Raw genomic sequence first — 57671 nt, 5'->3', positions numbered from 1 at the left:
AAGTAGCTAATATCTTCATTTTTTTAATTCTATCTCTTACAATTAGCTTTCACTCCACTCATGCACAAATATTGTACACATGGTCTCAAATCATTCCAGAAAATAAATTAAGCATACGTGCGATTATAGACAATAACATGTGTCCCATTGCTTACGTCGATAATAAGGAAGTAGAAATGCTAAGTCGCAGCTCAATTAACAATACCGAAACAGTTTGTGAACTGATAGTAGAAACAAATGCTCAAAACATTAGTATTGACAATATAAAAGTTCCCGTATTAGCGGAAAAGATCAGCAAAATTGCCTTCATTGGCGATACAGGATGTAGAATAAATATGTTATTTCAGCAAGAATGTAATTCTGTAGATAGCTGGCCTTTGAAAAAAAATTTAGATTCAATCGCTTTTCATAAACCAGATTTAATTATCCATGTTGGTGATTATCATTATAGACAAACAAAATGTAGAAACACAAAAAAGTGCGGCGATATTTATGGATATAGCAAAGAAGCTTGGTACGCTGATTGGTTTGAGCCTGCAAAAGATATTTTAACACAATCTCCTTTTCTTTTTGTTCGTGGAAATCATGAGAGTTGTAATAGAGCTTATGAAGGATGGTTCAGATATTTAGATTCATACCCCTTTTCCCCTCAAAAATGTGAAGATCTTATTTCCAGTTGGTTCTTAGATGCTGGGCCGATGAAGTTTTTTATCTTCGACTCTTCATCCGGTGAGGAAATTTTTACAACCCAAAGCACAGTTGATGCTTTTGAGAGGCAGTTTGATAAATTGATACAAGATAAGCCCACGTGGTTTTTGACTCATAAACCACTTTGGAGATCTCCAAAAAAAGAATTTTTGACATTAAAAAGCCATGGTAATCTTACACAAATTGAAGCTTTTGGAGATAAATTTCCAAGCAATGTTACTACCATAGTTTCTGGCCACATTCATATAGCCCAGATTTTATTAATGGATAATGTTCCAGATCAGATTATAGTTGGAAACGGCGGTGCATTATTACACGCTCAAGATCAAGAACCTGTTTATCAAAACGTAGAATTTAACTATCCAAATAGTAGAAATTACTTAGCACACGAAGTTAGAAACTTTTTCGGCTTTGGCTTTGCAATATTAGGTTTAGACGATCACAAATTTACTTTCTATAACCAAGATAATAAGGAAATGTATTCTGCAAACCTAACGAAAGACTTTAAACTTAAAACAAATTAAAATTAGGACTATTTGTTGTTATCGATTACTGACCTTACCGAGAAAAAGTAGAGAAGTAGAAATGTGAGTTGACAAAATAAGAGAAATATAGTATATTAATGGTAGTAAGAGTATTTAAAATTAATTATGCCAGTAGCAGTAAATACACCAGGTAACATACAAAGAATGTCGAAATTTAAAAAGGCAAGAGATATTTTACTAGCCCCTGTGAGATGGCTAGTCATTGGTTTAGCTGTAGTATTACTCATAGCATTTATTGTTTTTGTCATAGCGTTAATTCTAGTTGCTCAAGCATTGGGTAAGCTATATCTTCTTGCAGGAGGCAAATTACCAGAATGGTTAGAGCAAAGAACTGAAGCATTTATGGAGGCAGTGCGTGTCCCACAAACAACGCATGATACTAATGTAAATGATGCAATTAATATTAACGTTCAAAAGCTAAAAGAAAACTATGGCGAGCCTGATGTTGATGATAAGTTTATAGAGGAAATAAAAGGATTTATTGATCAGTTAGAGTGTATAGCAAATGGTACACAAAAAGCTGTGGATAAAGATCAACTCACAGAAGATGAGAAAAAACATGCACTTAAGTGCTTGGAGCGTATAAAAAACAACCCTGATACACATAGTGGAAGCGGATTAACATTGAAGCAAGTTTTAAATTTGGTTTGGAAAGCTTGTAAAGATGAAAATAAAAAAAGTGCTGATGATAATATAGATATTAATACCCGCATATCACAGAGAAAATATCAACTGGTTAAACATTTAGTAGAATCGCAAACAGAATATGGAGTACTTGTTGGCAGTGCATGTTTTACTGGTACCTTTAACAGTATTGTCTCTTCCTTGTACACTTTTGAAGAATTTTTCTTCTTGCAAAGAGCGGATAAGGCTACTGTAAAACAAGAGTTTGAAAATGATCTACAAAAAAAAGGTGAAGAATTATTTAATCGGCTTTCCAATGATAAAGAAAAAAAAGAAGTTGCAGAAGCTTTAAGTAATCCTTCTACAAATTTCTTTATTAGCTTTATAGAATCATTTAAAAATCACTCTGCACGTGCAGTTTTAGGCGATAAAAGATGTGATGAACTAATAAAAGAGCATTTTGGTAATCTTCAATATAAACCAACAATATCTTGCTTTATAAAGTAATCACTTAACTAACGGCAAAGTGATACCATGTTGATTCATATATTTTCCTTTCATATCATCATATGACTTCTCACACTCACTTTCGCCGCTTAAAAACACAAATTGGCATGCTCCTTCATTAGCGTAAATTTTTGCAGGAAGTGGAGTAGTGTTAGAGAATTCAAGTGTGACGTGACCTTCCCATCCAGGTTCTAAAGGTGTGACGTTCACTATGATACCACATCTTGCATAAGTTGATTTGCCAACACAAATTACTAGTACATTCCTTGGTATACGAAAATACTCCACTGTGCTGGCAAGCACAAAACTATTTGGTGGAATTATACATACATCTGTTTCCTTATCTATGAAACTATTCTCAGAAAAATTCTTGGGGTCTACAATAGCTGAATTAACATTAGTAAAAACCTTAAACTTATTATCTACTCTCGCATCATATCCATAAGACGATAATCCGAAAGATACAACACCCTTACTGCTTTTATGATTCACAAAAGGTTCTATCATTCTAGAGTTTTCAGCCTTTTCCCTTATCCATTTATCTGGCATAACTGCCATAATTGTCCTTTAAAGTTTTGTAATACTTATAATAATATGTAATAGAATTTAAATGTAAACCTGAATTAGCGTTACACTCTGGAATGGCAAAGTTTCCAGTATAAACTACCTATACAAAAATAAATTGGCAATATTTCAAGCCTGCCAAGCAGCATCAAAAACGATAGAAATAGCTTTACTCCACCACTAAAAGAGGAATAATTACCTGAAGGACCTATTAGGTTACTAAATCCTGGGCCAGAATTTGTAAGCATTGCAGAAACAGAGCTGATGCTAGTTATAAAGTCCGCATTGCTCAAGCAAGACATCACTATTGATGATATAGCGAACGTTAACATGTAAATTGCAAAAAACGTAAAGACAGATTGGACTTCATCATTTTCCAGTATTTTACCATTGAGTTTTACTCTATCGCTTTCACTTGGATTTAATAAAGAGCTAAAGTAATTCCTTATAGATTTTAGAAAAATGACTAAACGGAAGATTTTGATTCCACCACTAGCAGAACCACCACATCCACCAATAAAGGCTAAAAAGAAAGCTAAGACTGAAATAAAGCTCCAATTCAAGTAGTTGCACATTACATAGCCAGTTGATGTGATAAAGGAGGTAATGGTGAATGTGCTGTACCTAAATGATAAAAATACTCCTAAGTCAAAATTTTTATATAACCAAAAACAAGCAAGCAAAGATGAGATAACAACTATCTTAATAAAGTAAGAGACCTGTTCATCATAACAAACATCTAATCGTCTTATAATTTTTAAATAGCTCAGAAAAGGTAAAGAGCCTAAAATCATAAAGATAATTGTTATGACCTCCAATATAGGGTTATTGTAGTAGCCTATAGAATCGTTATAGTTAGCAAATCCACCAGTTGATACAGCGGACATTCCGTGACATACTGCGTCAAATAATGGCATGCCAGCTAGATAGTAGGAAAATATGCACAATAAAATTAGGCAGTAATATATTTCTGCAATATGTATTACTACGCTTCGCGTATGTGGTAACTTTCTTTTAAGAGCATCTGAGTACTCAGAATAGAGTAAATTATTTAAGCTCAAAACCTTAAATATGGGAAAAATTGCAATTCCTACTGTAATTACTCCAAAACCACCTATACCGTGCAGCATTGCTCTCCACAGTAGTATCCCCGGAGATTGTTGCTCGATGTAACTTAGAACAGTTGCTCCTGTGGTTGTAATCCCAGATACTGCTTCAAACAGTGCATCAATGTAGCTTAAACTATCAAGATAAAATGGAATAGCTGCAAATAGAGATAATGCAATCCAGGTACAACTGGTAATCGCAAAAATTGCCGGCATTCCATGTACCCTATTTAGTTTACCCAGTAAAATAAAAATCGCACTAAATGTGCAGGTAACTATAAATCCAACCAGAAAATTTTTCCATTCGTAACCTAGATAATTATTAGTAATAGCAGGAATAAGCATTGCTACGCCAAACAACAATAGAAAAATTCCCACAATAAACGCAATTGAACGTAAAACTTGCAGACTTTCCATAGACAGTACTGTGAAAGCTATATGTTATTAAAACTTCAACCGCTTTGCTAATTTTTTCTCTTGACTTGATTATAAATACGTATAATTATAGCGCTAAATTTGCCATAAGAGATAGAGGTAAGGTATGTTATTAACTGACAGACAAAAAAACATTCGAGATTCATTAATTAGTGAAGCTATACAAGGCAACTTTGAGAATATAAAAAATAATTACGATAGCGATATACAAGAAGTTTTGAAAAGCGAATTACCTAGTAATATACAAAAAGAGTTTAAAGACGATCTACCTAACCCTTGTACCACTTCACAGTTGATTATATTCAAAAAAAATCAAAAGGAAATTAATCAATGTATACAGAAAATGGAGCAAAAAATTGAGAGTATTTCGTGTGATATAGCTATGCAAGAAGCGAAAGGAAATGATGATTCGCATATGCAAAAAGTGAAAAACTTAAAGAGAACAAGTGATCTTCACCACAAATTACGTCAAGCAATAGATTATTTAGATGTTAAAAAAGTTAAAGCAGTATTAGAAGATTGTGATACAAATCTAGCAATGATTTTAAATAGACCTATACATTCACAGAGCAAAACTACCCTTTTACTTTATCCTCTGCAAGTTGGTCTTAATAAACGATATATAGGTGATGGTAAAAGATTGAAACAAGAAGATCTGAGAAATATAAAAGAAATTACTAAACTTCTTTGGGATAAAGCTTCTCCTGATATTCGCAATTTCTGGTTTAAATTTCATCAAGATCAACAAGAAGAAAGTACAAAAGACACAAAAGCAACCTTTGAAGCTCATTTGAAAAAAGCTCCTCCTGATATTCGTGACTTGTGGCTTAAATATCAAAGAGTGCCTGAAAATCAAGATGCAGCTGTAATAAAACTTCTTAAAGGTGAGCAACAACGACATGCCAAGATAGGTAGTGAGAAGTGGCTTGAAGATTTCATTCAAGAAGTTAAAGATTACAGAGAACAAAAAACCATAGAAGAAAACCTTGAAATAGCTACAGAGAAACCTACAACAAAATCTGTTCTACAAGACGCACAACTTTCTCAAATAAATAGAACTTGTTGTATTTTGTAGTAAATAAGTTCTTAGGAAATCTAAGTATGATAACAATAAAAACAAGAAATTTAAACGTTCTATTTTTAACCTAGTATCCAGAATAAAAGGGAGTGTTAAATAAACTGTGTCAAACCGAAAAAAAAGTAATAAATTGATATAAAAAAATGGAGGTTTGACAATGAGTCAGAAAGTAGTAAACAGAACTACCGGTTTGGTAGATTATAAAGAATTAGAAACAAATATCCTGTCGTCTATACGAGAAGGAAGACCGTTGACAGGAAGAGATGGAGCATTAACACCGTTTATAAAAAAGTTGCTGGAGGTAAGCCTGGAAGGTGAAATAGAAAACCACTTGTCGGCCGAAAGCGAAGAGAATAATCGAAGAAATGGGAGGAATGCAAAGACTTTACGTACAAGCGCAGGGTCATTTGAGCTTTTGACGCCAAGAGATAGGGAAGGAAGTTTCGAACCACAAATAGTCAAAAAAAGGCAAACAAACTTACATCCAGAGCTTGAAACGAAGATTTTGAGCACATTTGCCAGTGGTATGGGCTATAGAGATATAGTGTCACATGTTGAGGAAATTTATGATCACAAAATATCGGCGGCAGAGATATCAAGTATTACTGACAAATTGCTACCAGTAATCAACGAATGGCGTAGTCGCCCGCTGCAGTCTGTATATCCGATAGTTTTCATGGATGGCATGTTTTTTAAAGTCAAAGAGGACGGGCATTGCGTAAGTAAATGCATGTATAACATATTAGGCATAGATCAAAATGGCAAAAAAGAAGTATTAGGTTTTTATTTGGCTGAAAGTGAAGGAGCTAACTTCTGGTTGGGAGTGCTAAATGACCTCAAAGAAAGAGGAGTAGAAGATATCCTTATTGCCTGCGTTGATGGGCTGAAAAGCTTTCCTGCAGCTATAAACAGTGTCTTTCCTAATGCGGAAGTGCAGATGTGTATAGTGCATCAGATACGCAACTCACTGAAGTATGTGGCCAGTAAAGATGCGAAGAGTTTTTTGAGCGATTTAAAGAAGGTATATCAAGCTTCAAGCAAGGAAATTGCCGAGAATTATCTGTTGGAATTGGATGAAAAATGGGGCACAAAGTACCCTATGGTTATAAAATCTTGGCAGAATAATTGGGAAAACTTGTCTGGTTATTTTAAGTATTCTGGTCCAGTTAGGAGGATAATCTACACCACCAATCCCATAGAGGGGCTACATAGGCAAATTAGGAAATTCACTAAGACCAAAGGCTCATTTACCAGCATAAATGCCTTGTATAAGCAGGTATATTGTGCTATAAAGAAGGTAGAGGAAAAGTCGACGATGCCTGTACATGATTGGGCATTAACTATCTCTCAACTTGATGTTTTCTTTCCTGGCAGATTGAAAATTGAGTTGAACTAAAAATGCGGTTTGACACAGTTTATTTAACACTCCCGAATAAAAAAATATCAAAGTCATCATATTATATCACGAACCTTTTCCAAGACTTTTTTTATATTTTCGCTTGAAAGTGGAATTAAGCCAAGCCTAGATAAATATCCACCTTCAGTACTAATAGAGTCTACAACTTCTCTAATGAATTCCCTTAATCCATCAACAGTATCTAAGTGTTCTTTCTTTATATAAAGATATAAAGGCCTTGCTAACATATACTCCCCCGATGATATATTTTTATAAGTTGGCTCAATTCCTGCGATTGTGCTTCCTTGAATCTCATCTTGGTTTTTCGCTAAAAAGCTGAAGCTAAATATTCCTAAAGCATTTTTATTGCTCTTCAATTTTTGTATTATTATGTTTTCATTAATTCCAACTTCTATATATCTTCCATCATCTCTGATATTACTACATGCTTTCTTTCTTTTTTCTTGGTCTTGATAATTCTCTTTGAAAATCCTTGAGTTCATACATGAATATTGATCAAGCATAATAAAATTAATCAAAGTTTCATGTGTACCTGTATTTTGATGTGGGCCATAGATTTTAATTTCTGTTTTTGGTAGAGCTTGATTTACATCAGACCAAAATTTCTTGTTATTCTTTACTAATCTATCATTGTCTTCAGAATATGAAGATAAAGTTTCAAACAGGTCATTTTTTGTAAAATCAAATCTATGGCTTTGATTTGAATTTGCAATAACAATTCCATCATAGCCAATTATTATCTCTATTACTTCATTCACTTTATTTCTTTTACATAATTCTCTCTCTACTTCCTTCATAGGGCGAGATGAAGTAGTGATATCTGGTGTGCCTTCCCCTATTCCTGAACAAAACATTTTGAACCCTGATCCACTTCCTATCGATTCTACAACTGGAGTTTTAAAGGAAAATATACGGCTGAATTCTTCAGATATAAATGAGATAAAAGGAAAAACAGTTGAAGATCCAACAATTCTGATATATCTTCTGGCATCAACATTTGACAGTGGGATGAGTAATACAAATGCAAAAATAAGGAAAAGGCGTTTCAGCATCGTTTTCGCTCAAGAGTGTAAACTTAATTATCGTAATAAAAAATCAAACTGAAAAGCTTTTTTTCTTGATTTCAAAAGGTATAACGATCAAATGTGTGCGTAATGATGAGATCTGAATCACAGCATTCATACAACTGTATCTATATCGAATCCTCTTATGTTTTTCAATACTGAAAAATTCTTTCATATTAACTTAATGATGCAATATATCCTTTTCTTTAATAGATAAGTCATCATCGACTTTTTTTACATTATCATCAGTAATGTTTTGTATTTCCTTTTTGGCAACATGAAAATCATCTTCTGAGATTTCCTTATTTTTCTTCATTTCCTCTATTTCTTCCATAACATCTCTGCGTATATTTCTAATTGCAACTCGTGCATTTTCAGAAAATTGATGCAATAGTTTCACTAATTTTTCACGAGTTTCTTGTGTTAAGTCTGGAAGAACTATACGTATAGTATTTCCTTCAACAACAGGATTTAAATTCAGGTTAGCATTGATTATCGCATTTTTTACTTCACCGATAGCAGTAGCATCCCAAACTTTAACTGATAGAGTTTTGTTATCTATAGCTGAAACTCCTGCAACTTGGTTCAGTTTTTGATGTCCACCATAGATATTTACAACTATACCATCAAGTAATGATGCGTTAGCTCTACCAGTACGTACACCTTTCATATCATCGTGAAAAGACTGAATAGTTTTTAGCATTCTTTCTTTTGTTTTAGCTTTTATTTCGTTTAACATAAATTACCTAATGTTTACAATCTGAAACTATAGTATAAGTGCCTTGACCCTTAATAATATCAACCATTTTTTCTCTTTTTAAAGAAAAAACTACAATTGGGATAGAATTCTCACGAGCAAGTGAAATTGCTGATGCATCCATAACTTTTAAATCACGAGTTAGCAGATCTGTATAAGAAAGCCTATCATACATCACAGCATTCTCATTTTTTTTTGGATCGGCAGAATATACACCACTTACTTGAGTACCTTTTAAAATAACATCACAATTCATTTCAACAGCACGTAAAGCTGCAGCTGTATCCGTAGTAAAAAATGGGTTACCTGTGCCTGCTGCAAAAATGACTACTCTACCTTTCTCTAAATGATGAATAGCCTTCCTTCTTATATAAGGTTCACATATAGTAGTCATAGGTATAGCAGACAACACCCTAGAGACTATAGAGCTTTTTTCTAAAAAATTTTGCAAAATTAAAGCATTAATGACAGTACCAAGCATTCCAATATAATCACTGCTTGCTCTTTCACAGCCACTTAAAGATGCTGATGCACCACGAAAAATATTCCCACCACCAACAACAATACAAACTTGAACTCCAAGATTACAAACTTCAACTATGTCTTTGGATAGTTTATCTATAACTTCCATATCATGGCCAAATAGCTTTGATCCCATCAAAGCCTCCCCAGAGATTTTGAATAACACTCTGGGGTACTTTACTTCTGAAGTTTTGTTACTTATTTGCACCATCCAAAGTAAGTAACTTATAATTAGCTAATTTAACAGCACTTGATTCTATAAAATCAGCAATCTTCATTTTATCATCTTTTATAAACTTCTGCTCTAGTAGAACAACTTCTTCATAGTATTTAGCCATTCGTCCATCTACTATTTTTTTCGCTACCTCTTCAGGTTTATTTAAGCTCTTTACTTGCTCCTCAATTATAGAACGCTCATTGTTTAATTTTTCTTGATCTAAATCATCTATAGATAAAGCTTCAGGTTTCATAGCAACTACATGCATAGCTATTTGCTTTCCAATCTCTTGTTTATCACCAGATGATTGCAATGCTACTAAAGCACCAATCTTACCTAAGCCATGCATATCACCATGTACATAGCCAGCAATAATCCCATCCTTAGTCTCTAGGTAGCAAAGATTGCTTAACTCTAACTTCTCACCAAGAACCGATGTACCACTTATAATAGCTTCCTGTACTGTACCAACATCTTCATATTTGGCATTTTTTAACTCATCAAGACTAGTACAACGTTCTTGACAAGCAATTGATGCTAAATTTGAAACTAATGCTATGAACTTCTCATTTCTAGCAACAAAATCAGTTTCACAATTGACTTTAACCAATACACCATAATTTTTAGCCAAGCACATAGCAATAAGCCCATCTGAAGCTACTCTATCAGACTTTTTGTCAGCTTTAGCAAATCCTATTGTACGTAACCTATCAACGGCTTTCTTAATATCACCATCACACTCTTCTAACGCTTTCTTACAATCGCTTAAGCCAAGCCCTGTTCTATCGCGTAATTCCCTTATACTACTTGAATCCATCTTCATTTACTTACTATTACCTCCCTTTCTGTTTCATCCTTCATACGCTTCTTTTTAGTTTGCACAATACCCCCTTCTTTTTCTTGAATAAGCTCATCATCCTTAACTCTAGACCTTGTCAAACTAGACTCTATTCCAGCTAATATAGAATCAGCAGCTAATTTACAGTAGAGCTCTATTGATTTTCTTGAATCATCATTTCCTGATATAGGATAGGCAATATCATCTGGGTCAGAATTGGTATCAAGTACTCCAACTACAGGAATACCCAGTTTTTTAGCCTCTTTAACCGCTATATGCTCTTTGTTAGTATCAATAATGAATAAAATATCAGGAACTGCTCCCATTTCTCTAATGCCACCCAATTCTTTATCAAGCTTTTTTCTTTTCTTTTCAATATTTCCTAATTCTTTTTTTGTTAAGATACTATCTTCATCATTTAATATTTTCTCATATTGTATCAAAGTTTTTATCGAAGAAGAAACAGTGTTCCAATTAGTAAGCATACCACCAAGCCATCGATCATTTACATAATATTGACCACAACGAACCGCTTCACTTGCAACAATATCTAAAGCTTGAAATTTCGTACCAACAAATAAAATGCGACCATCTTGAGATGCAACATCGTATAAAGCTTTCATTGCCGCCTCTAACAATGGTAATGTTTTTCGTAAGTCTATTATGTGTATACGATTCTGTTGATGTACACCATATATATATGGGGCCATTTTCGCATTCCAGCGACTAACTTTATGGCCAAAATGCACACCAGATTCAGCTAAATCACGTATAGTGACTTTAGGCAAATTTGTCATATTTACTCCTCCAAATAGTTTATCCTCCATGGCATAACCCTAACGGGACTACTTGCATAAGCCATGTGTGAAATTAAGTTATTTACATAGTAATAAAAAAGACAAAAAAGCGCAAACAAAAAATATTGACAAGTAGCAACACGTTGATTAGCTTTAAGATTGCAAACGTTAAAAAGCAATGGGGGGTGTAGCTCAGTTGGTTAGAGCGCATGCCTGTCACGCATGAGGTCGTGAGTTCAAGTCTCATCACTCCCGCCATTACAGCAGAAACACCTTAAAATTCCTTAACTTTCTTATTAATTTGAATTAATTTCTTTCAGAGACTTGACATGATATTGTAATTGCTGCTTAATCTATTTAACTTTATCGTTAATAATTAGGATTAAATATGTTCATTTCTGAGGTTTTTGCGGCAGATGCGACTAACAATGTATCAGCATCTGTTGCTAGCTTTATTCCACTCATTTTAATATTTGTAGTATTTTATTTTCTCATTATTCGTCCCAATCACAAAAAACTAAAAGAACATAGAAGGATGATAGATCAAATAAAACGTGGTGATACGGTTATTACTTCTAGTGGAATAATAGGTGAAGTAAACAAAGTTGACGAAGTAAATGCACAACTAATACTAGAAATAGCACCAAAAATTGAAATAAAAATCCTAAAGTCTGCTATATCTGAAATCTTAAATAAAGAAATTCAAAAGCCAGTAGCTAAATCTATTGAAAAAAGCAAAGTTGAAAAGAATGGCAAGAAAAATAAACTAGAGGAAAGTAAAAAAGACAAAAATGCTTCATAATTTAAGAAGTGTGTGGAATATTAGGTATAGTAAGTAGCGGTGATTCAGTAATACCAACTTTACTAACCGCGTTGCAAAAATTGGAATACAGAGGTTATGACTCTTCAGGTATAGCAATTATAAATAATAGAGGTAAGATAGAAGTAAAAAAATCAGAAGGTAAAGTTGAAAGATTGTGTGAAGTTGTTCATGAGAGCAAGATATCTAGTAGCAAAGTTGGTATAGCACATACTCGTTGGGCTACACATGGAGCTCCAAATCTTAAAAATGCTCATCCCATTTATATAAATAATGTTGTTGTTGCTCATAATGGCATAATTGAAAATTACAATATATTAAAAAAGGATCTGGAGGAAAAGGGAGTATCTTTCCACACCGATACTGATACAGAAGTGATACCAAACATATTAACTTCATATCTTGATGAAGGGTTATCACCAATTGATTCTATATTACAGTGTCTAAACAATTTACAAGGTTCACTTGCTTTGGCTTTATTATTTGCAGAATATCCAGATACTTTATTTGTTGCAAAAAGAAATTTGCCTTTAGCAATAGGATATAACTGTAATAAAGTGTTTGCTGCTTCTGATACTAATACTTTGAATTCATTTGTAGAAAAAATATTGCATTTAGAAGATAATGATATTGCAGTAATAAAATCTAACGAATTCAGTATATATAATAATGGTATACAAGTTAAACGCAGAACAGAAAATAGCAGTCCAAGAAATTTTCTAATTAGTAAAAATGGTTACCCTAGCTTTATGCTAAAAGAAATTTTTGAGCAACCGTATGCATTAAACAAAACAATAAATCAATTTTATAAACAATATAAAGAAATCAACAAAGAATTATTTTCTGAACTAGGTTACATTACTATAGTTGGATGCGGTTCATCCTATTTTGCTGGACTAATAGCAAAGTGTTGGCTGGAAAGTATTGCTCAAATTCGGGTATATCTAGAAATCTCGTCAGAATTTAGGTATAGCAGCGTCAAGCTCGAAGAAGGTAGTATTGGCTTATTCATTTCTCAATCTGGTGAAACTGCAGATACTATGGAAGCACTACGTTATGCGAGATTGCAGAAACAAATGATCATTAGCATAATTAATACATTTAATAGCAGCATAGAAAAAGCCTCAGATATTGTATTGCATACTCTTGCTGGACCTGAGATTGGTGTTGCTTCGACAAAAACCTTTTCTACGCAGCTTGCAATTTTAGCATGCTTTGCTGTAGAGCTTGGAAAAATAAAAGGTATACTGGGTAGAGAGAGGATAAAGGAACTAAGCGGTGCTATTAATTCCATTCCCGAACATGTAGAGCATGTTTTGAATGTGATGGAAATACAACATATATCAGGCAGTATATTAGAGCACAATAATATAATTATAATTGGGAGAGGAAGCTCATATGGAGTTGCAATGGAAGGTGCATTGAAGATAAAAGAGCTTTCATATATCAACACAATTGGTATTGCAGCGGGAGAAATGAAGCACGGTTCTATCGCCTTGATAGACTCTACTGTACTTGTTATCGCAATTATTCCTTACGATAATTTATTCTTTAAAACGCTATCCAATATACAAGAGATTATTGCAAGAAAAGGTAAAGTAATTGCCTTTAGTGATAAGCAAGGAGCACCGCTCTTAAAGGGAATTTGCATAGATGTGGTGCAACTTCCAGAAGTTGACAATTTTGTTTCTCCAATTATCTACAGTGTTGCTATGCAATTTCTTGCTTATTCTATTGCAGAAAAAAAAGGGTTAGATGTAGATTGTCCGAGAAATTTAGCTAAATCTGTCACAGTTGAGTAACTTATTTAAAGTGAGTTGCTAATTAACAGCTCTAATTGTCAGTTATAAATTACTGAATTTTACTAATAAATTCATTGCTATCATTAGCCCTCTGCGAAAGAATATGTAACTAATGTAAGGATGAGAGAGGCTAAAATCCACGCCTCAAATTAACAAGATTTGCCATTATGGTTACCAGACACAACTTAACCTAGCAAGCAAGAATTAACTAACAGAAAAATTGAAAACTAATATCAGTCTCTTATGTAATGCTACTAATATTTTTCTAATATGTTTTCTATTCAGGAAAGTCTACATCGCCATAACAATATTTACTAGAATGAGGTCTTGTCTCATTGTAAAAACACAACCAATGATCAACGTCTATCTGAAGATCTTCTAATGAATTGTAGATTGTTTTACAAAAAAAGAGGAGTAAATGAGAGTTCAGTAACTTGATTATAGAGTTGTACTGCCTTTCCATATTTGAAGCAAGTTGTTATTCTATCTCAAACCGTAGCACAAAGTAAATATGGCAATTTACACTAAAATTTTCTGTTTATGATTTATATTATGTAAAGATACTATTTGACCTTGAGCTTTAAAGATATTATGTAATAGCATTATTTAATATGCGAGGTTTATTATGGCTAAAGTAAGTGCTGGTGAAAACTCAAAAAAGCTTAAAGATGGTAAAAATCAGCCCATATCACCAAAAAAGTTCAAAGGCAGTCAGTCTATGTCACCAAAACGGAGTCAGAATTCTGGTGAAAAGCTATGGAATGCATTAGAATCATTAGAAGAAGCAAAATCAGAGTTGAAAAAAAGAAAATTTGAAATAGAACTAAAAAAAGACACTGAAATATCAGACGAAGGAATAGAAAAAGTAGTGGAATTGGAAAGGAAAACAGAAAAAGAGATAGAAGAAATAGCAATGCCAATATCAACGTTACTACTTAAGGAAACAATAATAAAATTACAAGGAACAAAAATAATAAATTTTTTAAAAAAATTAGAAAAACAAGTAAAAGAAATGCAAGAATTATGTAAGAAACTAGAATTAAATGCTAAAATAGAAGAAGAAGATCTAAATAAGCTCGAGGATATAAAGAAAGAATCAGAAAAGTGTTGCAGAGAGTTAGTGAGCTATATGCCTAATTCAAATAATCCTAGAATGTTGTACACTGCTGTTATTGGTGTTGGTCTTGCTGTTGGGCTGGTAGCAAGTACTATACTTGAACATACAACTAGACTAAGTATATTAGCAATAATTGGCATAGCTACAGCATCTGCACTCGTAGCTGGTGGTGCTACATATGAAGCACTAAGACCTAATACTAAAATAGATGAATCAAAAGAAGTCCAAATAAAGAGTTCTCATCACTCACTTTCCTAATCACACTTTAATTCAAACTTTATCAGTTTTATTCAAGTTGCTTCTAAAAGGAGAATATCAATGGTGTTCTCCTTACTGATTTGGTTAAAATGCAGAAAACGCCTATGTCAAAATTTACACAGATGTTAAGTGCTGCCACTAATTCCCAGTTAGTACAATTTGTGTATCTTATTGACATATTTAATTTATTCTGTTACAATTTTTAGTAATTAGGTTGGGGTAAAACAATGAAGAGTTTTAAATGGCTACTTAATCAAGTCAGACTTTCATGGATTAGCTTAATATCAAAAGTAAAGAGCTTTTTTCAAACTAACGATACACATCATCAAACAACTGCTAGCAATGGAAATGATCATACAAGAAAAATAAGTGTAGAAAATACAATAGAGGAGAAAGTTAATGAAGAGGATGTATGGTATGATTCTCTGAAAGAACAAGAGCCAGGTGAAAAAGAAAGAGATCTGGATGAAGAAGAATTTTTTGATGCTATTGAAAATTTGGATGAAGAGGAAGTGAGTGCTAACATAGAAGGAAAAGAGTATGAAAAAAATAAGTACTATAGTCTACAAGATGGTCTACAAGAAAAAAATGAATTTGATCACACAACGCACACTCTTACACTTGCTTTTGAAATTGAAAAGCCATTTCCAGACTCTGACCTTAGTAAATTTAAGTTATGCGAACTTAAGCAAAATGGTGATAAATATACGTTTATCTTAGAAAATGATCAGAAAAGTCGAATAGAATTACACTCTGAATATCTCAATATTTATTTTCCTAAGTATTTTGAGAAACACAGTAAAAAAGGAGCATACACTGAACTTTTTTCTCAAGAAGAAAATGGAATTAGCAATGATATTATCATCCCATTAGAAGTTCCAAAAGAGGTAGGGATACTTACTGAAAAATTCGGTCGGATGAACTTCATAAAAGCAAATATACAATCTCAAATACCAGATTTTCCGGGAGATATAAATCTAAAAGATTGTAAAGATCATGTAAACTTCTATCTTAATTCAAATAATACTATATCTCTTTTTCTAACGTCAGCACCGATAAAATTTGCAGCTAAATTATCAGGTACTCCAACAGAAACAAACTGGCCAATAAAGGATATTCTAGTCAGAGGTAGTTTTATTAATCAGCATATTCCTAGAGTTGAAGAAGCTTATATTGATAAGCATTCTATAGTTGAAGAAGCTTTTGAAGTAGTTAACGTAGAATGTGCATCAGAGCTGAAGATTTCTCAACCTAGCATATAGCCTTATATTCTTTCATCAGCATGATATAATTTTGTGCAGATTGTGTAATATGTTTTATTTCCTCATCTGACATTTTTTTGAAGAATTGTGCTGGCCTGCCAGCCCATACTTCACCACTTTTTATCACTTTTCCATGTGTCACCAGTGAGCCAGCAGCTACCATAGCTCCAGACTCCACAATCGCATGATCCATTATGATAGAGCCCATACCAATAAATGCTTTATCATGCACCGTGCATGCGTGTAATACGCAAAAATGTCCTACCGTCACCATACTACCAATAATCGTATCACCACCTGGGTTTCTATCTACATGAATTACAGTGCCATCTTGAATATTCGTTCCATCGCCTATTTTGATTGATCCAACATCTCCTCTGATCACACAATTAAACCAGATACTCGCATTCCTTCCTATTTCAACGTTACCTATGATACGCACACCATCTGCGATAAAAGAACTTTCATCCATTTTTGGTTCATAATCTTTGTATTTTAAAATTTGATAGCTCATAATTTAAATAAGGTTTAATACATACTTGGGTTCCAGTAGTCAAGTTACTCGGGTAAAGATATTCTTGACTTATGATCCTTATGCTCCTAAAATCTTTATTTTTAGCTCTATTCATAATGTCAGTAACAGTACTTAGTGTACTTCAAATAATATTAGTTGTTGTATTGGTAATTTTAGTGCTCCTGCAGCCACCTGGAAGTAGTTCATTAAGTGGCTTTAGTAATTCACAACAGGGAATGAATTCAATAATTCCGGTAAAGTCTTCTGAAAATCCACTCAGTAGAATAACTTCTATAGTTGCTGGGCTGTTCATTATAAATACACTGTTACTATCAGGATTATGTTCAAAAGATGTACATAAAAAATCAATTGCAGAGAAGATTATATCAGAAAAGAAGCAAGAAGGCCAATCAACTTCTGTTCCATTTGAAAATTAATGAAAGAAACCAAGTTTATCTTTGTTACAGGTGGAGTTGTTTCATCACTTGGTAAGGGTTTAGTTGCTTCAAGTGTGGGAGCACTTCTTCAAGCTCATGGATTCAATGTTCGCATCAGAAAGCTTGACCCATATCTCAACATTGATCCTGGAACAATGAGCCCAGCTCAGCACGGGGAAGTATTTGTTACTGAGGATGGTGCTGAAACTGATTTAGACCTTGGACATTACGAGCGTTTTACTAAAATTAAAGCAACCAAGGACGACAATATAACAACTGGTAAAGTATATAATAAATTATTAAAGAAGGAAAGGTGTGGTGATTATCTAGGCAAAACTGTGCAAATCATTCCTCATGTGACAGATTTAATCAAATCTTTCATTTTTAATGGTACAGAAGATTTAGATTTTGTAATATGCGAAATAGGCGGAACCGTAGGTGATATTGAAAGCCAACCGTTTTTGGAAGCTATACGCCAAGTTAATTATAAACTAGGAAAGCAAAAAGTTATCCTTATTCACTTAACTTTAATACCATATCTCACTGCAGCACAAGAATTAAAGACAAAACCGACACAGCATTCAGTTCGAGAGTTAAACTCTGCGGGGTTACAACCAGATATTATATTATGTCGCAGTGAAAAAGAAATTTCCGATAATCAAAAAGAAAAGATAGCCAATCTTTGCAATGTTTCTTTATCTAACGTAATACCTGCTCCTGATGTAAACCATATATACGAGTTACCGTCCTTGTATAATCAATGTGGGCTCGGGGCACAAATTTTGGATCACTTTCACTTAAGTAAGCCAAAACCAAGCTTACCTGAATGGGACCAAATAGTACACTCTATGAAACATCCAACACAAGAAGTTATCGTTTCCATAGTAGGAAAATATACTGAATTTCCTGACGCATATAAATCACTGATTGAAGCATTAAACCATGGTGCAATTAGTAATAAAGCTAGAGTGAAGATAAATTGGGTCAACTCAAGAGAAGAGAATGGAAAATCTATAGATGCAAAGTTTATCAGAGAAAAATTACAAAGCTCTAATTCAGTCCTTGTTCCAGGAGGATTTGGTGATAATGGAATAGAAGGTAAAATATTAGCAATAAACTATGCCCGTGTAAATAACATTCCTTTTTTAGGAATATGTCTTGGTATGCAGCTTGCAGTGATTGAATTTGCTCGTAACGTTATTAAGCTTGAAGATGTACACTCTGAAGAATTTTATACTTGCAAACACCCAATCATCAAGCTCGCTGATGGTAAGAACGTTGATCTTGGTGGAACCATGAGACTTGGAACATACAAGTGTAATGTAAATCCAAATTCAAAAATGGCAAATGTGTATAGTAGTGTCACTATTTCAGAAAGACACAGACACAGATATATAGTTAATTTAGATTATAAAAATAACTTAGAAGAGAATGGAATGATATGCAGTGGTATATCAGAAGATAAAACATGCATAGAGGCAGTGGAGCTAAAAAATCACTCATGGTTTATTGGTGTGCAATTTCATCCAGAATTTCAATCAAGACCATTTTCTCCTCATCCTCTCTTTACATCATTTATTAAGGCAACTATTGACAATAGAGTTTAATAGAACTTAATAAACTCTATTCTAATAGAGAGGTAAAAATGTTACTAAGAAATAGTAAAGATAGCATTACATATGGATCTGCGACCTTCGAGGAATTGAATAGGCATGTAGAACAAATAATATATAAATTAGAGGAGGATCAAATTATAGAGGATATAATGGAAGAAGTAGTTGTAGCTATAAACGAACTAAAATCGGTAGAAGAAATAAAAAAATATTTAAAGCGAGAAATAGATAGCCTTGTAAAAAGGACAATAGTCCTTAGTGAATTCTATAACCTAGAAAAAATAGAAAAGCCAAGAAAAGAAAATTATATTTACCCAAGCACCTAATGTTTAAGTACCAATACATGGCACTTGCCATAGAGCAAGCAAAACTTGCTCAGAAAGATGGCGAAGTGCCAATAGGTGCTGTAATAGTTAATGGAAACAATATCATCTCCTCTGCACACAATATATCTAATGATCCAACTGCACATGCAGAAATGTTAACAATTAGACAAGCATTTTCAACTTCCACGCTTTATGAAGCTGAAATGTACGTAACGTTAGAGCCGTGCCCGATGTGCGCTCAAGCTATCTCTTTTGCAAAAATTAAACGTCTGTACTTCGGGGCTTACAATCCCAAAGGTGGAGGAGTTGAAAACGGCACTAGAATATTTCAATTCTGTAACCACATACCTGAAGTTTATGGTGGAATATTAGAAACAAAATGTTCTCTTTTGTTAAAAGATTTCTTTGAGAAATTGAGAACTTAGTTTAAGATGTGTGAGATTGTTTCAATATTTTTGGGAGTGTTAAATAAACTGTGTCAAACCGCATTTTTAGTTCAACTCAATTTTCAATCTGCCAGGAAAGAAAACATCAAGTTGAGAGATAGTTAATGCCCAATCATGTACAGGCATCGTCGACTTTTCCTCTACCTTCTTTATAGCACAATATACCTGCTTATACAAGGCATTTATGCTGGTAAATGAGCCTTTGGTCTTAGTGAATTTCCTAATTTGCCTATGTAGCCCCTCTATGGGATTGGTGGTGTAGATTATCCTCCTAACTGGACCAGAATACTTAAAATAACCAGACAAGTTTTCCCAATTATTCTGCCAAGATTTTATAACCATAGGGTACTTTGTGCCCCATTTTTCATCCAATTCCAACAGATAATTCTCGGCAATTTCCTTGCTTGAAGCTTGATATACCTTCTTTAAATCGCTCAAAAAACTCTTCGCATCTTTACTGGCCACATACTTCAGTGAGTTGCGTATCTGATGCACTATACACATCTGCACTTCCGCATTAGGAAAGACACTGTTTATAGCTGCAGGAAAGCTTTTCAGCCCATCAACGCAGGCAATAAGGATATCTTCTACTCCTCTTTCTTTGAGGTCATTTAGCACTCCCAACCAGAAGTTAGCTCCTTCACTTTCAGCCAAATAAAAACCTAATACTTCTTTTTTGCCATTTTGATCTATGCCTAATATGTTATACATGCATTTACTTACGCAATGCCCGTCCTCTTTGACTTTAAAAAACATGCCATCCATGAAAACTATCGGATATACAGACTGCAGCGGGCGACTACGCCATTCGTTGATTACTGGTAGCAATTTGTCAGTAATACTTGATATCTCTGCCGCCGATATTTTGTGATCATAAATTTCCTCAACATGTGACACTATATCTCTATAGCCCATACCACTGGCAAATGTGCTCAAAATCTTCGTTTCAAGCTCTGGATGTAAGTTTGTTTGCCTTTTTTTGACTATTTGTGGTTCGAAACTTCCTTCCCTATCTCTTGGCGTCAAAAGCTCAAATGACCCTGCGCTTGTACGTAAAGTCTTTGCATTCCTCCCATTTCTTCGATTATTCTCTTCGCTTTCGGCCGACAAGTGGTTTTCTATTTCACCTTCCAGGCTTACCTCCAGCAACTTTTTTATAAACGGTGTTAATGCTCCATCTCTTCCTGTCAACGGTCTTCCTTCTCGTATAGACGACAGGATATTTGTTTCTAATTCTTTATAATCTACCAAACCGGTAGTTCTGTTTACTACTTTCTGACTCATTGTCAAACCTCCATTTTTTTATATCAATTTATTACTTTTTTTTCGGTTTGACACAGTTTATTTAACACTCCCATATTTTTTGAGTAAAATCTGTATTATAACTCTTTCGTATATTTGACCAATCTGCTCATGCAACGTACATAAGGGATGTTATTACGATAACTCCGTTGCAGAAAAGTTTACTCAAAAGGGAGCTTCTTATTGATACTTCTCAACGTTCTGTTCAGCAAACTAGAACTTCCATATTTGAATACGTAGAAATTAGATTTCTTGCACTACTGGAATTTAAAGAGTTTCAGCGCGTAACGCTGGAATCTAGATTTTCTTGCTAAATCTCAGACTGGCTGGTTATGCAAACAATCTATTTTTTATCATAAATAACTTAAATATTATATTATAAACTCTGCTAAATTTATTCTCACAACAAAAACTTCTTCTCTACTTTTTTTTGAGTAAGGTCACCAACTCTATTTTTCTACAAAAGTGTTCTCTGAACTAAAAAATCCAGAGAACATTCTCTCTTATATCAACTCATTATCAATGGGAAAAGAACTAACCTCATTATCATAAGAGTAAGGAGTTGTTCTTTGCACATTATCAAAGACAGCTTTTAATAGTACTTCCTTATCACTATCCCATGCAACTTTCTCCATAATTGCATTATAATCTTTACACTTTTGATCATTTCCACAGTCCCTGATTTTACCATTAAGCTTTAGATAAGGCTTTAATGAATTATATTGTACTTGAGTATTATTGCCCTCTTTATCTATCATTTGTCCTGAGGTATTAACAAGTATCAATGGTGCAACTTGTTTTGCTTTCACAATACTTGCTGCACTGGGGTCTTTGATGAGATCAGGACATGATTCTCTAGAAAAAAAATTCTTGTTTAATTCTTTATTAGCATAATCATTGCCAGATTGGCAGAAACTCTTAACCTTCTCGTCCTGACAAGCTAACTCTTGTGGACTATCAATACATTTAAGACATTTCGTATTACCAAAGTTGGCTGCTGAACTAATAGTATCAGTAAAGGCAAATTTAAAATTTACTGCACTATAAATACCCTCTGATCCCTTTTCTATATATGGCAAAATTTTAGAATTACTATATATCTCAGGATAGAGTTCTTTTAATAAATCAGATGTATTAAAACCTTGATAACCTATCTTATTATTCGATTTATACAAATGAGCATGAGGCCCACAAATTCCTGACAGGCTAAGATCTGGTGTTATTTCTCGAGATGTAATTTCTCCACTTTCATTCCCTCCTTCATTGGTAACATGTTTGCCTCTATCATTTTCATTCCCTACCTTAATACTAGGTTTATCTGTACCGATTCTTTTCTCATTTTTACATTCTTCAGCTGCTTTTTTATACCACTCAGTCTCTGCTTTTGCCATGTTAATTTTACACTTTAAAAGTTCTTCTTTTACTCCTTCAATCTTACTCTGCATCACTTCTTCTTTCTCCTGTTCAATTTTGCACCTCAAAACTTCCTCTTTTGCTGCCTCAGCTTCATTCTTAGTTTGTTCTACCTTCTCTCTTTCTTCTTGAACCTGTAATTTTAACTTATCAACTTCTGCTTTTGCTTCATTCTTAGTTTGTTCTACCTTCTCTCTTTCTTCTTGAACCTGTAATTTTAACTTATCAACTTTTGCCTCAGCTTCATTCTTAGTTTGTTCTACCTTCTCTCTTTCTTCTTGAACCTGTAATTTTAACTTATCAACTTTTGCCTCAGCTTCATTCTTAGTTTGTTCTACCTTCTCTCTTTCTTCTTGAACCTGTGACTTTAATTCACTAGCTTCTGCTTCTAATTTTGTAATTTCTCTTTGTGATTCCACAGCATCTTTTTTACACTGTATTAACTTATCTTTTGCCTTCTTAGTTTCATCTCTACAGTCACGAAGTAAATCTTCTTCTGATTTATCATCCTCTTTTTCCGCAACCTGATCTCCTAGATTTTCGACTTGCTCACCCTCTTCACCATAAAAAAGTTTGTTGGCATATAAATTACTATTATTAACTTGATCGCTATAGATATTGTTTGACATTGTGACCTCCTATATAGTCAAAACTGGAATTAAATTAGAGTATAAAAGCTGAGAATTCAACATGGGTAAAAGAAACCACAGTTCAGGAAATCTCAGGTTAACTCAGAAATTATTATAAGCCAAAATGATTAAAAATTTTATAACTTATATTGTAGATCTAGCATAATAACCAACAATTATTCAATTTCCACCTTACTCACCAGCTTGACACAGTCCATCTTTATTCATTAGAGAGCCGTGATTCCTCTACTCTCCAATGATTAATCACTTGTCAGTTTTGAGTGTAGTAGTTGATAGCCTGTACGTAAATACGTTGCTTTTGTCCTTTAGAAATTTTTAGTCTACTATCTTTATCCAGAAAAAAATTGTAAAATTTCTATAGTTATGGTATAATTGTAAATACCGCTTGCAAATAAGCTGAGTATAAAAATGCCGTTCGGACAAATCATTACATATAGCACGATATTACTTACTATAATTGCAGTATTTCTCTTTTTGAGAAAAATATACAAAAATCATATTAGAAAAATTATATTTCCTCTAAAAGTTCTCAAAGAAGAGTGGGAAGAAAATAAAAGATTTAATGAATTGTATCAAAAAAATAAGCAAAAAGAGTTGATGAAACAACAGGAAATGCTAAGGGAGAAACAAAAGAATATGCAAGTTTACAAAGAAGATCTAGAAATAGTTGATATAGCAAAACCGTTAGGTAAATGGACAAAGATGGTTATGATGGGTAATAGTTTAATGAAACATTTTGCACAATTGATACACAGAGAAGGTGATAAGAAAGGATTTTGGGAGCTATTTATAAAAGCTCAGTCTTCAACTAAGGGTAAATATAAAGGAAAAGGCAGATAATCCATGCTTGAATGTAAAAATCTATCCTGTGCTCGTAATAACAAAGTATTATTTAAAAACCTCAATTTTAAAGCTGAGCCAAAATCAAAAATCTTAATCACTGGTCCAAATGGTAGCGGCAAAACCAGCTTAATCAGAAGTTTATCTGGACTCTTACCGCCAGTATCAGGCAATATAAGATACTACGGAAAAGACATATATGATGATCCAAAATCCTTTATATCTTCCATGGTTTACGTAGGACATAAAAACGCCTGTAAAGATAGCTTAACAATTGGTGAAAACATAGAATTCTGGGCAAGAATACGGAACACTAGAGAATCAGTTATGGCAGCTGCTTATTGTTTAGAGTTGCAACCTGTATTTAACATTAGATATGGTGAACTTTCTGCAGGCTGGAAAAGAAGAGTTGCGCTTGCCCGCCTTTTAATTTCTAATGCAAATATCTGGCTGATAGATGAACCTTTCTGTAATCTTGATAGCACAACATGTGAATTAGTATTGAACCTAATCTCAATACGCTCTGAGCAGAACGGTACAGTAATTATTACAGGACATAGCTCTACAGAACAATTGTGTGACTTCAAGACAATCGACATACGTGATTTTAACAGACCTCTTGTATAATTTTTGGCCTTAAAATTAACACATCTCTTTCAAAGGCTCTATATTAAAAATAGAAAGCCCAGAAGCGATTACGTGCGCTAAGGCTTGTACGAGAAACATTCTTGCAGCGGTGAGGTTCAAGTTATCTTCTAGTATGAACCGCATGTTTAAATCACTTTTGCCATACCCCCATAAAACGTGAAACGCTTCTGCAACTTCAAGTAAGTAGAAAGTGATTCTGTGTGGCTCATAGAGCCTTGCCGCTATTTCTACCACATCTGGCCACTTTGCTAAGATTTTTATGAGGAAGAGCTCCCCATCGGTCTTTAAAAGTGAAGGATCTGCTGTTGGGAGCTCTTTTGGAGCATTACGCATTAACGAATGAGCACGGGCGTGCGCATATTGCACATAAAAAATAGGGTTGTCTTTTGATTGTTCTTTAACTTTAGCAAAATCAAAGTCCAAGACCATATCATTCTTGCGTGTCAGCATTATAAAACGAGTGATATCCCTGCCAACTTCCTCCACTACATCTCTTGCTGTTAGGAAGTTTCCTGATCTTTTGGACATCTTAACAGGTTTTTCATTCTCGAAAAAATTCACAATATTATGCAGTTTTACCTCTATTTTTGCTTGATCATCACTGAGCGCAGAGACGACTGCTTTTAGCCTTTTGACATAACCACCGTGGTCACTACCAAGCTCTACGATCATATTGTTAAAACCACGCGATATCTTATCAAAATGGTAAGCGATATCTGAGGCAAAATAAGTCCAACTGCCGTCCTCTTTCTTCAATGCGCGGTCAACATCATCGCCAAATTTTGTAGAGCGAAATAACATTTCTTTTCTGGAAGTCCAATTTTCACTTTCTTTGCCTTTTGGTTTCTCCAGGTACCCTTCATACACTAGACCCTTGTCAGATAATATCTTTATACTCTCTTCGATTTTGCCACGTAGCTCATACTCTGAAGTAAAGACATCATGATTTACTCCAAGCAAGCTCATGTCCTCCTTTATGAGTTCTAAAATAGAACTTAAAGTATATTCTCTAATTATCTGGTTATCTTCCTCTGCTCTAAGCTCCTTGCCATATTTTTTAGCTAATCCCTCTCCTATTGGCTTTAAATATTCACCTGGGTATAAACCCTTTTCAATGCTAATTTTTTCTCCCAGAGCTTCCTTATACCGCAAATATACTGACCGAATTAGCGTATCTATCTGCGCTCCAGCGTCATTGATATAGTACTCCTTAGTAACATTATAGCCAACTTTCTTTAGTAAATTTGCCAGAACATCACCAAACACTGCCCCTCTTGCATGACCAATATGCAGAGGACCTGTTGGATTTGCCGATACAAATTCAACATTGACAGCTTGATTATTTCCAATATTTAGAGTGCCAAACTCTGTTTTTAGCTCATTTATTTGTTTTAAAATCCCATGCCACACTTCTATTTTTAAGTGCATATTGATAAAACCGGGGCTTGCTATTTCCACTTCTGCAACTTCATCAAAAGGTTTAAATTCTCTTGCTAAGATCCCTGCAATCTCAATTGGATTCTTTTTTTCATGCTTTGCAAGCACCATAGCAACATTTGTGTAAATATCACCATGTGCTCTATTGCTTGGAGGTTCCACAATAAAATTTTCTGCACTTGTATTTATGACACCCCTTTGTTTCAACTCATTTAATTTGCTGGAAATTAGAGAGGAAATCTGCTTGAAAATGTTCATTCACTATACTGCTATAAAATCTATAGCAGTATAGCAAATAAGTGGGGCTAGTTGAAGTTATGATTTTCTCTCTACTCTTTGTTTGGTGTAAGGCAACCTTTTCTGGGTCTTTTGAAACCCAGAAAAATTATAGTTTACATTAAGTCGTTGCTGTCACTATAGTGACGGAAAGCCATACTTTCGCTTTCACTAAAATAAGCATTCCCTGTACCTCCATTTTTCTCTTTCTCCAGTTCATTCTTAATACTTTCTTTTAGCTCATTCTTAGTCTTACCACTAATCTCAAACTTAAGACCTTTTTCTAGTTCATTCTTAATATTTTCTATCAGTTCATTTTTAGTCTTATCATCAATCTCAAACTTAAGACTTTTCTCTAGTTCATTCTTAATACTTTCTTTTAGATCATTCTTAGTCTTATCACTAATCTCAAACTTAATACTTTTCTCTAGTTCATTCTTAATATTTTCTTTCAGTTCATTTTTAGTCTTATCATCAATCTCAAACTTAAAACATTTTTTCAGTTCATTCATAGTCCTGTCATTAATCTTACACTTAAGATCTTTACCACATTTATCATGAATCAACTTACTCTTATTGACTTTACAATCATCCAACTTTGTAAACAAATTAACTCTTACCATATCATTTACAAAACATGTATTAGTTGGCATTGGATGAGCATAGGCGCTTTTAAACATAAAATAACTCCATCAATAAATAAATTTATCAAACAATTAAACATAGAATAATGTGTGTACTAACAACCTCAGTTATGGATTAGAAAATAGATAAAAGTATAACTAAGAAGAGGGAAACAGGGTAAACTCGAGTATTTTAGTAATAATAAGAGGTTACCCATGAAGAAAGATATTACAGAACTGTACTGTTGCGTCGAGGATTTTTGTCGTGCGGTAGATGATAATTTTGCAAATAGGTTCTTATCAAACGGCAAAAAACCAACCAGAGTACCAGAAATAGCGCACTCAGAAATTCTAACCATAATCCTGTTATACCATAAATCACCATGTAAAAACTTCAAGGCTTTTTATCTTTGTTATCTTCAGTTATTCTATAGATCAGAGTTTTCAAAGCTGCCTTCATATCACAGATTTATTGCCTTAAAGCCGCGAGTTTTGTGGTATTTAGCATTACTTTTGCAATGGTTCTGTGAACAAGCGAAAATGACCGGCACTTCCTACATCGACACCTCTACGATTGCCGTTTGCCACAAAAAAAGGATCTCTAGGAATAAAGTTTTTAATCATCTAGCAGAAATTAGTAAGAGTACGTATGGTTGGTTTTTTGGCTTCAAGTTGCACTTAGTGATTAACGAAATTGGTGAAATTCAAGCACTTACCCTAACCAAAGGTAACGTTGATGACAGAAAACCTTTACCAACTCTCACTAAAAGACTGACCGGACTTTTGTTTGGAGATAAGGGCTATATAAAGAAAGAGCTTTTTGAGAAACTCTTCGATAGAGGCCTAAAGTTAGTCACTAAAGTAAAAAAAGGTATGAAAAACGCACTAATTTCACTTAAAGAGAAGATTTTATTAAGGAAAAGGTCGATTATTGAGACTGTTTTTGATTCCTTGAAAAACAAATTTGAGATTGAGCATACAAGACATAGATCGCCAACAAATTTCCTAATTCATGTTTTTTCTGTTCTGATTTCCTACTCCATGCAGTCCAAAAAGCCTTCTATTTCTATGCCTTTCTTTATCGGCTAATCCATAACTGAGGTTAACAATACACACATTATATTACTTTTATAGAAAATAAATATTCGAGTCTGCCGCTTGTGTATTGTGATCAGTAGCAAGAACCATGATTATGCTAGAGTTCAATGCATCCACACATTTATCACATTCAGTATTGTCGTAACATTTACCCACAATTTTGCCATCTGAAATCCTAAGGTCATTTCTAGTACTCGCAATAATTTCCCCACATTCCTTAGAACTCATACCTGTTTCATCAGAGGTTTTCAAATTGAGAATCTTATCCGTTCCTGGCAAGGTTGATATTGCAAGCTTTTTTATGTCAAATGGTATCGATTTATCATCATCTTTAGATTCAGGCTTAGGTTCAGGCTTAAGTTCCGGACAAGGTGGACAAGCAGGAGCAGGTGGACAATATGATATTATTATAAGTTAAAACAATTAAAGATTTAATAGTTTTAGTTATCAATCTAGCATAACAACCAACAAGTATGACTCAAATTTTCCTTCAGTTTTTACTATATCTTCACCAATTTTGCATACAGCCCATCTTTACTCATTAGAGAGTCATGAGTTCCTACTTCCTCTACTCTTCCATGATTGATCACTATAATCTTGTCAGTTTTGAGTGCGGTTGATAGTCTGTGTGTGATTATAATTGTTGTTCTGTTTTGCATTAATTTGCTCAGTGCTTTTTGCACTAGGCTTTCACTTTTATAGTCGAGGGCGGAAGTTGCTTCATCCAGTATTAAAACCTGAGGATTTTTCAGTATTGCTCTTGCTATTATAATACGTTGTTTTTGTCCTTCGGAAAGCTTTAGTCCTCTTTTTCCTACAAATGTATCAAATTTATCCGGCAGCTTATCAATAAATTCCATCGCATAAGCGCTGATAGCAGCTCGCCTGACTTCCTCATATTCAGCATCTGGTTTACCATATAGTATATTTTCCATTATTGAGCAAGAAAATATCATGTGATCTTGTGGTACTAAGCCAAACAGCGATCTTAGATCATTTAGCGCAATTGTCTTAATATTCTGTCCATCGATAGTAATACTGCCTTCACTTGGATCGTGAAAACGGAGGAGAAGCTTTAAAATGGTGCTTTTACCACTGCCAGATGGTCCAACAATTGATACTGCTTGACCTGCCTCTATAGAAAATGATACGTTATTTAATGCTGGCTTATCAGCATAAAAAAATGTTACATCGTTAAACGAAATTCCTTTTTGAACACTATTGATCCTTATAGGATTATCATTATCTAATATAGAGCTTTTCATGTTCATAAATTCAAATAAACGCTCTACAATTCCAAGACCTCGTTGCAAATCACTGATGTTATCGCTTAGATTGTTTACAGCCCCTGCAGCAAGTGCTGAATAAAACACAAATGAGGAGAGTTCTCCAATGGTCATATTATTACTTAAGACTTCTTTTATTCCCAAAAAAAGCAAAACAACTAGCGAACCTATCACACACGTGATAACTAGAGTTACTAAAATAGCACGCAAGAGTACTAATTTTACGTATGATTTTGATACTGAGTTTAGATGTTTCTGAAAACGAATTTTTTCATTTTCTTCGAGTACAAACGATTTGATAGTTACTATAGATCTAAAATTTTCCTCACTAAATGATGCAAGCTCACTTAATTTATCCTGAGCAAAGCGTGCATAATTGCGTACTTTTTTCCCAAGTGAAGTCATGACAATGAGCAGTATAGGTATTATTGCAGCTGCATATGCGGTTAGATGTAGATTTGTATACAACAGCATTGCAACACTACCAGTTAGTACCACAAAATTCCTCAATATTGTCAATAAGCTGCTGTTTATTATCGATTGCAATGCAGAGGTATCAGTAATGAGTGCTGAGATAACATCTTGCACACCTGTATTCTCAAAGAAACTTGGTTGTAAATCAGTAATACTGCTATATAAGTCATATCTGATTCTTGCGATAACTTTTTCGCTTCCAATGCCAATGAAATATAACCGAATAAATGCAGTGAGAGAGATGCCTAAAACTATCAGTATTGCAACTAATAGATTAGTAGTAAAATTATGCTCTGCGCCAGAATCAATTATGTTGCTTAAGCCCCTACCAAAAAGAAGAATCGTTAAAGCTGAAAATAGAACTGCAATAAACGCTACGGTAAAATAATGTAAACTAGGTTTTATATAGTAAAATAACTGCTTAATGTTAGATTGCATTTTATTTTAAAGTTAAGTATTTAGCTTCAGGAAAAAGTTACAGCATTAGTCTACAGTGTACTTCCTTAGAACAATACGTTCAAGAAACTTTAGCTTCTGAAGGAAAAACGCTGCGAAATTACAGAAAGTTAGCAAAAAAACTACTGAATAGACCAGAGTTTATTTTGTTCCAATATGTAATGCTACTATTCCATAACTCATATTGTGGAACTCAACATTCTTAAAGCCTACCTCTTCAATTTCCATTTTAAAGTTAGTCTGAGTTGGAAATTCTCTTATGCTTTTTACTAGATATTCATAAGAACCCTTATCTTTAGCAACTATGCTGCCAATTTTAGGAATTACTTTAAATGAGTATAAGTCATAAAATTTGGTGAATATCTCATTTTGATAATGCATAGGGGCAAATTCCAAGCAGACAAATTGTCCATTTTGCTTCAATACCCTATATGCTTCACTTAAAGCCTTTTTACGGTCAGAAAAGTTTCGAATACCAAAAGCTACTGTATAATAATCAAATTCAGAATCTTCAAATGGTAAGCTCTCTGCATTTGCACATACCCAATTGAAATTTAGCTGATTTGAATTTATTGCTTTATCACGCCCTTTGTCCAGCATGTTTTGATTTATATCACATACTGTAACTTGAGCACTTGGTTCACCTCTTGCTATTCTTATAGCTATATCTCCGGTTCCTCCAGCAATATCCAAAACCTTGGAGTTCTTTTTAAAATGCACACTACTTACCATCTTCTCTTTCCATAGCCTGTGCATTCCAAGACTCATTATATCATTCATGATGTCGTAGCAATTTGCTACAGAATCGAAAACCTCTTTAACTAGTTGTGATTTATCCATATTTTATATAGAGATTGCTTACATAATTATTTTAAACTTTAGCAGTTAAATTAATATACTAATGAGAAAAATATACTACAATTAAACATATTTAATCCAGTAAATCATTAGTGTCGACAGCTTTTTCACAAAATATCATCTCTCTTATTATGATATTATCTGTAGCAGTTGTTGATATGGCAACAGACTTATACTCAGTTGCATTGCCAAGTATTGCCAACTATTTTAAGGTGAAAGGTAATATAGCGCAGCTTACGATCAGTTTAAATTTAGTAGGAGTTGCAATATCTGGATTAATTTATGGGCCACTGTCAGACTATTATGGTAGGCGCCTAATAATGCTGATTGGCATGGCAATTTTTACTTTGGCAAGTATTGTATGTTGCATAGCTGATAATATTATACTTTTAATATTAATCCGTTTTATACAAGGAGCAGGAGCTGGTGTTGCAGGCGTTGTCGGATATGCAGCAATCAGGGATATGTACTCAGGTAGTGAATACTCAAGAGTAATCTCAAAGTTAAATATGGTAGTAGCACTTTCACCTGGAATAGCTCCAGTGGTAGGCAGTTATATAATTTCACATGGTTATAGTTGGAAGTTTTTGTTTTTTATCATATCACTTGCCGCAATTATTATGCTCATTTTTATTTACTTGAAGCTACAAGAAACGCTGACCGTAAATAAAAGTAAAGCCAGTATTAATATCTTCAAGCAGTATATATTAATATTTAAGAATTATCGTTTCCTTGGGTTTTCAGCCATTCATGGATTAACTTTCATGTGGCTTTGGGCATACATTGCTAACTACCCGTTCATATTTGAATCAATGGGCGTTGAAGTACAATATTTTGGCTATCTCATATCAATCATAGTTATATTTTACATAATTGGAACTTTAATTAATAGAAGGTACGTACCAAAAATAGGAGTGAGCAAGATGCTAATCATAGGTTTGGTATTACCAATAATATCTGATGGTTTATTGGTATATTTTTATTTCATGAACAAATTGAACGTACTTATTCTTCAAGTTCTTTGGATTCCAAGCAATATAGGACTTGCACTCGTAATCAGCAATAACGTAACTTCTGCTTTAGAAACGGTCAAAAGTATAGGGCTTGGTAGTGCAGTTCTCTCATTTTGCAATATGATGTTTGGGGCTGTTGGAATATACATAGTAGGAAAATTCTTTTCTTATGGCATTTTACCAAATTTACTATTAACAGTTGTATGTTCTATAATTGCAATTCTTATATATAGTTTACTTAAATATACTGAAAAACACGAAGGATAATCATTATTTCTACAACCCAGATTTCATGAATTATTAATTACCTTACTATAGTAATGCAATTTTATAGAGAAGTGTTAAATGAATTATTCAATCAGAAATATAGATGCTGCTTTACTTGATGCTGCTAAAAGAGGTGATCTTAATGAAGCAAAGCGCCTAATAATTGAAGAAGCTGATGTTAATGCATATGATGGATCTCAAGGTAATTCTCTATATTGGGCTGTTAAAAATAATCATTCTTATATAGCAAAAGTTCTATTAGATAATGGAGCAGATTTTATTGCTTATGACTCTTCTCGAGAACGCCACGTGTTAAATAAATACGAAGAAGTAAAAGCTGAGCATTGTAAGGTTTCTCTACATCTGGCTGCCAGACTTGGCGACTTGAAAGCAGTAGAAGACCTATTAAAGAAAGAAGCAAATGTTAATACAAAAAATGATAAAGGACAGACTCCTTTAGATTTAGCTAAGACAGAAGAAATAAAAAATCTATTACAAAGCATAAAAGATGCCAATGACAAATTGCTTGAAGCTGCTAAAAGCGGTAATATTGATGATGTAGAAAATCTGTTAAATAGAGAAGAAAAAGTACAGGTTAACGCAGAAAATGAATTTGAAGAGACCCCTCTACACTTATCTGCTCAAAATGGACATAAAGACGTAGTGGAATTTCTACTCAGCAAAGGAGCAAAAATTGATGCAAAAAATGAATTTGAAGAGACTCCTCTACATTTGGCTGCTCAAAATGGACATAAAGGTGTAGTAGAATTTCTATTCAGTAAAGGAGCAAAGGTTGATGCACAAAGTGATGATCTAAGCACCCCTTTACATTTTGCTGCTAAATATGGACATAAAGACGTAGTAGAATTTCTACTCAGCAAAGGAGCAAAGGTTGATGCACAAAGTGATGATCTAAGTACCCCTTTACATTTTGCTGCTAAAAGTAGATATAAAGATACAGAAAAGATAGTAAAATTTCTACTTGATAAAGGAGCAGACGTTAATGCACAAAATAATGCAGGAGAAACCCCTTTACATTTAATTCTTCAAAAAATAGACCTAGATATAGATACAGATAAATTCTATACTCTACTGAACAAAAAAGGCATCAATGTTAATCTAACAGATAAAAATAAAGAGACTCCTTTGCATTTTTTTTTAAAAAAGAAAGCGATGGAGATACCTGAATTGGACGATCTACTGAAAGTAGAAAGTATCAATGTTAATTTACAAAATATAGATGGAAAGACTCCTTTACACCTGGTAATTGAAAAAAACAACTGGAATACATTGCCTAATGTATCGTGGAGCCGTGAAAAGATGGTCGATATTCTAATAGGAATGAAGGCAAATGTTAATGCAGTAGATAAGGATGAGAGGACTCCTTTACATTGGGCTGCAGGATATGGTAGAAAAGAGATAGTAAAAGCTCTAATAAACGCAGAAGTAAATGTTAACGCAGTAGATAAGGATGAGAGGACTCCTTTACATTGGGCTGCAAACTATGATAGAAAAGAGATAGTAGAAGCTCTAATAAACGCAGAAGCAAATGTTAATGCACAAGATAAATATGGAAAGACTCCTTTAGATTTAGCTAGCACAGAAGAAATAAAAACTCTATTACTAAAACCCCCCAAAAAAATTGATGACAGTATAGCATCAAAAGATAATGAAGTAGGTCAAGAGGAAGATGCTGAGCAAGAAGGTAATGCCCAACTAAGTTTACAAGAACAAGAGGAAGAATCACAGGAGATCAGTGCAGAAGAAGAAAGTGATGTAAAAATTGAAGCTGCTGATAATGGACATCTTCCTTATGCAGAACCTACACAAAATAGAGTATCGACAAATGAAGAGCAACCGAGCTCTTTTTTCGATAATTTGCTTAATATAATTATGAAGCCCTTTTCTTTAATTGCATCATTTTTTGGTGGCTTTTTTTCATGGTTGTTTGGATCTGATGAACCATCAACTGAATATGATCAAATAATTGCACCAAGTAACTCAGGAGGAGAGGAGCTAACAAACTATCAAGAGGGTGACAATAATATTATATAATAGATTTCTTGCATAACTGGCATTCAAAGGAAAATCAGTTGATGTCATGAAAGTAGCTGACACTGGCACCCAGTTAAATTTACGGAGTATAATGGATTCCAGTGTCAAGCACTGGAATGACAAGAAAGGGAGCACTGACTTGAACATTCCCCTGAACAGATACCTTGATACATTAAAGTTTCTAGGTTTGAGTAGTGAAATCCGATTCAGTGTGAAAATTAGCAAACTCCTTTTTAAGCTGTAGAATAAAATTTTTTATTTTAATGAAAAAATTGCTTCCGCATACTCAAGATGCCATTATAATGATGGTAGAGATATTTAGAGAGCTCAAAATTTATCTTGGTCTGCAGACCTTTTAACCAATTTTTCAATAAAAATTCAGCTACATCTGTTGTGTGTACATTCTGAATCTTTTTTATACAGGAGGATTTTATGTCCAGAATTCCAGATATTTGACCTTTACTTTAGCTAACAACAGGCGCCTGTAGTTTTTAGAATTAGTGTTAACACGGTTTTTCTACTTTTTTTTCTTAATGTTTTAACTCAATACACACCATCATCATTTACTGCTTCTAAATATATCATTGCTAAACACACGCAGCTGTGTATTTCTATAGATAACTCATTGCCTAAACTTCGATTAAAGCAAGAATTCTTTCCTGGAAAAGCAAGGTTACTATGGCATAGTTCCCATTTTAATCCTTTAGTTGATATTTGAGCTTTCGGTATACCAAGTAAGGATATTTTAGTATTTTTTAGCAAAGAGGAAAAATAGCTAATACCTTTTTGTAAGGCGTACCCCACCATGGGAGGCGAAGGCATATAAAAGATACTATCTGTACTTAAAAAAAAGTTAATATTTTGTAGTATATGATCAATTGCTCCTCCAATAATACCCGTTACTATTGATGGCAATAACTTTACTGTTTTTAAGTGAGCCATTGCTTTAGAAAAGTCGCAATAATCTTGATCAGGTAGATATACTGTATTTAAGTTAGCACGTAAATTCGGATTTATACTATCCAAATCTCCTATTACAAGATCAGGTTTTACGCCAATTGATAGAAGCTTGTTTGCTCCTCCATCTACAGCAATAACAGGTATATCTTGTTTAAAAAACGATGAATCAGGTATTTCTCCATTTAGCACTACAATAGAGCGATATTCTTGCTCCACGCTACAATGTAGCATATGGTTATAAAACGCTCCGTGCAGTTTTTGCATCGTAGTAACATTTTTGAACAATTGATATTATACTGATCACTAATCCAGCAATATTACTGAGTATCACAAAAGTTAAACCCTGACAAATACCGTAAATAAGCCAAGATGATGAACAAATAAGATAATTCACCAACATTAGCATCGATATGTCACGAGTAAGTTTTGTGATATATGCTCTATATACTTGAGGCAATAACCCAATGAGAGATGTAATGAACGCGATGAAGCCAAAGCATTCTTCAATATTTATATACATACATTTTCCTACGTTTGTTTTAACAAGAGTCAGGTTCAAAGGGTTGTACTTTATGTACTCTCAGCTTTTTTAGAGCACCCCTAATGCGTGTAATTTATAACATCATTTAGTCTATTAATCAAGAAATTAACAGTGACTTGCATTCATGAAACCCAATCGGCTTCTATGCTAATTATTATCCAAACTAATAGTCGGCTGTGCATCCTGCTCAGAGATCAGAGCAACTAGCAAATTGTTTATCAATTGAACCTTTTGTTTTCCATCCAATTGTAAGCTTTTATTTTTTTCAAAATGGGCTATTACTTCTTCGATAATTCCTATTGCATTTTGCACTATATGCTTTCTTGCAGAGGTGATGGCATGCGCTTGTTGACGCCTCAGCATTGCTTGTGCAATCTCAGATGAATAGGCCAAATGCGATATTCTTGCTTCTGCAATTTCAATTCCAGCAATATTCAATCTTTGTTGTAGCATTGACCGCAATTCATTTGAAATTTTGTCAGAGTTTTTACGCAAAGATTCTTCATCGTTTTCGCTATCATACGGATAATTACTTGCCAGTTCTCTAATTACCGAGTCACTTTGCACAAAAACAAAATCATGATAATTATTAACATTATAATATGCCTTCGCAGGACTGCTCACTCTCCAAACAATTACTACTGAAATCTCTATCGGACTTCCATTAGCATCATTAACTTTAATTTTTTCTGTATTGATATTCTGAAATTTCAAAGAAACTCTATATTTACTCGAAAATGGAAGCGTTACGCATATTCCAGACTTAAAATAAGTTCCAATATAATGACCAAAAAACTCTATCACTCTTGCTTCATTAGGGTCATTAACGAAAAGTGCCTGAAGAAAAGTCAAAATTGAAACAGCAGCAACTCCAAGTGCAATTGTGCTGTCATACACAAAAAGTACCAATAAAATTAACCCTAGCGCTATTAGTACAGGAAAAGCCTGAATTTTACTTAGATTTCTATCATTTATTGTATTTTTATCTGTACTGTTTTCATCAGATTGCTTTTTCACTTGCACCCTCTCTGCTGATTATTTCATCTACCTTACTTACAAATAATTTAAACTCTCTTAATTCACAATCAGGCAACTTTATCTCATTGCCATGAGCTATCGTAAGCGGATCAATATGTTTACCATTATATATAACTTCATAATGTAAATGAGGTCCTGTTGCAACACCAGTGCTGCCAACATAAGCAATGATTTGTCCCTGCTTTACTTTAGAGCCTAACTTTACATCGCTACTAAATTTGCTTATATGTGCGTAACAAGTTGAATATTTATTGTTGTGCTTTATTTTGATGTAATTCCCATAGCCACCATTCTTTCCTATATATTCTATTACACCTTCTGCAGTGGCGTGTATAGGAGTGCCAAGTTTAGCTGCATAATCTACTCCTTTATGAAAAGCAATTTTACCATGAATGGGATGCTTTCTATTACCAAAATTCGAGGATATACGAAAATCTCCGTTTAAAGGACTTACAAAAATTTCGCTACTCTTCAAGCTTACCCCCTCTTTATTAAAATACTCTTCTTTGCTGTTTTGTGACTCATAATAATATAAACTTATAGCTTTATTGCTTGTTGTGAGTGAAGTATATAAAATTTTTTCTTCAGCCTTCTGATTACCGAGCGATTTCTCAAAAAGAACCTCCAACTTACCTTTTGGCACAATGTCTTTTTTAAAATCTACACCATAATCTTTATATATGCCGATTAATCTCATTATTGTATCTGGCGCCAAACCTTCTGCATCAAAAAAAGAGGATTTTATGTCACTGGATATGAATAACAACTTTCTATCACTTTCTGTAGATTTTTTTTTCCTGATCCCGTCTTGGAATAACACTGGAGAGTGGGTTAGTGTCATTCCAGTGCTTGACCAGTTTTTTAATCGAAAATGTTGTATAGCGTGCTGTTTACAATCAATTTCCAGTGTCTGGGCACTGGAATGACAATAGTCTTTCTGCGCAAATGTTTCAGTTGCATATGCTGGTAAAATACAAAGCAGTAGAAATATTACCAGCCTCATAGTTTATCAGCAAAAATAAAATTACCTTCAACATACTGCACATCATCATTATCTTCTAGCTCTTCAACTAATATAGATAATTTATCAATTAATTCTTTGTCGCTAACTTCAATCAGGTCCTTTGGTTGCCATGAAAGACGAGCAAGTTCTGGTTCTCCAAATTTTGTATAGAAAGCATCACGCACTCTACCAAAATCTTTCACTCCACAAGTTATAACATATAATTCTTCCTTGTTATTTTCCTCAACATTCAATACTTCTAATTCAATTCCATAGTTAAATAAATCTTCAAAATTTATACCCTCTGCTTTATAGACAATTAAGCCTACATGATCGAAAAGGTAACTCACACATCCTGTTTCTCCCAAATTACCGCCTTTGCGAGAAAAGATATAACGTATCTCAGAAGCAGTTCGGTTGCGATTATTTGTCAGAGCATGGACAATAAGTGCAGCACCAGAAGGTCCGCAGCCTTCATATTGTATTTCTTCATAACTTTCTCCAGCAACGTTACCAGCTGCATTTTTTATTGCTGTTTCTATTTTATCTTTTGGTAGATTTTCCTTTCGCGCAGAAAAGATAGCAGAGCGAAGACGTGGATTAAGCTCGGGATCAGTTAGCCCTTGTTTTGCAGCAACTGTTATTTCCCTAATGAGCTTCGTAAATTTTTGCGAGCGCTTTGCATCCTGAGCACCTTTTCGATGTTTTATATTTGAAAACTGTGAATGACCAGCCATAAGAAAACTAATTCACCCCTTCTACTAACATATTTTCATACTGCTCAGCTTCTAAGTCAAGGCCAAGAGCTAAGTGAGCTGTTATTAAATAACTAATAACTCTAGAAGAATATTTAGAATCTTTATTGCTTATCATATCTTGAAAACGCTTAATTGCTGCTAAATATTCACCACGCTTTAGGTAAAATTCACCAATAGAATACTCTTTTTTTGATATATGTTCTGTGATTAATTTTTCTTTTTCTTTGATCTCTTCTATATATTCGCTATTCGGAAAAAGATTAATATATTCAGTAGCTAGCTCTAAAGTTTTATATGCAATTTGTTGCCCAAGCTGCACTTTATTAATTTGCATGTAATAAGATAATACTCTTAAGTAATATACATATGGCAAATCTTCACCATTTGGATAAACGTATATATAATCATCCATATCACTTGCAGCACTGCTGTAGTTACCCATATTATAGTAAGAAACTCCAGATAATAATTTTGCTTTCATTGCCCAATAAGATAAAGGATACAAATCCTCTATCTTTTGAAATGCTCTAATAGCTTGCTTATATTTTTTCTGATCATAAAGCTTAACTGCCTCCTCATATAGTTCAGTTTCAGTGTGTTCAAGATCATTCGCATATAACTGCGTGAAGGGGCAAGTCAGAAGAAAAAAGCATATGATTAAAGTCTTATACATAAGATTTTTTTTGATCAAAATAAAGTATAGACTAAATATTACCTAAATAAACAAATTTTTGGCATTATCATCGAACGAAAAGCGTCTCTTGGCCACCATTACCTATATTGCTCGCACCACCACCTATTGCAACACCCTTTCCACTCACTTCTACGTTCTCTAGCTTTCTACTATAAGAATGTGTGATCAATCCACTTCCTACCATCAAAAGAGCAATACCTACCAGACCTAAAGCAGGCCCAACAGCAGATGATGCTAATGCTACTCCAGAAATCAATATTATTTTCCTGATTAGTAATAAAGAAGAACCAGCGAGCATTAACTTAGCTGAAGACATATTGCTTGTCTTTTTTTCAAACTTCTCATCAAAGTCTTGCTCTTTTTCTACTTCATATTTTTTACTTTTCTTGTACTCGCGATAGCAGAAAGTAGCACTCGCTACAAAGTAAAATAGACTAGAAATTGAAAAAGCTACGTCTCCTATTATTCCTTGCTCCAATGCTTCACCTACTATGCTAGCCACAATAACTAATGTAACTAAAGCAGCATCAGCATAGTTAAAGTAATCATCAACGGTACAAGGAAGGTCTCTCTTTTCTTTTTCTACTGTTTTCCCACTTTCAATATTCTCCAATTCTCGTTCTTTTTGTGCTATTTTTCTATTATTATAAATTAAATATAGCGTGCAAATAAGGGATAAGACTGTGAAAGGTAATATAGTATGGCCTAATGAGCTGCTTATAAGGCCAAGTAATACCTGATCGCTACATGTTTTTTCGAGCTCAATTGCCATCAATAATGCAAATGGAACCATTGTTACCAATGATACACATTTCCTATGTAGCTCTCTTTTTTTTTAGTGTTAATAGTTCTTGTTCGAGCTTTTTGCTTTTTTCTTCCTCTCTTTCTTTTCTGACTTCTTCATCAACTGTTGGCCAAAAATCCCAGAAAAAATCTTCCATTTTAGCACCTTTTTTACCTTTGGATCTTTTTAAAAAAAACTTAGTGCCTGTAATACTAGTCATATGAACAGACCAACTTATGAACTAATACATTATATAGGATTTTAATTACTAAGTCAATATTATGAAATTATTAACTTTCTTTGTATACTCTTAAGCAATTTAGTCAATCTGTTTGATGCCAGCTAGAACGTAATTATAGCCTGACCACATAGTCATAACAGCCGCAGCCCATAAGCAAACCACACCTATATATTTAGTTGCTTCATAATCACTCATTATTAACGCTACTATAGCAACCATCTGCAAAAATGTTTTAATTTTCCCAGCCTTACTCACAGGTAAACTAACGTTTGTAGCTATCAAGAACTCCCGCAAGCCTGAAACTAATATCTCCCTACAAACAATTATAACTGACGGTATAATTGTAATATCATCTATCTTATGCTTATAAACTAGCATGATTATTGTTGAAGCTACTACTAACTTGTCGGCAATTGGATCAAATAATTTGCCAAAATTCGATTGGACTTTCCATGCACGCGCTAAATAACCATCAAAAAAATCTGTAATGCACGCAAACATAAAGATCAATATTGTTATTAGACTTGCATACTTACTCTCTATATAAAAGCTTGATATTATTGCCGGTATTGCGAGCGCACGAGAAATTGTTAGCAAATTAGGCACGTTTTTCTTAAGCATGTCACATCACCCTACGTAGTAGATAAATTTATACAGAAGTACAATAGAGTTCACAAGCTAATAGTTGAACATTCATAAAAACCCCATATACTTAGGAAATTACTAACAATAAGCTCAAAGCATGAATAATGATTTAGATAACACCACAAAACAAGAAGCACTTAAGTACCATAATAAAAGTGGTAAACCTGGTAAGGTATCAGTTATACCAACAAAACCCTTATCCACACAGCATGACCTATCACTTGCTTATTCCCCTGGTGTTGCAGCCCCATGCCTTGCAATAGCTAAAAATCCTAAAGCTGTTTATGATTACACGGCAAAAAGCAATTATGTGGCTGTCATTTCAAATGGCACCGCAGTGCTGGGACTTGGCAATATCGGTCCTCTTGCTTCAAAACCCGTCATGGAAGGCAAAGCTGTTTTATTTAAGCGTTTTGCTGACATTGATGCAATTGATATAGAAGTTGACACAGAAGATATAGAAGATTTCATCAATGCAGTAAGGTATCTTGGTCCAAGTTGGGGGGGAATAAATCTAGAAGATATAAGATCTCCTGATTGTTTTATAATAGAGAAACGTCTAAATGAGTTGATGGATATTCCGGTGTTCCACGATGATCAACATGGCACTGCAGTAGTTGTTGCAGCTGGTATAGAAAATGCCCTCGATATTGCTGAAAAGAAATTAGAGAATGTCAAGATCATCATGAATGGTTCTGGAGCAGCTGGTATTGCGTGTTTGGAAATACTAAAGTCCATGGGCGCTAAGAACATAGTGCTATGTGACAAACAAGGAGTAATACACAAAGACAGAAAAGAGGACATGAATAAGTGGAAGGAAAAATATGCAATTGACACTAAAGAACGTTCTCTACTTGATGCCATAAAAGGCGCTGATGTATTCATCGGACTCTCTGCAAAGGATGTGCTCAGCGAAGAGATGTTAAAAAGCATGGGTAAAGACCCGATCATTTTTGCTCTTGCTAATCCTGATCCAGAAATAAGGCCTGAGTTTGCAAAGTCTGTAAGGCCAGATGCAATAATTGCAACTGGTAGGTCAGACTATAACAACCAAGTCAATAACGTAATGGGGTTTCCTTATATATTCAGAGGAGCACTTGATGTACATGCAACGACAATAAATGAAGAAATGAAAATTGCAGCTGCAGATGCAATAGCGAAGCTTGCCCGTGAGCCAGTGCCAAATGAGATATCTGCAGCCTATGGCGGTCGTAAAATGAGCTATGGACGTGAATATATAATACCTACTCCATTTGATCCAAGATTAATTTCTATGGTATCTCCTGCTGTTGCAAAAGCTGCCGTTACCTCAGGTGTGGCAAGAAAGGAAATAGAGGACTGGAATGAGTATGCAAGTCAATTAAAATCTCGCCTCGCTAAGGCTCTCAGCACGCTCAATTTATTGTCTTCACATACGTAATTGGATAAATTTAAAAGCGATAAACCAATCCAAACTCTAAGCCATATATGCCAAACCTATTGGTAATTGTTGTAGTTGTTGATTGCATACGTGCAGTTTCATCAACTTCATTGCTTTTACCAGCAGGAATATATTTTTCGCCAGCTAGTATCTTTGCTACTGGCAGAATACCTTTAAATTCGTTACCAAGAATACCAAAATAGCGTAAACCAGCAAACGCTTGAGTGTTTGTTGTAAGTGGATAATTAACACCAAGCTTTGCTTGGTAAGCCAAAGCATATCTGGTTTTTCCTAAAAATTTAACCTTAGTTACACCTGCACCAACTCCAAAATATTGTAAGTCAAAAATATGATATAAAGGAAATAAGAGGGAAAGATAACCCTACTCACTATAGGAATAGGGTTATCACGGGCGTGTGCGACCGGCAGAATATTGGTATTACAACCGTGTCCATCAAGGTACACTAGCCCATCTCTCGATACGTTTGAATAGTTGTGTGGGACATGTATATGCACCCGTTTACAATCTTAAATTAATTAAACTATCGAGGTTATAATGATTACATCTTATCAAAATTTTATTGGCATTGATATCGGGAAATTTAAAAATGTTGTTGCAGTTCACGAACAGAAGAATACTGTAGGATTTGACAATAATACTTCTGGCTGGCAACAATTGTTTCAAAAGTTTTCAGATATCCTACCTAATTCTTTAGTAACTTTAGAAAATACAGGAAAGTATGAGCTTGGTTTATTACATTTTCTTGTTGACAAAAATATTGCCACACATCGAGCTAATACCCGTAAAGTAAAAAGCTTTATCTTGTCTCACGGAACTTTAGCAAAGTCTGATAAATCAGATGCAAGAGCTCTTGCTCAATATGGATTTGAACGCCACAGCACTATCTCTCTATTTGTACCCACTTTTGAAAATCAATCAACCTTGGTTGCACTTTGTCAACGTCGTGATGACATTACGCAAATGAGAGCTCAGGAAAAATGTAGACTGGCAGCACCTGAAAATGACCATATAAAAGAAAGTTGTCAAAAAACTATCGAATTCTTTAATATTCAAATAGATGAACTCAATAATACTATACAAAAAATTATTGATGAAAGCCGTGAGTTACAACAACGTCAAAAAATCCTAAAAACAGTTCCTGGAATAGGTCCAAAGTTATCTCAAGATTTTCTCTGTTTAATGCCAGAGCTTGGTTACTTAAGCAGGAGAGAAGTTGCAAGCCTTGCTGGGGTTGCACCTTATCCAAAAGAAAGTGGTAAAACTATTGGATACCGAAGAATAACAGGTGGTAGAAGCAATGTTCGTGCAAAACTTTTTACATCTGCCATGGCTGCTGCAAAGTCCAAATCTGTACTTGGTGCCTTTTATTCTAAGCTTGTTGAAAGTGGTAAGAAGAAGATGGTAGCTATAACAGCTCTAATGCGTAAAATTATAGTAATTGCTAACGCAAGGCTTAAAGAAGCAATTAATTTGAATATTTAAAATTTACATAGCAGTAATTGAAATGAATATTGTGAATAAGCACGTCCGCACAAACTTAAAGTGCTTATTCACAATAGCTTAAACGGAAATTGTTGCAGCAGCTGTTTGATATAGAATTCTGTTTCTATGACAAACGGGTTTTTATTATCTATATGGTTGGGTAAAGTTGCAAAATTATACAAATAAAAAATTTAAAAAACATAGTTGATGGAATGCAGAGCATTTCTCCGACGTTAAAATCATTATACACATTGATCATTCCAGCCAAATTATTAAAACCTTCATTTTTCATCTTAAATGCAGCTTTGAACTTTACTTGAACATTAGGCGGCTTTTCTTGAATTTCAATATCAACTTTTCCACTTCTCCAAGGTGATTTACGTTCTGTTCCAACAGAAACATCATCATTACGACGAAGTTCAATATATCTTGCTTTTCCTTTATCTGAGTAATCTTCATCATCTAAGTTAGTCTGAGAATATAGAACTTCAAGATCAACTCTCATATTTTTGAATACATATCCTATTGAAGCACCACCTGCAAGTCCTGGAACGTATTTAGGACTATATCCAGCCTCAATCCTCTCCTCCTCATTAAAGCTAAAAACACCTTCCGTTACATTTTCACCTCCATCTTCTTTTCCTTTTAGAGAACCTATTGCATTGAAAAATGCTCCAAAATAGTTAGCTTGAATATAAAAATTCTTTAAATTATTTATTTCACTATCATAAGATAAGCACCTAAATGAAAAAGTGAGCAAAGTTAGTAGGTATGTAAATTTAAATCTTTTATTCGCCATATAAACCTCACATAATTTCACTTTTATGCTAACATACTTCTATTTTTTATGTAGCAATTTTTTATTGCGCTCAGTTGTTTTAGATTTAGAATAAGAGTATTGTAATTTAAAGTGAATCAATGGTTGTTGCAGTTCATGAATTAGAGAAAATTATCAAACAGTCATTCCCTGGTGCCGATATAAAGATTAAGGATCTTGCTGGAGATGATGATCACTACCATTTAAAAATAACTTCCCAGTGTTTTTCTGGAAGGACAAAAATAGAACAACATAGAATGGTATATAAGGCTCTTGAAGGTCAGTCTATACATGCATTGCAACTAGAAACTGGAGCTTAAAATTAAGGTGATATTTATGAACAACTTTGAACAAATAAAAAAAGACATAGCAGAAAACGATGTAGTGCTGTATATGAAAGGCACCTCTGACTTTCCTCAATGCGGATTCTCTGGGCTCGTCGTATCAATTCTCAAAAATTTGAATGTAAAGTTTAAATGCATCAACGTACTTGAGAATGATGAAATACGTCAGTCCATAAAAAGTTTTTCTGATTGGCCAACAATTCCACAAATATATATAAAGGGAGAGTTTATTGGTGGCTGTGACATAATCCGCGAGATGTATGAAAAAGGTGAATTACAGAGTTTATTGAAAGAAAAACAGATTGTTTAGTAAGGAAATAAGCAAGAAAAAAATAGGCGTGCCTCACACCTAGCCTGATTAAAAACTTTAGTTTTTTGACTTTTGTACACTATTTGTACATAAGACATTCTCTTTAAGAAATGTACCAGGCCAAGTAATATTTGCCTGTACATCACTAATAGCGCGTGCCATATTTACATTTTGTTTAGCCTTTTTTATTAGAGAACTTAATGACGTACTGATTTTATCAATAATGCGCAGATCAGCTTTAGGAACACTTGCTTCAATTGCTTTCAGACCACTTTGCACTTTATCAAGGCTATCACTTCTTATGGCAGCAGCAATATCTATAAACAATCGCTTTAGCTCTCGAGGTTGATCTTTTATAGTAAAAAGATAGTCTGGAACGATTTCGTAATCACCATTAACATTTTGTGTGCAATATTCTTCAATAGCCTCTTTTGCATCGTAGTAATCTTGTGGATTATCAGAACAAGAATATGCTGCACAAGATTCATTTCTATAATAAGGACTCCCATTACTCTCAATGTTTTCTATTCTCTTCTTTACACTAGAAACTAAACCTTTTCCAAATACGATAGTATCGTCTCTGTCTGATTTTGAAACAGCCTCTAATAGAGTAGGTATTGCGTCTTGTCTGTAACTAAAGATAAATTCTATGCATGGAATATTACCCAAACTATTTCTAGGGCCTTCTCCACACAAAAATTTACTTGGAACATGTTGTATAAAAAAGTTAACTACATCACTTGAACTACTGTCTCCTAGCATAAGTAAAAACTCGGGAAATCTAGGATATTTATTCAAAAATAATGCACCATATATTTCATCGTCAATTGACTCCAATTCATTGTCAAAAATAATACTCCTTATCTTATTATAATCTAGCTCATTTATAGCTTCTTTTAACTTTTTATTTAAGTCAAGGTTATTCAACTCACGATAACGCTTATACTTTTCTTCACTAATACGTGGCATATAATACACTCTTTTTTTATAAAACATTTATACAACTAGCTTTCTTGTTAATAATTGTCAATACTTAGATAAGTATATTAGTAAGTATTTTTATAATTATTGCTAACACGGAATTTTATCTGATTTTTACTAAAAGTGTATATACAAGCTAAACCTTATAACCAGGCTTAACAAATAGATGACCCAATGTTATTAACTTTATAGGCTTACTTTCATTATTTGCGACTACCCAAACTCCATCGTCTTCATAATCAACAATTTCTATTGCTGTAAATACTACATAATTATTATCATCAACAATCTTTATTCCAAGAATACCATCGTCATTTAAGCTTAAGGCCGAAGAAGGAATTTTATATGCAAATCTTTCACCTGAAGGGAGGCTTACACTAGCAGTCAGTCCTTGCAAAGATATAATCTCATTATCAGTTACCTTTACCTCCACTCTATAAGATCCAGTTTTAGGCTCAGCAATTTTACTAATAAAACTCACTTCACCTACTAATTCCCTTCCGTCTAGCAAATTAATTTGCGCTGTGCTACCTAGCTTTATTTTATTTACTTCATTTTCTGAAACATATAACACCACAAGAACCTGATCAAAATTAACTATGTCAGTTATCTTATGTCCAAGATTAACAAAATCCCCTTCATTTACGTTGATCTTATCTACATAACCATCAATAGGGGATTTAATCGCAGTATTTTCTAAATCCAACTGTAGCCTTTTTAGGTCAGCTTTTGCACTCTGCAATGCAGTAAAAGCTGATTCCACTCTTATCTGTGCTCCATACCCTTTTGTATTCAATTTTCGAGAGGAATCATACTCAATTTCACGCTGATTTAATAAAGCTTTGGCTTTTTCAACTTGCTCAACTCTGTCATAATCTTCTATCTTTAAAATTACATCGCCTCTTTTTACTTTTTCACCATCAGACAAATAAATAGCAATAACTTGACCACTTGTTCTTGAGACAAGGCTGAACCTATGCAAGGGATTTACCGTACCAGAAAAATTTAAATATACAGTGCGATTTTGTGGAGTATAATCCTGAGTTTTTAATGAAAAACTACTAATTGGATTATCACTATGAACCGCCTGATCTTTTTTTAAAAATGTACTGTTGATAAAAAACAGTAGAATAAGAGCAATACCGGAAACGATGATTACTTTGTTTCTCATCCTTAAACAGTAAAATTTATTGACCAATCTTGTTAGAAATAACTGCATAAATTTTCGAATCAGAAGTGTAAGTATAACACAGCTATTGTCACTCTATAAATAGTTTTATATGAGCAAGTTTTCTTACAATAAATAAGTTTTTATTGCAAAAATGCAATTTTTAATCAAATAAAAAAGTTGTGCATAAAATTTCCATCATATTATATGATGAAAATAAGAATATTGTAACAAAACTAAATATATATTTAAACAGAGCTTTAGCCCATCACTAAACCAACACCCAATTGCTCAACACTATCAATTTTAATTTGTAAAGTGCCCTTTATAAATTTATTAGCCTGGTCTGTACTCATAAAAACTGCATGTTTATTGGGCATTAATTTTTCCATATCTGCTCTATTTTTTTTTATCTTGCAAATGAGGTTCGCAAATATAGCTATACTTTTTAAAATCTAGAAGTTTAGCAAAGCCATCACGATCATTCTCATGGTGAAAAGCAACATTTATACCTACTATTTCGTCCGTTTCTTGCAGCTTTCCATCTTTATCTATTACCTGTGCCTTAGCAAGCGCAACTGTAGGCTTATGGCCATAATTTGCTCCAATAACCCTTCTTATTGAATGTTCTATTGCTATTTTTTGCACTTCAGGACTTTCATCAAACTCTTTCAAAAAATTAAGGTGTAAGTTAATATATTCAGAGTATTTCAATCTGTGTTTTTTATGTATAGTTGGTTTGTAGGACAGTTCATTTGTAGGTGACTTATAGTTTGCAAGAAGGAATTTTTGTTCATATTGCTCATTAAATTTCTTTATCTTTTCAAAATGTCTTTTATATTGAGTCAATCCATCTTTCCCTTTTTTCTCCATCCTTTTCAAGAATTCCTCTACTGGCTCTCGTTTGGCTAGATTAATTTTGCGTATAAGCGGAATTTGTTTTTTCAAGCTAATCCAATATGGTAAGCAAACAACTTTCGCATCTTTCGAAAATAGACCTTCTAACTTTTTCACTGCATTGTATAAGTTTGCTGATTCTGGTTTATAATGCCCGCTATTATTGTCTATATAAGTTATTTTACCATTTACCACTTTCATTAAACCAGAACATAAAATCGGCTTACCGCCTGCAAGAGTTGAATGACGATAAGCCCATTCGCTTTTGTTAACATTAATATGTTCATGAGTTACTAATTTTCCATCAAGCGTGATAACATAAGCTACACAACCTTTTTTACCCTTACTAATTTTATCAGTTGTATCATATAATTTGCCCTCTAAGTTGTATAACTTAAGTTCCCCATCTTGCTCGCCAATAAATTTTCTTTGATCAAATTGTTCATCAGAGTTAAAATACTTAACCCTTGTATTAGTTCCAGGAATTTTTCTTCCTTCAACTCCAACTTCTGGAAACAAATTATATCGTGGAAAAAAATAAGTAAAATTATTCTCTATCCAATACAGAATCTTATTTATGATACCAAAAACTTTTCTATTACCTAAATCAATAGAGAGTTGCTGTTCCTTTGGTACTGCTAGATGATTGGACTTTGTACCAGACTTGCCAAATTCTTTGGCAGCATATTTAAACTTTTCTAGTAAATATTCCTTACGTTCTTTTGATATTGACATTTTTACCTCACTCACTATTATTTTATCCTATATTTATTATTTTAGACAAAAAGTCAATCTTTCTTAAGATATTAAGAAAAGAAAAAGCAGCAGCAAAATAGCTAAACTGACTTAGATTTATCGACAATTTGAAAAATCATCATTCCGCTACTTGTTAGCCGAATCTATGTTCGCACAGTTAGTTATCGCTATTTACCCAACAAACTTATGCTAAGCTGTGCTGCCACTAATTTTGCAACCAGTACTCTATAAGGCGAGCATGACACATAATCAACCCCTGATTTGATGAAAAACTCTATGGACTGTGGATTCGCTCCATGCTCTCCACATATACCAAGTTTAATTTCTTTTCTGGTTTTTTTGCCCCTTTCGATAGCTATTCTGATTAATTCCCCTACCCCTTCGACATCTAGCACCTCAAAGGGATCGTTTTTGAATATGTTGCTTTCCTTATAAGAATCGAGGAAATTAACTGAATCATCTCGTGAAAGTCCCATAGTTGTTTGTGTTAAATCATTAGTGCCAAAACTAAAAAATTCTGCGTGTTTTGCGAGTTTGTCAGCAATAAGTGCTGCTCTTGGCAGTTCTATCATCGTTCCAATTGAATAGTTCACATCGAAATTTTCGGCTTCTTTCTTTATTAACTCGCATATCAGAATAAACTCTTTCTCACTCATGATAAAAGGAATCATGATTTCAGGTTTCACTTCTATCTTCTTTTCTTTCCTTAATTCACTTGCAGCACTGAGTATTGCCCTAATTTGCATGCCATATATTTCAGGATGAGAAATAGCAAGTCTACAACCTCGATGGCCAAGCATTGGATTTTTTTCTGATAACTGTGCTATTTTATTTTTTACTGATTCAACTGACTTATTCAGTGATTTGGCAATTTTCTCTATAATAGATTGATTGTGGGGCAAAAACTCATGTAGAGGTGGATCAAGTAAACGTATAGTAACCTCCCTGCCCTCCATAATAGAAAATATTTCTTTGAAATCAGACTTTTGCATTTCTTCGAGTTTATTTAATGCATTTGTCCTTTCATTTTCATCATCAGCTATTATCAACTTTTGAATGAATTCGATTCTATCACTAGCAAAAAACATATGTTCTGTGCGACATAATCCTATACCTTCTGAACCGAATTCTTTTGCAATTTTTGCATCTTTTGGAGTATCAGCATTCGCTCTCACCTTCACTGTTTTGATTTCATCTACCCAGTTAATTATCGTTTTGAATTCTTGAGATAATTCAGGCAAAATTGTAGGAAGAATACCAAGCATAACCTCTCCTGTTCCTCCATTGATGGTGATTGATTCACCTTTATTTACTTTTATATCCCCCATAGAAAGAAATTTTTCATCTTTATCAATATAAAGTCCATTTAGACTACAAATGCATGGTTTACCCATTCCACGAGTTACAACAGCGGCATGCGAGGTCATACCTCCTCGCGCTGTTACTATTCCACTTGCAGCATTCATTCCATTAATATCTTCAGGGCTCGTCTCTGATCTTACCAAAATTACTTTTTTACCCTGCTCTGCAGCTTTTTCAGCATCACTTGCACTGAATACTACATATCCAGAAGCAACACCTGGAGAAGCTGGCAGTCCTTTGCCTATTACTTCTTGATCGATTTTAACATCAAGAACTGGATGCAATAAATTGTCAAAAGTTTTTGGATCAATTCTCAATATTCCTTCCTCTTTTGTAATCGCTCCTTCTTCTACCATATCAACTATTATGCGAATAGCAGCTTCGGCTGTGCGCTTGCCAGACCTGGTCTGCAAAATCCATAACTTACCGTCCTGTACAGTAAATTCGATATCCTGCATGTCCTTATTATGCCTTTCAAGTTTTTCACATACCGCGCATAATTCTCGGTAGACACTTGGTAGCAACTTCTCCATGGTACTTTCTTGCTCCCCGTCAATTGGCATAGGAGTATAAACACCAGAAACCACATCCTCACCCTGAGCATTAACTAAAAACTCACCAAAAAGCTTTTTTTCTCCAGTTGAAGGATTCCTTGTAAATATCACACCAGTTGCTGAATTATCATTCAGATTACCAAAAACCATTGCTTGTACATTAACTGCAGTTCCAAGGTTTTCAGGAATATTATGTATTCTTCTATAGGAAACAGCCCTATCGTTTTTCCAAGAGGCAAATACTGCATTAACCGAGTTTAACAATTGCTCTTCAACGTTCTGCGGGAAATGCTTTCCAGTTTTTTCACATACTATCTCTTTAAAATCATTAACAATTTTCTTTAAAACATCAACATTAAGATCAGCTAAGCTTTTTGCTCCACTTTTTTGCTGTTCACTATCAACAATGTCTTGAAATAAGTGATGGTCAAGCTGTAGTACAACACTCGAGTACATCATGATGAAACGACAGTAGCTATCATAGGCAAAACGTTCGCCACTTTTTTTTGCAAGCCCAACAACGGTTGCATCATTTAGGCCAACATTTAGGACTGTATCGAGCATGCCCGGCATTGAATTCACACTACCAGAGCGTATGGAAACTAATAAAGGATTATTTGAATCCCCGAATTTACAACCGATGTCACTTTCGAGCATCGCCATGTAGTTTTTTATCTCGTTACGTAGATCACAAGACAATTCATTATCTTGACAATAGGCCTGACAAACAGCAGTGGAAATTGTAAAACCAGGTGGAACAGGAATGCCAATGTTACACATCTCTGCCAGATTTGCTCCCTTCCCTCCTAGTAGATTTCTCATTGCTGCATTACCTTCACAGTTGCTTTGGCTAAAGTAATATATTAACTTTTCTTGCATTTTTTTCGGATTTTCACTAATAAACATACTATACATACTATTCTAATAAATTTGTCAGGCAGGAGTAATAAATTTTGTAAAATTCAGCACAATTAAATAGCCTCTTTTCCTTTCATTCCAGTACTCTTTTCTGTCATCTCAATGACCTCTATGATGTCATTCCAGCGCATGACGCTGGAATCCAGTTCGTCCATAATCTCAACAAAAACGTTGTGTTTTAGCATAATTTTGTGCTCAATATGCTTATTTATAGTAAAGACTTCTGGATTCCAGCAGGCTTTGTTGCACCACTCAAGGAAAGAACAGGCAGTTACTGATGGAATTTGTTATAAAATAGATATTTAGCCGACAAAGGAAAAATATGCCAATAAGAATGAAAGTCAGTAACTGCAATGAATATAACAAATTTCTTCAAGAAAGGGGAAATGTTTTTCATTATATCAACGATGCCATTGAAAATTGGTACGAAAATAGTCCAAAAGTAGCAGGTGGCAACAATGTCTACAGCGACAAAGTAGTGATTCTAATTCACATAATAACCTATCTATTCAGGATTGGTCTTAGGCAAACAGTGGGATTTATAGAGAAATATCTTGAGCAAATAGGGAAAATTTTGCAAATTATCAGCTATTCGCAGGCTTCAAGAAGGTTTAAAAAGCTTAATATCAAAATCAACGACTGCAGAGTTGATAAGAACGATATGGAAGATATTGAAATTGCTATAGATAGTACAGGTATCAGCATCTACAATAATATTCCAAGCCATAGTAAGGCAAATGGTACAGATAGAAAGTATCGCCGCTATGAGCAAACAAGATGTAATGCTAGAGATAGGTAGTAAAAAAGTTATAGCTGCAAAATACAGTAGTGGAGTTTATTCCGACCACTATGGAGCCTGTGATCTTATTGAAAGAGTGGATACCAAGTATAACATAAGCACGATATATGCAGATAGATCGAAAGAAGTTATACAAACTGTGCGATGAGCTTGACATAAAGACAAGGATTCCTCCGCAAAATAATGCAGTAGAGCATCCAAAGTTGGATTATATGAATGAGAGAAATTCTACAATCAAGCTCATAAAGTCATATGATGAAGATGGTATGAAGAGGTGGAAAAAAGAGATAAATTATTGGAAGAGATCTTATATAGAAAGTTTTTTCTCGCGACTGAAGCAAATATTTGGATTTAGTTTTAGGAATAAATCTGAGATTAATCGTGAGAAGGAACTGCTACTCAAGTGTTATTTGCTTAACAAATTTACTGAAATAGGCATGGCTAAGTTTGATATAGCTTCATGAATTTATTATACATTACCCACTATCCGAAGAGCTGTGCAACAAAGCCATCCCAGTGTCAAGTGCTGGAATGACACCGTCATACCTGTTAGAGTATGAATGTAGCCTTATCTCACACTCCTGTCATCCCAGTGCCCAGACACTGGGATCCAGAAGACTGATCAAGTAATAAGAACTAGTCACGCGCTGGCTCTCTTAAATTACTTTAGCTATAAGTGTTAAGAAATTTACCAATCAAAAAAAGGCAAAAGAATCCACATGGTGCTGATTTTATTACTGTAATTGATAATGTGCTAACGCTTAAACGAAGCGTGTTTAGGCTGAATAGAAAAAAATAAAAAAAGGCATGCAGCCGCCATAATTTCGCCAATAAACACAAGATTTATCAAGAAGCTTCTATTAAATGAAAGTTATGCAAAAAATCTATTGCAAGTCTTTTAATATTCTGTTAAGAGCTGGAACAAATAAAAATTATTATGTTTGGATTAGAGAATAAGAAATTTCTGATTACTGGTGCATCAGGCGGAATAGGCCAGGCAATTGTAGAAATTATGCATAAGGCCAGAGCAACTTTATGTATTTCTAGTACAAAAAAAGAAATACTCGAAGAAGTTGCTAAAAAATATGAAAAAAACATTCACGTACTTCCTTGCAACTTATCAAATCCTGAAGAGGTAAATCAACTAATAAATAAAGCAAGTGAGTTGATGAAAGGCTTTGATGGACTCATATGCAATGCAGGAATTACACAAGACAGCTTATTGTTGAGAATGACAGATGAAGCATGGCAAAAGGTGATTGATATTAATTTGACCTCCACATTTAAGCTAAATAGAGAAGCATGCAAGAAATTAATTAAAAATAATTGGGGAAGAATCATAAATATTTCTTCAATAGTAGGATTGACAGGAAATGCCGGGCAAGTAAATTATGCAGCATCAAAAGCTGGAATAATAGCTATGAGCAAATCTATAGCAAAAGAAGTTGCAAGTCGCGGTGTAACAGTAAATTGCATTGCTCCTGGATTTATAGATACTAAAATGACTGAAGTTTTAAATGAAGGACAAAAGGAAAAAATATTAGATAACATCCCAATGAAAAGAATGGGAACAGGAAAAGAAATAGCAGCAGGAGTATTGTTTTTAGCAAGCGATGAGGCAAAATATATAACGGGACATGTGCTTAACATCAATGGTGGGCTATTTATGTAGCAACACTTATTTATGGACAAATTATAAGTTTTACTTTACAATAAGTATATATATAAATTTATTTTCGCGTTAGTTTATTACTTGGAGGCAAAAGAATGAGCTATATAATAAAAAAATTTTTTAATGCTTTGTGTATAGTGCTGTTTCTCTCTTTTTCAGATTACGCAAATGCTGCTACTGATATAGATGATACAACTGCCCAAGTAATATGCAATATTATTGGTTATATTTGGGGAATAGGTGGGCCACTTATGACTGTAGTCATAATAGGTGCAGCTTTGCTTGCAATATTTGGTAGAATGCCATGGCCAGCTCTCTTTGCCCTAGGTATGTTTTGTGGTGTATTTTTTGGTGCCAAAGCGATTATAATGAAAATTATACCCGATAGCATTAAACAAGATAGTATGTTGAGCAAGTGTGGGGAAAAATAACTTAAAAATCAGGATGTTTTTGTGTGTATTGTTCCTTCATGTCTTCAATCTGTAACAAATAATGACTGTCTTTCGGTAAAGTTTTAATAGCTAACTCAGCGTACTTCATAAATTTCTCTAAATTACCTTCAATACAAGCCTTTTTCGTCAAAGCAAAATAATACATTGCCATATCAGCGCTACGTTTATATGCAATACTTAAATACTTCCAGACAAAGGCGTTATTTGTTTCTACGTTTGCAACCTGCTCTAGGTAAAAAATTGCCTTCTCTATTTCACCGTGTAATAATAAAGTATGAGATAACGCAAGTTTCACTAAATAGTTATTCTTCTCAGATAAATATCTAAGTGATTCTTCATACATTTTTATTGCTTCACTTAAATTTCCAGCTTTGTATAACATCTCCGCTTTTAATTCATATAAATAAGGATCATTGCGTGACTCTTGAATCAATGAATTAACTTTAGTAATAGCCTCTTCTATCTTTCCTTGCCTATAGTGAATTACAGCATTTACATACTTAGAACTACCTTCATATTTATTAGATAACACATGAATAGGAGCAAAAAAAGAGTCTAGCTTTGCAACCATACGCTCAAACTTCAGCAATTTATCTGCAAGGATTGGTTTTATATTGTTTTTAACCTTATAATTCTGTACAGCAAATATACGCTTATCACTAAGTGGGTGAGTGCGGAAATACTCTTCAGTGTTTTCATGCTCAATACTCTTAAAATAGTCAAAAATCTCTTTCATACCCAAATTATCATAGCCAGATTCATCTAGGTATCTTAAAGCATAGCTATCTGCTACACTCTCTTGCTCTTGAGAATAGTTAAAAAACAACCTTGAACTAAGCGTTACACCACTAAGCAAGATTGCACTCGCAACCTGAGGGTTAATGACAATACTAGAAACTAATCCTACCATATAACTAATCATTGCTATTGATTGAAAATAACCTACAGCACTACTCATTTGTAATACATGACCAGCAGATATATGAGCAATTTCATGTGCTAATATACCAAGTAAGACATAAGGTTCAGTCGAATATTGTAAAAGCCCTAAATGAATGAAAATGCTATTATTGTTAATTACAAAAGCATTAATCGATCTATCATCAACTATAAAAACTTTTATTTTATCATTATCAATACCCGCAGCAGAAAATAAAGGTTGCGCTAGATCCTTAACTACCGCTTCCACTTCACTATCTCTAATAATACTAACAGAGTAAGCGCTATTACAGTATACGAAAAAAAATAGTAAAACAAAAAGCTTAGACATGGAAATTCCTTGTTTGTATAACTTTGAGGAATTTTATATTTTAACACTTAAACTATACGAATCTATAAACGCTAGTTTAAATTTTGAACGTAACTGATAAGTTTATCAATGGTAGTTAACTTAATATTATGTTGTTCAGCAAATTCAAGCAACTGGGGTAAGCGCATCATAGAGCCATCATCATTCACTAATTCACAAATAACTGCAGAATGATTACATCCCACTAACTTAGCTATCTCAACACTTGCTTCAGTATGACCAGCACGTTGCTCTACTCCACCCTCATGTGCAATCACAGGAAAAATATGACCGGGAGTTATAATGTCATCCTGAGTTCTATTTTTATCAATAGCAACATGTATAGTTTTTGTTCTATCCTCAGCTGAAACACCCGTAGTAATACCATAACGTGCATCAATTGATGTAGTAAAAGCAGTATGATTTTCACCAACATTTTTTTTTTCCATGAAACTAAGGCCTAACCTTTTCATGTGAACTTTAGTCATTGCTAAGCAAACAATCCCTGTACCGTATCTAACCATAAAAGCCACATGTTCTGGCTCTAATTTCTCAGCTAATACAATCAGATCACCTTCATTCTCTCTGTTTTCATCGTCAACTAAAATGAATAATTTACCAGAACTAGCATCCCTCAATACATCTTCCACAGAAGAAATACCAGGTAGACTAATTGAAGGATAAGTTACTTGTACCATGATTTACTTAAACTCAATCTTAACTATTTTATACAATTTCTCTCCATTTGGCACTATCACTTCCACATACTCACCAACTTTTTTGCCAATTAAAGCACTACCGAGTGGTGAATCCGTAGAGATCAACTGCTTTGAAGCATCAGCTTCATATCCACCTACAATCTTATAAACATATTCAATTTCACTGTTATCATCACCGAGCATGCTTACCGTAACAGTTGCACCAAACATTACTGTATCACCAGACAAATTTTTTACTTCTATCACTTCTGCATGTGAAAGTTTACTTTCTACCTCAATTATACGGCCTTCAATAAAACTTAATCTCTCCCGTGCTGCATGATATTCTGCATTTTCTGATAAATCGCCTTGATCACGAGCATCAGAAATAGCCTGTATGATAGAAGGTTTTTCTTCCTTTAATTTCTCAAGTTCGACTTGCATACTCTCAAAACCTTCCCTTGTAATAGGAAACTTGTTAACAATGGATGAAGTCATAATCACCGCCTAAACGCAATTAAATTGAGTGACAAAATCACTCACAATACCAAGAATATCATCTTTTATATCATCATTCATGTCACCCGACAACTTTTT

59 protein-coding genes, 1 tRNA gene, 3 pseudogenes and 1 riboswitch (2 of these 64 cut by a window edge) are annotated in these 57671 nt (G+C 34.0%); of the genes and pseudogenes, 26 read left to right on the top strand and 37 right to left on the bottom strand.

The features are described from left to right. Window positions 1–1232 carry the 3' portion of a metallophosphoesterase family protein gene (locus WP_RS06265; RefSeq protein ID WP_007302607.1) on the top strand. The gene continues 4 nt to the left of window position 1, outside the view, so the window shows 1232 of its 1236 coding nt (coding positions 5–1236); the start codon falls outside the window, past its left edge; the stop codon is at window positions 1230–1232. A gap of 165 nt (window positions 1233–1397) precedes the next feature. Further along, window positions 1398–2384 carry a hypothetical protein gene (locus WP_RS06260; protein ID WP_231834407.1) on the top strand — a complete coding sequence of 329 codons (987 nt, stop codon included), beginning with the start codon at window positions 1398–1400 and terminating at the stop codon, window positions 2382–2384. Here WP_RS06260 and dcd read toward each other — a convergent pair whose 3' ends face one another. Continuing rightward, complete coding sequence (gene dcd, locus WP_RS06255; protein WP_007302605.1) at window positions 2385–2942, bottom strand: dCTP deaminase; 558 nt, start codon at window positions 2940–2942, stop codon at window positions 2385–2387. Between the two features lie 71 nt (window positions 2943–3013). Then, on the bottom strand, window positions 3014–4471 hold the full coding sequence (locus WP_RS06250) for a TrkH family potassium uptake protein (RefSeq protein ID WP_007302604.1): 1458 nt from the start codon (window positions 4469–4471) through the stop codon (window positions 3014–3016). Window positions 4472–4595: 124 nt separating this feature from the next. Here WP_RS06250 and WP_RS06245 point away from each other — a divergent pair, with 124 nt between their 5' ends. Both WP_RS06245 and WP_RS06240 read left to right on the top strand, forming a co-directional pair. Continuing rightward, a complete protein-coding gene (locus WP_RS06245) occupies window positions 4596–5564 on the top strand; it encodes a hypothetical protein (RefSeq protein WP_007302603.1) in 969 nt (322 codons plus the stop codon). Between the two features lie 160 nt (window positions 5565–5724). Then, on the top strand, window positions 5725–6963 hold the full coding sequence (locus WP_RS06240; RefSeq protein WP_007301911.1) for an IS256-like element ISWpi15 family transposase: 1239 nt from the start codon (window positions 5725–5727) through the stop codon (window positions 6961–6963). Between the two features lie 56 nt (window positions 6964–7019). Here WP_RS06240 and WP_RS06235 read toward each other — a convergent pair whose 3' ends face one another. The 5 genes from WP_RS06235 to rpsB all read right to left on the bottom strand — a co-directional run bounded on the left by WP_RS06235 (window position 7020) and on the right by rpsB (window position 11179). Then, entirely contained in the window at window positions 7020–8036 is a 1017-nt protein-coding gene (locus WP_RS06235; RefSeq protein ID WP_012482020.1) for a substrate-binding domain-containing protein, read from the bottom strand. Between the two features lie 193 nt (window positions 8037–8229). Next, window positions 8230–8787 (bottom strand): ribosome recycling factor, encoded by a 558-nt coding sequence (gene frr / locus WP_RS06230; RefSeq protein WP_007302601.1) that lies wholly within the window; start codon window positions 8785–8787, stop codon window positions 8230–8232. 7 nt (window positions 8788–8794) lie between these two features. After that, window positions 8795–9538 carry a UMP kinase gene (gene pyrH, locus WP_RS06225; RefSeq protein ID WP_010407219.1) on the bottom strand — a complete coding sequence of 248 codons (744 nt, stop codon included), beginning with the start codon at window positions 9536–9538 and terminating at the stop codon, window positions 8795–8797. Next, complete coding sequence (tsf, locus tag WP_RS06220; protein WP_007302599.1) at window positions 9522–10367, bottom strand: translation elongation factor Ts; 846 nt, start codon at window positions 10365–10367, stop codon at window positions 9522–9524. The genes pyrH and tsf overlap by 17 nt, the downstream gene beginning before the upstream one ends. Beyond that, window positions 10364–11179, bottom strand: coding sequence for a 30S ribosomal protein S2 (rpsB, locus tag WP_RS06215; RefSeq protein ID WP_012482019.1), 816 nt, complete (start codon window positions 11177–11179; stop codon window positions 10364–10366). The genes tsf and rpsB overlap by 4 nt, the downstream gene beginning before the upstream one ends. Window positions 11180–11360: 181 nt before the next feature. Between rpsB and WP_RS06210 the strand changes: the two genes are divergently transcribed. The 3 genes from WP_RS06210 (at window position 11361) to glmS (ending at window position 13801) form a co-directional block, all read left to right on the top strand. Further along, window positions 11361–11437, top strand: a tRNA-Asp gene (locus WP_RS06210). A 130-nt stretch (window positions 11438–11567) separates the two neighbouring features. Then, the gene (yajC, locus tag WP_RS06205) at window positions 11568–11981 is read left to right on the top strand and encodes a preprotein translocase subunit YajC (protein WP_006012489.1); all 414 of its coding nucleotides are present in this window, start codon (window positions 11568–11570) and stop codon (window positions 11979–11981) included. An 8-nt stretch (window positions 11982–11989) separates the two neighbouring features. Continuing rightward, window positions 11990–13801: a glutamine--fructose-6-phosphate transaminase (isomerizing) gene (glmS, locus tag WP_RS06200; protein WP_007302597.1), complete on the top strand. Its 1812-nt coding sequence runs from the start codon at window positions 11990–11992 to the stop codon at window positions 13799–13801. A gap of 298 nt (window positions 13802–14099) precedes the next feature. Here the strand turns inward: glmS and WP_RS07905 are convergent. Continuing rightward, window positions 14100–14213: pseudogene (locus WP_RS07905) on the bottom strand (IS481 family transposase); the annotation flags it as partial. A 213-nt stretch (window positions 14214–14426) separates the two neighbouring features. Here WP_RS07905 and WP_RS06195 point away from each other — a divergent pair. Next, the gene (locus WP_RS06195) at window positions 14427–15176 is read left to right on the top strand and encodes a hypothetical protein (RefSeq protein WP_007302596.1); all 750 of its coding nucleotides are present in this window, start codon (window positions 14427–14429) and stop codon (window positions 15174–15176) included. A 227-nt stretch (window positions 15177–15403) separates the two neighbouring features. After that, the gene (locus tag WP_RS06190) at window positions 15404–16438 is read left to right on the top strand and encodes a hypothetical protein (protein ID WP_007302595.1); all 1035 of its coding nucleotides are present in this window, start codon (window positions 15404–15406) and stop codon (window positions 16436–16438) included. Here the strand turns inward: WP_RS06190 and WP_RS06185 are convergent. Further along, the gene (locus tag WP_RS06185) at window positions 16428–16952 is read right to left on the bottom strand and encodes a gamma carbonic anhydrase family protein (RefSeq protein ID WP_007302594.1); all 525 of its coding nucleotides are present in this window, start codon (window positions 16950–16952) and stop codon (window positions 16428–16430) included. The two genes, WP_RS06190 and WP_RS06185, sit on opposite strands and share 11 nt — an antisense overlap. A gap of 116 nt (window positions 16953–17068) precedes the next feature. Between WP_RS06185 and secG the strand changes: the two genes are divergently transcribed. Genes secG through WP_RS06165 form a run of 4 tightly spaced genes read left to right on the top strand, consistent with a single transcriptional unit; the run spans window position 17069 to window position 19753 of the window. Continuing rightward, window positions 17069–17389 carry a preprotein translocase subunit SecG gene (gene secG, locus WP_RS06180; RefSeq protein WP_007302593.1) on the top strand — a complete coding sequence of 107 codons (321 nt, stop codon included), beginning with the start codon at window positions 17069–17071 and terminating at the stop codon, window positions 17387–17389. Further along, window positions 17389–18996: a CTP synthase gene (locus tag WP_RS06175; protein WP_007302592.1), complete on the top strand. Its 1608-nt coding sequence runs from the start codon at window positions 17389–17391 to the stop codon at window positions 18994–18996. Before secG ends, WP_RS06175 begins: the two co-directional genes overlap by 1 nt. Before the next feature lie 38 nt (window positions 18997–19034). Beyond that, window positions 19035–19328, top strand: a complete 294-nt coding sequence (locus WP_RS06170) for a hypothetical protein (RefSeq protein WP_007302591.1) — start codon at window positions 19035–19037, stop codon at window positions 19326–19328. A 17-nt stretch (window positions 19329–19345) separates the two neighbouring features. Further along, on the top strand, window positions 19346–19753 hold the full coding sequence (locus WP_RS06165) for a nucleoside deaminase (protein ID WP_007302590.1): 408 nt from the start codon (window positions 19346–19348) through the stop codon (window positions 19751–19753). Window positions 19754–19819: 66 nt separating this feature from the next. Here WP_RS06165 and WP_RS06160 read toward each other — a convergent pair whose 3' ends face one another. Continuing rightward, the gene (locus WP_RS06160) at window positions 19820–21058 is read right to left on the bottom strand and encodes an IS256-like element ISWpi15 family transposase (RefSeq protein ID WP_007301911.1); all 1239 of its coding nucleotides are present in this window, start codon (window positions 21056–21058) and stop codon (window positions 19820–19822) included. Between the two features lie 121 nt (window positions 21059–21179). Between WP_RS06160 and WP_RS07995 the strand changes: the two are divergent. Next, window positions 21180–21321: pseudogene (locus tag WP_RS07995) on the top strand (IS3 family transposase); the annotation flags it as partial. A 258-nt stretch (window positions 21322–21579) separates the two neighbouring features. On the opposite strand, the gene WP_RS06155 reads toward WP_RS07995, so the two are convergent. Then, entirely contained in the window at window positions 21580–23118 is a 1539-nt protein-coding gene (locus tag WP_RS06155) for a hypothetical protein (protein ID WP_012482015.1), read from the bottom strand. 429 nt (window positions 23119–23547) lie between these two features. On the opposite strand from WP_RS06155, the gene WP_RS06150 reads away from it, so the two are divergent. Then, complete coding sequence (locus tag WP_RS06150) at window positions 23548–23979, top strand: hypothetical protein (protein WP_007302588.1); 432 nt, start codon at window positions 23548–23550, stop codon at window positions 23977–23979. Window positions 23980–23982: 3 nt separating this feature from the next. Then, window positions 23983–24606 (top strand): heme ABC exporter ATP-binding protein CcmA, encoded by a 624-nt coding sequence (gene ccmA, locus WP_RS06145; protein ID WP_007302587.1) that lies wholly within the window; start codon window positions 23983–23985, stop codon window positions 24604–24606. A 15-nt stretch (window positions 24607–24621) separates the two neighbouring features. Here the strand turns inward: ccmA and argS are convergent, their stop codons facing one another. Then, window positions 24622–26322, bottom strand: coding sequence for an arginine--tRNA ligase (gene argS, locus WP_RS06140; protein WP_007302586.1), 1701 nt, complete (start codon window positions 26320–26322; stop codon window positions 24622–24624). Between the two features lie 134 nt (window positions 26323–26456). Continuing rightward, the gene (locus WP_RS06135; protein WP_006012452.1) at window positions 26457–27020 is read right to left on the bottom strand and encodes a hypothetical protein; all 564 of its coding nucleotides are present in this window, start codon (window positions 27018–27020) and stop codon (window positions 26457–26459) included. A gap of 159 nt (window positions 27021–27179) precedes the next feature. Between WP_RS06135 and WP_RS06130 the strand changes: the two genes are divergently transcribed. Further along, window positions 27180–28052 (top strand): IS982-like element ISWpi16 family transposase, encoded by an 873-nt coding sequence (locus WP_RS06130; RefSeq protein WP_007301954.1) that lies wholly within the window; start codon window positions 27180–27182, stop codon window positions 28050–28052. Between the two features lie 39 nt (window positions 28053–28091). On the opposite strand, the gene WP_RS06125 is transcribed toward WP_RS06130, so the two are convergent. The 3 genes from WP_RS06125 to ubiE all read right to left on the bottom strand — a co-directional run bounded on the left by WP_RS06125 (window position 28092) and on the right by ubiE (window position 31117). After that, entirely contained in the window at window positions 28092–28289 is a 198-nt protein-coding gene (locus WP_RS06125) for a hypothetical protein (RefSeq protein WP_230609140.1), read from the bottom strand. Between the two features lie 272 nt (window positions 28290–28561). Further along, window positions 28562–30259 (bottom strand): ABC transporter ATP-binding protein, encoded by a 1698-nt coding sequence (locus WP_RS06120; RefSeq protein ID WP_007302584.1) that lies wholly within the window; start codon window positions 30257–30259, stop codon window positions 28562–28564. A 159-nt stretch (window positions 30260–30418) separates the two neighbouring features. Continuing rightward, the gene (gene ubiE / locus WP_RS06115; protein WP_006012444.1) at window positions 30419–31117 is read right to left on the bottom strand and encodes a bifunctional demethylmenaquinone methyltransferase/2-methoxy-6-polyprenyl-1,4-benzoquinol methylase UbiE; all 699 of its coding nucleotides are present in this window, start codon (window positions 31115–31117) and stop codon (window positions 30419–30421) included. Between the two features lie 149 nt (window positions 31118–31266). Here ubiE and WP_RS06110 point away from each other — a divergent pair, with 149 nt between their 5' ends. Together WP_RS06110 and WP_RS06105 are read left to right on the top strand one after the other, a co-directional pair. Continuing rightward, the gene (locus tag WP_RS06110) at window positions 31267–32415 is read left to right on the top strand and encodes a Bcr/CflA family efflux MFS transporter (RefSeq protein WP_019236941.1); all 1149 of its coding nucleotides are present in this window, start codon (window positions 31267–31269) and stop codon (window positions 32413–32415) included. 78 nt (window positions 32416–32493) lie between these two features. Continuing rightward, the gene (locus tag WP_RS06105; RefSeq protein WP_007302582.1) at window positions 32494–34470 is read left to right on the top strand and encodes an ankyrin repeat domain-containing protein; all 1977 of its coding nucleotides are present in this window, start codon (window positions 32494–32496) and stop codon (window positions 34468–34470) included. A gap of 543 nt (window positions 34471–35013) precedes the next feature. Here the strand turns inward: WP_RS06105 and WP_RS06095 are convergent. The 9 genes from WP_RS06095 to pgsA form a co-directional block, all read right to left on the bottom strand. Further along, the gene (locus tag WP_RS06095; protein WP_019078558.1) at window positions 35014–35694 is read right to left on the bottom strand and encodes a thiamine diphosphokinase; all 681 of its coding nucleotides are present in this window, start codon (window positions 35692–35694) and stop codon (window positions 35014–35016) included. Continuing rightward, window positions 35666–35950, bottom strand: coding sequence for a SemiSWEET family sugar transporter (locus tag WP_RS07240; RefSeq protein ID WP_010404806.1), 285 nt, complete (start codon window positions 35948–35950; stop codon window positions 35666–35668). The genes WP_RS06095 and WP_RS07240 overlap by 29 nt, the downstream gene beginning before the upstream one ends. After that, a riboswitch (TPP riboswitch) is annotated at window positions 35939–36042 on the bottom strand. It overlaps the preceding gene by 12 nt. Window positions 36043–36118: 76 nt before the next feature. Next, on the bottom strand, window positions 36119–36988 hold the full coding sequence (locus WP_RS06090) for an SPFH domain-containing protein (protein WP_007302580.1): 870 nt from the start codon (window positions 36986–36988) through the stop codon (window positions 36119–36121). After that, on the bottom strand, window positions 36972–38012 hold the full coding sequence (locus tag WP_RS06085) for a M23 family metallopeptidase (protein ID WP_012482011.1): 1041 nt from the start codon (window positions 38010–38012) through the stop codon (window positions 36972–36974). The genes WP_RS06090 and WP_RS06085 overlap by 17 nt, the downstream gene beginning before the upstream one ends. Further along, window positions 38009–38749, bottom strand: a complete 741-nt coding sequence (locus WP_RS06080; RefSeq protein WP_007302578.1) for a YebC/PmpR family DNA-binding transcriptional regulator — start codon at window positions 38747–38749, stop codon at window positions 38009–38011. The genes WP_RS06085 and WP_RS06080 overlap by 4 nt, the downstream gene beginning before the upstream one ends. Window positions 38750–38756: 7 nt before the next feature. Next, a complete protein-coding gene (gene bamD / locus WP_RS06075; RefSeq protein WP_007302577.1) occupies window positions 38757–39443 on the bottom strand; it encodes an outer membrane protein assembly factor BamD in 687 nt (228 codons plus the stop codon). A gap of 67 nt (window positions 39444–39510) precedes the next feature. Next, entirely contained in the window at window positions 39511–40257 is a 747-nt protein-coding gene (locus WP_RS06070; RefSeq protein WP_231834406.1) for a hypothetical protein, read from the bottom strand. 22 nt (window positions 40258–40279) lie between these two features. Further along, window positions 40280–40468, bottom strand: coding sequence for a hypothetical protein (locus tag WP_RS07750; RefSeq protein ID WP_231834405.1), 189 nt, complete (start codon window positions 40466–40468; stop codon window positions 40280–40282). Between the two features lie 99 nt (window positions 40469–40567). After that, the gene (gene pgsA, locus WP_RS06065; protein WP_006012406.1) at window positions 40568–41110 is read right to left on the bottom strand and encodes a CDP-diacylglycerol--glycerol-3-phosphate 3-phosphatidyltransferase; all 543 of its coding nucleotides are present in this window, start codon (window positions 41108–41110) and stop codon (window positions 40568–40570) included. Between the two features lie 121 nt (window positions 41111–41231). On the opposite strand from pgsA, the gene WP_RS06060 reads away from it, so the two are divergent. Then, window positions 41232–42554, top strand: coding sequence for a malic enzyme-like NAD(P)-binding protein (locus WP_RS06060; protein WP_007302575.1), 1323 nt, complete (start codon window positions 41232–41234; stop codon window positions 42552–42554). Window positions 42555–42564: 10 nt separating this feature from the next. Here WP_RS06060 and WP_RS06055 read toward each other — a convergent pair whose 3' ends face one another. Beyond that, window positions 42565–42903, bottom strand: a complete 339-nt coding sequence (locus tag WP_RS06055) for a P44/Msp2 family outer membrane protein (protein ID WP_255324076.1) — start codon at window positions 42901–42903, stop codon at window positions 42565–42567. Between the two features lie 207 nt (window positions 42904–43110). Here WP_RS06055 and WP_RS06050 point away from each other — a divergent pair, with 207 nt between their 5' ends. After that, complete coding sequence (locus WP_RS06050; RefSeq protein ID WP_007302573.1) at window positions 43111–44058, top strand: IS110-like element ISWpi12 family transposase; 948 nt, start codon at window positions 43111–43113, stop codon at window positions 44056–44058. A gap of 148 nt (window positions 44059–44206) precedes the next feature. Here the strand turns inward: WP_RS06050 and WP_RS06045 are convergent, their stop codons facing one another. Continuing rightward, complete coding sequence (locus WP_RS06045) at window positions 44207–44857, bottom strand: P44/Msp2 family outer membrane protein (protein WP_007302572.1); 651 nt, start codon at window positions 44855–44857, stop codon at window positions 44207–44209. A gap of 119 nt (window positions 44858–44976) precedes the next feature. Between WP_RS06045 and WP_RS06040 the strand changes: the two genes are divergently transcribed. Both WP_RS06040 and grxD read left to right on the top strand, forming a co-directional pair. Beyond that, window positions 44977–45195, top strand: coding sequence for a BolA/IbaG family iron-sulfur metabolism protein (locus WP_RS06040; RefSeq protein WP_007302571.1), 219 nt, complete (start codon window positions 44977–44979; stop codon window positions 45193–45195). Between the two features lie 16 nt (window positions 45196–45211). Next, the gene (gene grxD / locus WP_RS06035) at window positions 45212–45529 is read left to right on the top strand and encodes a Grx4 family monothiol glutaredoxin (RefSeq protein WP_007302570.1); all 318 of its coding nucleotides are present in this window, start codon (window positions 45212–45214) and stop codon (window positions 45527–45529) included. A gap of 57 nt (window positions 45530–45586) precedes the next feature. Here the strand turns inward: grxD and WP_RS06030 are convergent, their stop codons facing one another. The 6 genes from WP_RS06030 to WP_RS07825 all read right to left on the bottom strand — a co-directional run bounded on the left by WP_RS06030 (window position 45587) and on the right by WP_RS07825 (window position 52350). Then, window positions 45587–46498 carry a hypothetical protein gene (locus WP_RS06030; protein ID WP_231834404.1) on the bottom strand — a complete coding sequence of 304 codons (912 nt, stop codon included), beginning with the start codon at window positions 46496–46498 and terminating at the stop codon, window positions 45587–45589. A 148-nt stretch (window positions 46499–46646) separates the two neighbouring features. Further along, entirely contained in the window at window positions 46647–47729 is a 1083-nt protein-coding gene (locus WP_RS06025; protein WP_012482010.1) for an efflux RND transporter periplasmic adaptor subunit, read from the bottom strand. Window positions 47730–47938: 209 nt separating this feature from the next. Then, window positions 47939–48070, bottom strand: coding sequence for a hypothetical protein (locus WP_RS07830; protein WP_007302567.1), 132 nt, complete (start codon window positions 48068–48070; stop codon window positions 47939–47941). Window positions 48071–48077: 7 nt separating this feature from the next. Next, window positions 48078–49310 carry a hypothetical protein gene (locus tag WP_RS06020; protein ID WP_007302566.1) on the bottom strand — a complete coding sequence of 411 codons (1233 nt, stop codon included), beginning with the start codon at window positions 49308–49310 and terminating at the stop codon, window positions 48078–48080. A 188-nt stretch (window positions 49311–49498) separates the two neighbouring features. Beyond that, window positions 49499–52153 (bottom strand): pyruvate, phosphate dikinase, encoded by a 2655-nt coding sequence (gene ppdK, locus WP_RS06015; protein ID WP_007302565.1) that lies wholly within the window; start codon window positions 52151–52153, stop codon window positions 49499–49501. A gap of 65 nt (window positions 52154–52218) precedes the next feature. Then, entirely contained in the window at window positions 52219–52350 is a 132-nt protein-coding gene (locus tag WP_RS07825; protein ID WP_007302564.1) for a hypothetical protein, read from the bottom strand. 137 nt (window positions 52351–52487) lie between these two features. Between WP_RS07825 and WP_RS07990 the strand changes: the two are divergent. The 3 genes and pseudogenes from WP_RS07990 (at window position 52488) to WP_RS05995 (ending at window position 55067) form a co-directional block, all read left to right on the top strand. Next, a pseudogene (locus WP_RS07990) lies at window positions 52488–53428 on the top strand (IS5 family transposase). A 473-nt stretch (window positions 53429–53901) separates the two neighbouring features. Continuing rightward, window positions 53902–54636: a 3-oxoacyl-[acyl-carrier-protein] reductase gene (gene fabG / locus WP_RS06000; protein ID WP_007302563.1), complete on the top strand. Its 735-nt coding sequence runs from the start codon at window positions 53902–53904 to the stop codon at window positions 54634–54636. Window positions 54637–54731: 95 nt separating this feature from the next. Beyond that, window positions 54732–55067: a TrbC/VirB2 family protein gene (locus WP_RS05995; protein ID WP_007302562.1), complete on the top strand. Its 336-nt coding sequence runs from the start codon at window positions 54732–54734 to the stop codon at window positions 55065–55067. A gap of 1 nt (window position 55068) precedes the next feature. Here WP_RS05995 and WP_RS05990 read toward each other — a convergent pair whose 3' ends face one another. From WP_RS05990 to atpA, 4 genes are all read right to left on the bottom strand, one after another. Further along, window positions 55069–56358 (bottom strand): M48 family metalloprotease, encoded by a 1290-nt coding sequence (locus WP_RS05990; protein ID WP_007302561.1) that lies wholly within the window; start codon window positions 56356–56358, stop codon window positions 55069–55071. Between the two features lie 71 nt (window positions 56359–56429). After that, window positions 56430–57074 carry a 3,4-dihydroxy-2-butanone-4-phosphate synthase gene (gene ribB, locus WP_RS05985; protein WP_007302560.1) on the bottom strand — a complete coding sequence of 215 codons (645 nt, stop codon included), beginning with the start codon at window positions 57072–57074 and terminating at the stop codon, window positions 56430–56432. Window positions 57075–57077: 3 nt separating this feature from the next. Continuing rightward, the gene (gene greA, locus WP_RS05980; protein ID WP_007302559.1) at window positions 57078–57572 is read right to left on the bottom strand and encodes a transcription elongation factor GreA; all 495 of its coding nucleotides are present in this window, start codon (window positions 57570–57572) and stop codon (window positions 57078–57080) included. A 9-nt stretch (window positions 57573–57581) separates the two neighbouring features. After that, window positions 57582–57671 carry the final stretch of a F0F1 ATP synthase subunit alpha gene (gene atpA / locus WP_RS05975; RefSeq protein WP_007302558.1) on the bottom strand. 1452 nt of this gene lie beyond the right edge of the window, so the window shows 90 of its 1542 coding nt (coding positions 1453–1542); the start codon falls outside the window, past its right edge; the stop codon is at window positions 57582–57584.

The sequence above is a fragment of the Wolbachia endosymbiont of Culex quinquefasciatus Pel genome (assembly GCF_000073005.1).
In the GTDB taxonomy this organism is placed as follows: Bacteria; Pseudomonadota; Alphaproteobacteria; order Rickettsiales; family Anaplasmataceae; genus Wolbachia.
Note: the sequence above shows the minus strand (reverse complement) of the source record. Positions and strands in the feature narration are given on the sequence as shown.

Bases quoted from the DNA above. Each gene is read 5' to 3' on its own strand.
- WP_RS06030 (WP_231834404.1), bottom strand. From the start codon at position 46,498: ATGCCACGTATTAGTGAAGAAAAGTATAAGCGTTATCGTGAGTTGAAT.
- WP_RS06135 (WP_006012452.1), bottom strand. From the start codon at position 27,020: ATGTTTAAAAGCGCCTATGCTCATCCAATGCCAACTAATACATGTTTT.
- WP_RS06020 (WP_007302566.1), bottom strand. From the start codon at position 49,310: ATGTCAATATCAAAAGAACGTAAGGAATATTTACTAGAAAAGTTTAAA.
- WP_RS06260 (WP_231834407.1), top strand. From the start codon at position 1,398: ATGTCGAAATTTAAAAAGGCAAGAGATATTTTACTAGCCCCTGTGAGA.
- WP_RS06105 (WP_007302582.1), top strand. From the start codon at position 32,494: ATGAATTATTCAATCAGAAATATAGATGCTGCTTTACTTGATGCTGCT.
- WP_RS06155 (WP_012482015.1), bottom strand. From the start codon at position 23,118: ATGTCAAACAATATCTATAGCGATCAAGTTAATAATAGTAATTTATAT.
- WP_RS06080 (WP_007302578.1), bottom strand. From the start codon at position 38,749: ATGGCTGGTCATTCACAGTTTTCAAATATAAAACATCGAAAAGGTGCT.
- WP_RS06250 (WP_007302604.1), bottom strand. From the start codon at position 4,471: ATGGAAAGTCTGCAAGTTTTACGTTCAATTGCGTTTATTGTGGGAATT.
- ribB (WP_007302560.1), bottom strand. From the start codon at position 57,074: ATGGTACAAGTAACTTATCCTTCAATTAGTCTACCTGGTATTTCTTCT.
- WP_RS06125 (WP_230609140.1), bottom strand. From the start codon at position 28,289: ATGAGTTCTAAGGAATGTGGGGAAATTATTGCGAGTACTAGAAATGAC.
- WP_RS07825 (WP_007302564.1), bottom strand. From the start codon at position 52,350: ATGCTAAAACACAACGTTTTTGTTGAGATTATGGACGAACTGGATTCC.
- ccmA (WP_007302587.1), top strand. From the start codon at position 23,983: ATGCTTGAATGTAAAAATCTATCCTGTGCTCGTAATAACAAAGTATTA.
- dcd (WP_007302605.1), bottom strand. From the start codon at position 2,942: ATGGCAGTTATGCCAGATAAATGGATAAGGGAAAAGGCTGAAAACTCT.
- WP_RS06245 (WP_007302603.1), top strand. From the start codon at position 4,596: ATGTTATTAACTGACAGACAAAAAAACATTCGAGATTCATTAATTAGT.
- rpsB (WP_012482019.1), bottom strand. From the start codon at position 11,179: ATGACAAATTTGCCTAAAGTCACTATACGTGATTTAGCTGAATCTGGT.
- WP_RS06170 (WP_007302591.1), top strand. From the start codon at position 19,035: ATGTTACTAAGAAATAGTAAAGATAGCATTACATATGGATCTGCGACC.
- secG (WP_007302593.1), top strand. From the start codon at position 17,069: ATGTCAGTAACAGTACTTAGTGTACTTCAAATAATATTAGTTGTTGTA.
- WP_RS06050 (WP_007302573.1), top strand. From the start codon at position 43,111: ATGATTACATCTTATCAAAATTTTATTGGCATTGATATCGGGAAATTT.
- WP_RS06175 (WP_007302592.1), top strand. From the start codon at position 17,389: ATGAAAGAAACCAAGTTTATCTTTGTTACAGGTGGAGTTGTTTCATCA.
- frr (WP_007302601.1), bottom strand. From the start codon at position 8,787: ATGTTAAACGAAATAAAAGCTAAAACAAAAGAAAGAATGCTAAAAACT.
- WP_RS06130 (WP_007301954.1), top strand. From the start codon at position 27,180: ATGAAGAAAGATATTACAGAACTGTACTGTTGCGTCGAGGATTTTTGT.
- WP_RS06040 (WP_007302571.1), top strand. From the start codon at position 44,977: ATGGTTGTTGCAGTTCATGAATTAGAGAAAATTATCAAACAGTCATTC.
- WP_RS07830 (WP_007302567.1), bottom strand. From the start codon at position 48,070: ATGGAAAAATTAATGCCCAATAAACATGCAGTTTTTATGAGTACAGAC.
- WP_RS06240 (WP_007301911.1), top strand. From the start codon at position 5,725: ATGAGTCAGAAAGTAGTAAACAGAACTACCGGTTTGGTAGATTATAAA.
- WP_RS06165 (WP_007302590.1), top strand. From the start codon at position 19,346: ATGGCACTTGCCATAGAGCAAGCAAAACTTGCTCAGAAAGATGGCGAA.
- WP_RS06150 (WP_007302588.1), top strand. From the start codon at position 23,548: ATGCCGTTCGGACAAATCATTACATATAGCACGATATTACTTACTATA.
- WP_RS07750 (WP_231834405.1), bottom strand. From the start codon at position 40,468: ATGACTAGTATTACAGGCACTAAGTTTTTTTTAAAAAGATCCAAAGGT.
- WP_RS06095 (WP_019078558.1), bottom strand. From the start codon at position 35,694: ATGCAAAAACTGCACGGAGCGTTTTATAACCATATGCTACATTGTAGC.
- WP_RS05995 (WP_007302562.1), top strand. From the start codon at position 54,732: ATGAGCTATATAATAAAAAAATTTTTTAATGCTTTGTGTATAGTGCTG.
- fabG (WP_007302563.1), top strand. From the start codon at position 53,902: ATGTTTGGATTAGAGAATAAGAAATTTCTGATTACTGGTGCATCAGGC.
- WP_RS07240 (WP_010404806.1), bottom strand. From the start codon at position 35,950: ATGTATATAAATATTGAAGAATGCTTTGGCTTCATCGCGTTCATTACA.
- WP_RS06235 (WP_012482020.1), bottom strand. From the start codon at position 8,036: ATGCTGAAACGCCTTTTCCTTATTTTTGCATTTGTATTACTCATCCCA.
- yajC (WP_006012489.1), top strand. From the start codon at position 11,568: ATGTTCATTTCTGAGGTTTTTGCGGCAGATGCGACTAACAATGTATCA.
- tsf (WP_007302599.1), bottom strand. From the start codon at position 10,367: ATGAAGATGGATTCAAGTAGTATAAGGGAATTACGCGATAGAACAGGG.
- WP_RS06045 (WP_007302572.1), bottom strand. From the start codon at position 44,857: ATGGCGAATAAAAGATTTAAATTTACATACCTACTAACTTTGCTCACT.
- argS (WP_007302586.1), bottom strand. From the start codon at position 26,322: ATGAACATTTTCAAGCAGATTTCCTCTCTAATTTCCAGCAAATTAAAT.
- WP_RS06195 (WP_007302596.1), top strand. From the start codon at position 14,427: ATGGCTAAAGTAAGTGCTGGTGAAAACTCAAAAAAGCTTAAAGATGGT.
- bamD (WP_007302577.1), bottom strand. From the start codon at position 39,443: ATGTATAAGACTTTAATCATATGCTTTTTTCTTCTGACTTGCCCCTTC.
- WP_RS05990 (WP_007302561.1), bottom strand. From the start codon at position 56,358: ATGTCTAAGCTTTTTGTTTTACTATTTTTTTTCGTATACTGTAATAGC.
- pgsA (WP_006012406.1), bottom strand. From the start codon at position 41,110: ATGCTTAAGAAAAACGTGCCTAATTTGCTAACAATTTCTCGTGCGCTC.
- WP_RS06185 (WP_007302594.1), bottom strand. From the start codon at position 16,952: ATGAGCTATCAAATTTTAAAATACAAAGATTATGAACCAAAAATGGAT.
- WP_RS06190 (WP_007302595.1), top strand. From the start codon at position 15,404: ATGAAGAGTTTTAAATGGCTACTTAATCAAGTCAGACTTTCATGGATT.
- WP_RS06025 (WP_012482010.1), bottom strand. From the start codon at position 47,729: ATGCAGTTATTTCTAACAAGATTGGTCAATAAATTTTACTGTTTAAGG.
- WP_RS06110 (WP_019236941.1), top strand. From the start codon at position 31,267: ATGATATTATCTGTAGCAGTTGTTGATATGGCAACAGACTTATACTCA.
- ppdK (WP_007302565.1), bottom strand. From the start codon at position 52,153: ATGTTTATTAGTGAAAATCCGAAAAAAATGCAAGAAAAGTTAATATAT.
- WP_RS06070 (WP_231834406.1), bottom strand. From the start codon at position 40,257: ATGGTTCCATTTGCATTATTGATGGCAATTGAGCTCGAAAAAACATGT.
- WP_RS06160 (WP_007301911.1), bottom strand. From the start codon at position 21,058: ATGAGTCAGAAAGTAGTAAACAGAACTACCGGTTTGGTAGATTATAAA.
- ubiE (WP_006012444.1), bottom strand. From the start codon at position 31,117: ATGGATAAATCACAACTAGTTAAAGAGGTTTTCGATTCTGTAGCAAAT.
- WP_RS06060 (WP_007302575.1), top strand. From the start codon at position 41,232: ATGAATAATGATTTAGATAACACCACAAAACAAGAAGCACTTAAGTAC.
- WP_RS06120 (WP_007302584.1), bottom strand. From the start codon at position 30,259: ATGCAATCTAACATTAAGCAGTTATTTTACTATATAAAACCTAGTTTA.
- pyrH (WP_010407219.1), bottom strand. From the start codon at position 9,538: ATGGTGCAAATAAGTAACAAAACTTCAGAAGTAAAGTACCCCAGAGTG.
- grxD (WP_007302570.1), top strand. From the start codon at position 45,212: ATGAACAACTTTGAACAAATAAAAAAAGACATAGCAGAAAACGATGTA.
- WP_RS06085 (WP_012482011.1), bottom strand. From the start codon at position 38,012: ATGAGGCTGGTAATATTTCTACTGCTTTGTATTTTACCAGCATATGCA.
- greA (WP_007302559.1), bottom strand. From the start codon at position 57,572: ATGACTTCATCCATTGTTAACAAGTTTCCTATTACAAGGGAAGGTTTT.